The sequence below is a fragment of the Streptomyces sp. NPDC001381 genome (assembly GCF_042895685.1).
GTDB lineage: Bacteria > Actinomycetota > Actinomycetes > Streptomycetales > Streptomycetaceae > Streptomyces.
The window spans coordinates 280,469-337,444 of record NZ_JBIAWO010000005.1 but is presented as its reverse complement, the minus strand read 5'-3'; the positions used below and the strand labels follow the sequence as shown (position 1 = coordinate 337,444).

General features: G+C 71.0%; 50 protein-coding genes and 3 pseudogenes (2 of these 53 only partly in view). 17 read left to right on the top strand and 36 right to left on the bottom strand.

What is annotated here, in order from left to right; all coding sequences use genetic code 11:
• Positions 1-859: the 3' portion of an aldehyde dehydrogenase family protein gene (locus ACFY2L_RS24255; RefSeq protein ID WP_390823347.1), read on the top strand. The gene continues 461 nt to the left of window position 1, outside the view; 859 of the gene's 1,320 nt are visible here — the last part of the coding sequence; its start codon lies off the left edge, out of view; the stop codon is at positions 857-859.
• Between the two features lie 96 nt (positions 860-955).
• Here the strand turns inward: ACFY2L_RS24255 and ACFY2L_RS24250 are convergent, their stop codons facing one another.
• The 11 genes and pseudogenes from ACFY2L_RS24250 to ACFY2L_RS24200 all read right to left on the bottom strand — a co-directional run bounded on the left by ACFY2L_RS24250 (position 956) and on the right by ACFY2L_RS24200 (position 9,280).
• On the bottom strand, positions 956-1,798 hold the full coding sequence (locus ACFY2L_RS24250; protein WP_390823346.1) for an acyl-CoA thioesterase: 843 nt from the start codon (positions 1,796-1,798) through the stop codon (positions 956-958).
• Between the two features lie 20 nt (positions 1,799-1,818).
• Complete coding sequence (locus ACFY2L_RS24245; RefSeq protein WP_390823514.1) at positions 1,819-2,019, bottom strand: hypothetical protein; 201 nt, start codon at positions 2,017-2,019, stop codon at positions 1,819-1,821.
• A 94-nt stretch (positions 2,020-2,113) separates the two neighbouring features.
• Positions 2,114-2,281: pseudogene (locus ACFY2L_RS24240) on the bottom strand (phosphotransferase family protein); the annotation flags it as partial.
• Between the two features lie 15 nt (positions 2,282-2,296).
• Complete coding sequence (locus tag ACFY2L_RS24235) at positions 2,297-2,491, bottom strand: phosphotransferase (protein WP_390823500.1); 195 nt, start codon at positions 2,489-2,491, stop codon at positions 2,297-2,299.
• A 39-nt stretch (positions 2,492-2,530) separates the two neighbouring features.
• Positions 2,531-3,313, bottom strand: a complete 783-nt coding sequence (locus tag ACFY2L_RS24230) for an SDR family oxidoreductase (protein WP_390823345.1) — start codon at positions 3,311-3,313, stop codon at positions 2,531-2,533.
• A gap of 1 nt (position 3,314) precedes the next feature.
• Complete coding sequence (locus ACFY2L_RS24225) at positions 3,315-4,544, bottom strand: acyl-CoA dehydrogenase family protein (protein WP_390823344.1); 1,230 nt, start codon at positions 4,542-4,544, stop codon at positions 3,315-3,317.
• Positions 4,531-5,343 carry an enoyl-CoA hydratase-related protein gene (locus ACFY2L_RS24220; RefSeq protein ID WP_390823343.1) on the bottom strand — a complete coding sequence of 271 codons (813 nt, stop codon included), beginning with the start codon at positions 5,341-5,343 and terminating at the stop codon, positions 4,531-4,533. The genes ACFY2L_RS24225 and ACFY2L_RS24220 overlap by 14 nt, the downstream gene beginning before the upstream one ends.
• Positions 5,340-6,158, bottom strand: coding sequence for an SDR family oxidoreductase (locus tag ACFY2L_RS24215; protein ID WP_390657441.1), 819 nt, complete (start codon positions 6,156-6,158; stop codon positions 5,340-5,342). The genes ACFY2L_RS24220 and ACFY2L_RS24215 overlap by 4 nt, the downstream gene beginning before the upstream one ends.
• A gap of 218 nt (positions 6,159-6,376) precedes the next feature.
• The gene (locus ACFY2L_RS24210) at positions 6,377-7,069 is read right to left on the bottom strand and encodes a TetR/AcrR family transcriptional regulator (RefSeq protein WP_390657440.1); all 693 of its coding nucleotides are present in this window, start codon (positions 7,067-7,069) and stop codon (positions 6,377-6,379) included.
• 242 nt (positions 7,070-7,311) lie between these two features.
• Positions 7,312-7,950, bottom strand: a complete 639-nt coding sequence (locus ACFY2L_RS24205; RefSeq protein WP_390657439.1) for an HAD family hydrolase — start codon at positions 7,948-7,950, stop codon at positions 7,312-7,314.
• Position 7,951: 1 nt separating this feature from the next.
• Positions 7,952-9,280: an acetyl-CoA C-acyltransferase gene (locus ACFY2L_RS24200; RefSeq protein ID WP_390823342.1), complete on the bottom strand. Its 1,329-nt coding sequence runs from the start codon at positions 9,278-9,280 to the stop codon at positions 7,952-7,954.
• A 169-nt stretch (positions 9,281-9,449) separates the two neighbouring features.
• Here ACFY2L_RS24200 and ACFY2L_RS24195 point away from each other — a divergent pair, with 169 nt between their 5' ends.
• A complete protein-coding gene (locus tag ACFY2L_RS24195) occupies positions 9,450-10,289 on the top strand; it encodes an alpha/beta fold hydrolase (RefSeq protein WP_390657437.1) in 840 nt (279 codons plus the stop codon).
• A gap of 72 nt (positions 10,290-10,361) precedes the next feature.
• On the opposite strand, the gene ACFY2L_RS24190 is transcribed toward ACFY2L_RS24195, so the two are convergent.
• The 5 genes and pseudogenes from ACFY2L_RS24190 to ACFY2L_RS24170 form a co-directional block, all read right to left on the bottom strand.
• Entirely contained in the window at positions 10,362-11,963 is a 1,602-nt protein-coding gene (locus tag ACFY2L_RS24190) for an MDR family MFS transporter (RefSeq protein WP_390823341.1), read from the bottom strand.
• A gap of 267 nt (positions 11,964-12,230) precedes the next feature.
• Positions 12,231-13,556: an acyl-CoA dehydrogenase family protein gene (locus ACFY2L_RS24185; RefSeq protein WP_390823340.1), complete on the bottom strand. Its 1,326-nt coding sequence runs from the start codon at positions 13,554-13,556 to the stop codon at positions 12,231-12,233.
• Positions 13,557-13,657: 101 nt separating this feature from the next.
• Positions 13,658-14,161, bottom strand: coding sequence for a flavin reductase family protein (locus ACFY2L_RS24180; protein WP_390657434.1), 504 nt, complete (start codon positions 14,159-14,161; stop codon positions 13,658-13,660).
• Between the two features lie 105 nt (positions 14,162-14,266).
• A complete protein-coding gene (locus ACFY2L_RS24175) occupies positions 14,267-14,647 on the bottom strand; it encodes a hypothetical protein (protein ID WP_390657433.1) in 381 nt (126 codons plus the stop codon).
• Positions 14,648-15,065: 418 nt separating this feature from the next.
• A pseudogene (locus ACFY2L_RS24170) lies at positions 15,066-15,536 on the bottom strand (hypothetical protein); the annotation flags it as partial.
• On the opposite strand from ACFY2L_RS24170, the gene ACFY2L_RS24165 reads away from it, so the two are divergent.
• From ACFY2L_RS24165 to ACFY2L_RS24155, 3 genes are all read left to right on the top strand, one after another.
• Positions 15,475-16,176 (top strand): TetR/AcrR family transcriptional regulator, encoded by a 702-nt coding sequence (locus ACFY2L_RS24165; RefSeq protein WP_390823339.1) that lies wholly within the window; start codon positions 15,475-15,477, stop codon positions 16,174-16,176. The pseudogene ACFY2L_RS24170 and the gene ACFY2L_RS24165 sit on opposite strands and share 62 nt — an antisense overlap.
• A 372-nt stretch (positions 16,177-16,548) precedes the next feature.
• On the top strand, positions 16,549-17,853 hold the full coding sequence (locus ACFY2L_RS24160) for an MFS transporter (protein ID WP_390823338.1): 1,305 nt from the start codon (positions 16,549-16,551) through the stop codon (positions 17,851-17,853).
• 670 nt (positions 17,854-18,523) lie between these two features.
• Positions 18,524-18,919, top strand: a complete 396-nt coding sequence (locus tag ACFY2L_RS24155; protein ID WP_390823337.1) for a VOC family protein — start codon at positions 18,524-18,526, stop codon at positions 18,917-18,919.
• On the opposite strand, the pseudogene ACFY2L_RS24150 reads toward ACFY2L_RS24155, so the two are convergent.
• The 3 genes and pseudogenes from ACFY2L_RS24150 to ACFY2L_RS24140 all read right to left on the bottom strand — a co-directional run.
• Positions 18,918-19,034 (bottom strand): annotated as a pseudogene (locus ACFY2L_RS24150) (IS5/IS1182 family transposase); the annotation flags it as partial. The gene ACFY2L_RS24155 and the pseudogene ACFY2L_RS24150 sit on opposite strands and share 2 nt — an antisense overlap.
• Positions 19,035-19,206: 172 nt before the next feature.
• Positions 19,207-20,628 carry a nitrate/nitrite transporter gene (locus tag ACFY2L_RS24145; RefSeq protein ID WP_390823336.1) on the bottom strand — a complete coding sequence of 474 codons (1,422 nt, stop codon included), beginning with the start codon at positions 20,626-20,628 and terminating at the stop codon, positions 19,207-19,209.
• A gap of 731 nt (positions 20,629-21,359) precedes the next feature.
• Complete coding sequence (locus ACFY2L_RS24140) at positions 21,360-21,881, bottom strand: hypothetical protein (RefSeq protein ID WP_390823335.1); 522 nt, start codon at positions 21,879-21,881, stop codon at positions 21,360-21,362.
• Positions 21,882-22,094: 213 nt separating this feature from the next.
• On the opposite strand from ACFY2L_RS24140, the gene ACFY2L_RS24135 reads away from it, so the two are divergent.
• Genes ACFY2L_RS24135 through ACFY2L_RS24125 form a run of 3 tightly spaced genes read left to right on the top strand, consistent with a single transcriptional unit; the run spans position 22,095 to position 24,597 of the window.
• Positions 22,095-23,432, top strand: coding sequence for an acyl-CoA dehydrogenase family protein (locus ACFY2L_RS24135; protein WP_390657427.1), 1,338 nt, complete (start codon positions 22,095-22,097; stop codon positions 23,430-23,432).
• A complete protein-coding gene (locus ACFY2L_RS24130) occupies positions 23,429-23,944 on the top strand; it encodes a nuclear transport factor 2 family protein (RefSeq protein ID WP_390657426.1) in 516 nt (171 codons plus the stop codon). The genes ACFY2L_RS24135 and ACFY2L_RS24130 overlap by 4 nt, the downstream gene beginning before the upstream one ends.
• A gap of 17 nt (positions 23,945-23,961) precedes the next feature.
• Positions 23,962-24,597, top strand: a complete 636-nt coding sequence (locus tag ACFY2L_RS24125) for an NADPH-dependent FMN reductase (RefSeq protein ID WP_390657885.1) — start codon at positions 23,962-23,964, stop codon at positions 24,595-24,597.
• A gap of 412 nt (positions 24,598-25,009) precedes the next feature.
• Here the strand turns inward: ACFY2L_RS24125 and ACFY2L_RS24120 are convergent, their stop codons facing one another.
• Genes ACFY2L_RS24120 through ACFY2L_RS24105 form a run of 4 tightly spaced genes read right to left on the bottom strand, consistent with a single transcriptional unit; the run spans position 25,010 to position 28,978 of the window.
• On the bottom strand, positions 25,010-25,813 hold the full coding sequence (locus tag ACFY2L_RS24120; RefSeq protein ID WP_390823334.1) for an IclR family transcriptional regulator: 804 nt from the start codon (positions 25,811-25,813) through the stop codon (positions 25,010-25,012).
• A gap of 42 nt (positions 25,814-25,855) precedes the next feature.
• Positions 25,856-26,698 (bottom strand): fumarylacetoacetate hydrolase family protein, encoded by an 843-nt coding sequence (locus ACFY2L_RS24115; protein ID WP_390657424.1) that lies wholly within the window; start codon positions 26,696-26,698, stop codon positions 25,856-25,858.
• Positions 26,695-28,440, bottom strand: coding sequence for a bifunctional 3-(3-hydroxy-phenyl)propionate/3-hydroxycinnamic acid hydroxylase (locus ACFY2L_RS24110; protein ID WP_390823333.1), 1,746 nt, complete (start codon positions 28,438-28,440; stop codon positions 26,695-26,697). Before ACFY2L_RS24110 ends, ACFY2L_RS24115 begins: the two co-directional genes overlap by 4 nt.
• Positions 28,441-28,483: 43 nt before the next feature.
• Entirely contained in the window at positions 28,484-28,978 is a 495-nt protein-coding gene (locus ACFY2L_RS24105; RefSeq protein ID WP_390823332.1) for a VOC family protein, read from the bottom strand.
• Positions 28,979-29,188: 210 nt separating this feature from the next.
• Here ACFY2L_RS24105 and ACFY2L_RS24100 point away from each other — a divergent pair, with 210 nt between their 5' ends.
• Positions 29,189-30,652 carry an aldehyde dehydrogenase family protein gene (locus ACFY2L_RS24100; protein WP_390657421.1) on the top strand — a complete coding sequence of 488 codons (1,464 nt, stop codon included), beginning with the start codon at positions 29,189-29,191 and terminating at the stop codon, positions 30,650-30,652.
• 157 nt (positions 30,653-30,809) lie between these two features.
• Entirely contained in the window at positions 30,810-32,324 is a 1,515-nt protein-coding gene (locus ACFY2L_RS24095; protein ID WP_390823331.1) for a carotenoid oxygenase family protein, read from the top strand.
• Between the two features lie 163 nt (positions 32,325-32,487).
• Here the strand turns inward: ACFY2L_RS24095 and ACFY2L_RS24090 are convergent, their stop codons facing one another.
• The 3 genes from ACFY2L_RS24090 to ACFY2L_RS24080 are packed head-to-tail and all read right to left on the bottom strand — an operon-like array spanning position 32,488 to position 35,285.
• Positions 32,488-33,369: a nuclear transport factor 2 family protein gene (locus ACFY2L_RS24090; protein WP_390657419.1), complete on the bottom strand. Its 882-nt coding sequence runs from the start codon at positions 33,367-33,369 to the stop codon at positions 32,488-32,490.
• Between the two features lie 51 nt (positions 33,370-33,420).
• Positions 33,421-33,993, bottom strand: a complete 573-nt coding sequence (locus ACFY2L_RS24085) for a flavin reductase family protein (protein ID WP_390657418.1) — start codon at positions 33,991-33,993, stop codon at positions 33,421-33,423.
• 38 nt (positions 33,994-34,031) lie between these two features.
• Positions 34,032-35,285, bottom strand: a complete 1,254-nt coding sequence (locus tag ACFY2L_RS24080) for an acyl-CoA dehydrogenase family protein (RefSeq protein ID WP_390823330.1) — start codon at positions 35,283-35,285, stop codon at positions 34,032-34,034.
• 155 nt (positions 35,286-35,440) lie between these two features.
• Here ACFY2L_RS24080 and ACFY2L_RS24075 point away from each other — a divergent pair, with 155 nt between their 5' ends.
• Together ACFY2L_RS24075 and ACFY2L_RS24070 are read left to right on the top strand one after the other, a co-directional pair.
• Positions 35,441-36,151 carry a TetR/AcrR family transcriptional regulator gene (locus ACFY2L_RS24075; protein ID WP_390823329.1) on the top strand — a complete coding sequence of 237 codons (711 nt, stop codon included), beginning with the start codon at positions 35,441-35,443 and terminating at the stop codon, positions 36,149-36,151.
• Positions 36,152-36,292: 141 nt separating this feature from the next.
• A complete protein-coding gene (locus tag ACFY2L_RS24070) occupies positions 36,293-37,075 on the top strand; it encodes a hypothetical protein (RefSeq protein WP_390823499.1) in 783 nt (260 codons plus the stop codon).
• A 136-nt stretch (positions 37,076-37,211) separates the two neighbouring features.
• On the opposite strand, the gene ACFY2L_RS24065 is transcribed toward ACFY2L_RS24070, so the two are convergent.
• From ACFY2L_RS24065 to ACFY2L_RS24030, 8 genes are all read right to left on the bottom strand, one after another.
• Positions 37,212-38,750, bottom strand: coding sequence for a sensor histidine kinase (locus ACFY2L_RS24065; RefSeq protein ID WP_390823328.1), 1,539 nt, complete (start codon positions 38,748-38,750; stop codon positions 37,212-37,214).
• On the bottom strand, positions 38,747-39,490 hold the full coding sequence (locus ACFY2L_RS24060; RefSeq protein ID WP_390657414.1) for a response regulator transcription factor: 744 nt from the start codon (positions 39,488-39,490) through the stop codon (positions 38,747-38,749). Before ACFY2L_RS24060 ends, ACFY2L_RS24065 begins: the two co-directional genes overlap by 4 nt.
• A 50-nt stretch (positions 39,491-39,540) precedes the next feature.
• A complete protein-coding gene (locus ACFY2L_RS24055) occupies positions 39,541-41,781 on the bottom strand; it encodes an ArnT family glycosyltransferase (RefSeq protein WP_390823327.1) in 2,241 nt (746 codons plus the stop codon).
• Positions 41,782-41,797: 16 nt separating this feature from the next.
• A complete protein-coding gene (locus ACFY2L_RS24050; protein WP_390657412.1) occupies positions 41,798-43,090 on the bottom strand; it encodes a glycosyltransferase in 1,293 nt (430 codons plus the stop codon).
• A 545-nt stretch (positions 43,091-43,635) separates the two neighbouring features.
• On the bottom strand, positions 43,636-45,399 hold the full coding sequence (locus ACFY2L_RS24045; protein ID WP_390823326.1) for a CotH kinase family protein: 1,764 nt from the start codon (positions 45,397-45,399) through the stop codon (positions 43,636-43,638).
• Entirely contained in the window at positions 45,399-46,076 is a 678-nt protein-coding gene (locus ACFY2L_RS24040; protein ID WP_390657410.1) for a DUF4956 domain-containing protein, read from the bottom strand. The genes ACFY2L_RS24045 and ACFY2L_RS24040 overlap by 1 nt, the downstream gene beginning before the upstream one ends.
• Positions 46,073-46,912, bottom strand: coding sequence for a polyphosphate polymerase domain-containing protein (locus ACFY2L_RS24035; RefSeq protein ID WP_390657884.1), 840 nt, complete (start codon positions 46,910-46,912; stop codon positions 46,073-46,075). The genes ACFY2L_RS24040 and ACFY2L_RS24035 overlap by 4 nt, the downstream gene beginning before the upstream one ends.
• 273 nt (positions 46,913-47,185) lie before the next feature.
• Positions 47,186-50,098 carry an AAA family ATPase gene (locus ACFY2L_RS24030; protein ID WP_390657409.1) on the bottom strand — a complete coding sequence of 971 codons (2,913 nt, stop codon included), beginning with the start codon at positions 50,096-50,098 and terminating at the stop codon, positions 47,186-47,188.
• 245 nt (positions 50,099-50,343) lie between these two features.
• Here ACFY2L_RS24030 and ACFY2L_RS24025 point away from each other — a divergent pair, with 245 nt between their 5' ends.
• Positions 50,344-51,366, top strand: coding sequence for an endonuclease/exonuclease/phosphatase family protein (locus ACFY2L_RS24025; protein WP_390823325.1), 1,023 nt, complete (start codon positions 50,344-50,346; stop codon positions 51,364-51,366).
• Positions 51,367-51,376: 10 nt separating this feature from the next.
• Here ACFY2L_RS24025 and ACFY2L_RS24020 read toward each other — a convergent pair whose 3' ends face one another.
• Positions 51,377-52,063 (bottom strand): hypothetical protein, encoded by a 687-nt coding sequence (locus ACFY2L_RS24020; protein ID WP_390823324.1) that lies wholly within the window; start codon positions 52,061-52,063, stop codon positions 51,377-51,379.
• Between the two features lie 345 nt (positions 52,064-52,408).
• Between ACFY2L_RS24020 and ACFY2L_RS24015 the strand changes: the two genes are divergently transcribed.
• Both ACFY2L_RS24015 and ACFY2L_RS24010 read left to right on the top strand, forming a co-directional pair.
• Positions 52,409-53,455 (top strand): histidinol-phosphate transaminase, encoded by a 1,047-nt coding sequence (locus ACFY2L_RS24015; RefSeq protein WP_390823322.1) that lies wholly within the window; start codon positions 52,409-52,411, stop codon positions 53,453-53,455.
• A gap of 5 nt (positions 53,456-53,460) precedes the next feature.
• Complete coding sequence (locus ACFY2L_RS24010; RefSeq protein ID WP_390823321.1) at positions 53,461-55,158, top strand: aldehyde dehydrogenase family protein; 1,698 nt, start codon at positions 53,461-53,463, stop codon at positions 55,156-55,158.
• 15 nt (positions 55,159-55,173) lie between these two features.
• On the opposite strand, the gene ACFY2L_RS24005 is transcribed toward ACFY2L_RS24010, so the two are convergent.
• Complete coding sequence (locus tag ACFY2L_RS24005; protein WP_390657404.1) at positions 55,174-55,674, bottom strand: Lrp/AsnC family transcriptional regulator; 501 nt, start codon at positions 55,672-55,674, stop codon at positions 55,174-55,176.
• A gap of 120 nt (positions 55,675-55,794) precedes the next feature.
• On the opposite strand from ACFY2L_RS24005, the gene pdhA reads away from it, so the two are divergent.
• Positions 55,795-56,916, top strand: a complete 1,122-nt coding sequence (gene pdhA / locus ACFY2L_RS24000; protein ID WP_390657403.1) for a pyruvate dehydrogenase (acetyl-transferring) E1 component subunit alpha — start codon at positions 55,795-55,797, stop codon at positions 56,914-56,916.
• Between the two features lie 5 nt (positions 56,917-56,921).
• Positions 56,922-56,976: the 5' portion of an alpha-ketoacid dehydrogenase subunit beta gene (locus ACFY2L_RS23995; RefSeq protein WP_390823320.1), read on the top strand. The gene runs 965 nt beyond the window's last position; the window shows 55 of its 1,020 coding nt (coding positions 1-55); it begins with the start codon at positions 56,922-56,924; the stop codon falls past the right edge of the window.

Here is a 56,976-nt window from a genome sequence, read left to right as displayed (position 1 = left end):
CCTCGCCCGCCTCGTACCGCGGTACCTCGACACCGACGCGGTCGCCGTGGTCGAAGGCGGGGTCCCGGAGACCACCGCTCTGCTCGAGCAGCGCTTCGACCACATCCTCTACACCGGCAACGGCACGGTCGGCCGCGTCGTGATGGCCGCGGCCGCCCGGCACCTCACGCCCGTCACCCTCGAACTGGGCGGCAAGTCACCGGCGTTCGTGGACCAGGGCACCGACCTGGACATTGTCGCCGCCCGCCTCGCGGCCGGGAAGTTCCTCAACGCCGGGCAGACCTGCGTGGCGCCCGACTACGTCCTCACCGATCCCGAGACCGCGCCTGCTCTGGAAGCCGCCCTGGTCAAGGCCATCGAGGGGCTGTACGGGTCCGACCCAGCCGCCTCCCCCGAGTACGGCCGCATCGTCAACGAACGCCACTTCGACCGGCTGACCGCTCTCCTCGACTCCGGCCGTCCGGCCACCGGCGGCGTGTACGACCGCGCGACGAAGTACATCGCGCCGACCGTTCTGGCCGAGGTGTCCCCGGACGCACCGGTGATGCAGGAGGAGATCTTCGGTCCGATCCTCCCGATCGTCGAGGTGGCCGGGCTCGACGAGGCCATCGGGTTCATCAACGACCGCGACAAGCCGCTGGCGCTGTACGCGTTCACCGCATCGGACACGACCCGGGAGCGGCTCGCCGCCGAAACCTCCTCGGGCGGCCTCGGGTTCGGCCTGCCGCTGGCCCATCTCACCATCTCCGACCTGCCGTTCGGGGGCGTGGGCGAAAGCGGCATGGGCAGCTACCACGGCCGCTACTCCATCGAGACCTTCAGCCACCGCAAGGCCGTCCTCGCCGAGCCCCTCAGCTGATGCACCCCCGGCCGAGCGTGAACACGACGGAAAGTACGGCGAGGGCACCCGACCGTCCCACCCCGGGTCGGCGACAGACGGCGCGGCGGACGACAGCTACAGCTTCCTGTCACCGCCGTCCCGCCGGGGCCGGTCGAAGCGCATGAGTCCTTCCTGCGCGACGGCGGCCACCAGACGCCCGCCCGCGTCGAACAGCCTTCCGCGGGTGAGCGCCCGGCCGTGCTCGGCCGAGGGCGAGACCTGCTCGTACAGCAGCCACTCGTCGGCGCGGAAAGGACGCAGGAACCACAGCGAATGGTCCAACGACGCACCTTGTACGGCGGTCGGGGGGTGCGGCAGCCGCGCGGAACCCAGCAGCGCCATGTCGCTGAGATAGGTCAGCGCACAGGCGTGTACGGCACCGTCGTCCGGCAACGGAGGTCCGTACCGGATCCACACCCGTTGGCAGGCCGGCGTTGCCGGGACGTGGCCGGCCTCGCCCCCGGGCACCCATCGCATCTCCCAGTGGCGCCACTCCGCCGGCCGCGGCATGCCCCAGCCGTTGATGCGGTCGGACTCCGGGATGTCGTCAGGTGCCGGCACCCTCGGCATGGCCACCTGGTGGGAGAACCCTTCGTCCCCCCGATGGAACGACGCCGTCACGGTGAAGATCATCTCCCCCGCCTGGACCGCGGTGACCCGGCGGGTGCAGTAGCTGCCGCCGTCGCGGAGCCGCTCGACCAGATGGTCGGTCGGCTCATGCGGACGGCCGGGCCGCAGGAAGTACCCGTGCAGCAAGTGAGCCGAGTACGACCGGTCCAGGGTGCGCGCCGCGGACATCAGCGCCTGGGCCGCTGTCTGGCCACCGAACGTCCGTGCCCACTCGCTGGGGACCGGGCCGGACCGGAACCGGTCCGGCCCGACCTCGTCGAGGGCCAGGATTTCTGGCAGTCCGGCCATGCTTCGGCTCTCCTCACTCATCACGGCCTGTCGTCGAACCAGCTCATCGCCGCCGACGGTTCAGACACCTGCGTGTCGGCGACTTCGTGGGCCTTCGCCACCAGTGCGTCGATGCGCTCGGCGGTCGGGGTCCCGGACGCGGCCCTGTTCCGCGGTTCGTCCATCGCACGGCGCATGACGCCCGCCGCGATGATCGCTACCTTCCACAGGTCCCATCGCATGCGAGTAGCCCAGCGCCGTCAGGTCGCGTCCCGAGGCCGCCGAGTAGGCCGCCACGAGTTCCTCACGGGGCGGGAAGCCGTCGAGAGCCGTCGCGGCGAGGTCGCCAGGGGTGTCCTCACCCTTGGCCGGCCAGTAGGCGAGCAGGGTGCCCATGTCCGCCGACGGATCCCCCGGCGTGGACAGCTCCCAGTCGAGCACCGCGGTCACCTCCCCGCTGTCGTGGGAGGTGATGACGTTGCGCAGATGGAAGTCGCCGTGCACGAGCGTCAGTTCGCGCTACGCCGCGCGTACGGCTTGTGGCCGGCCAGACCGCATCCTGGCGACGACCTCGCCGTCCACGAACTCCATGAGCAGCAGCGGGACATCGGTCACGGAGGGATCACCGGTCAGCCCGAGCACCCGTGGGGTCGGGACGGCGGTGCCCTCCAGGGCGGTCAGAATCCGCGCCTCGCGGGCCACCTCGCGAACCAGCGGCCCACCGCCGCGGCGTCGATTCCGACGATGTCCGCGCTAGACACCGACGCCGGCCCCCTGCCTGAACGGGAGGGCGTCACCGAGAAGTTGCCCCCCGTCGATCACCATGGTCTGGCCCGTGACCCAACTCGCGGCGTCCGAGACGAGGAAGGCGACCGCGGAGGCGATGTCGGCAGGCTCTCCTATGCGGCCCAGCGCCACCGAGGCGGACACCGCCTGCTCGTGTTCCTTCCACAGCGCCTCGGCCAGCTTCGTGCGCACCACACCCGGTGCCACGGCGTTGACGCGTACCTTCGGCGAGAGTTCCAGGGCCAGCTGCCCGGTGAGATGGATCAGCGCGGCCTTGGAGGCGTTGTACAACCCGATGTTCGCCTCGGAGACCATGCCGCCCACCGACGCGGTGTTGACGACAGCTCCGCCGTGCTCCCCCATCCAGGCCCGGGTGGCCAGACCCGTCCACAGGACCGGCGCCCACAGGTTCACGTCGAAGGTCTTCGCGAACCGACCGTGGTCCTGGTCGATGACCGGCCCGTAGGCCGGGTTGGTCCCCGCGTTGTTGACGAGGATGTCCAGGCTGCCGAAGCGCTCGAGCGTCAGATCCACACAGCGCCTGGCCGCCTCTTCGTCGACCGCGTGCGCACCGACGCCGACCGCTGTGCCCTCGACCTGAGCCGCGGCGGCGTCCGCCGCCTCCTGGGAACGGGAGGTGAGGACGACGTTTCCGCCGGCCGCGGCGAGGGCCCGGGCGATCGCCAGCCCGATACCGCGCGAGGCCCCGGTGACAACGGCGGTCCGACCGGTGAGATCGAGTCCTGTCATCTCAGCTCACCGCCGCCGTCGCCGTGTCGCGGTACTGCCGCAGTTCCTGCCTGGCGATGGCCCGCTTGTGCACCTCGTCCGGACCGTCCGCCAGCCGCAACGTCCGCAGTCCCGCGTACATCATCGCCAAGGGGAAGTCGTCGGTCACTCCCGCTCCCCCGTGCACCTGAATGGCGCGGTCGACGATCTTCAGCGCGATGTTGGGGGCAGCGACCTTGATGGCCGCGATCTCGGTGCGTGCTTCCTTGTTCCCGACCGTGTCCATGAGATACGCGGCCTTGAGCGTGAGCAGGCGGATCATCTCGATGTCGATGCGCGCTTCCGCGATCCAGTCCTGGATGTTGGACCGTTCGGCAACCGGGCTGCCGAAGGTCACCCGTGACTGTGCGCGACGGCACATCAGTTCCAGCGCCCGCTCGGCCGCGCCGATGGCCCGCATGCAGTGGTGGATACGACCGGGGCCGAGCCGGGCCTGGCTGATCGCGAACCCCTCGCCCTCCCCCTTGAGCAGGTCCTTGGCCGGCACCCGGACATTCTCGAAGACGATCTCCGCATGGCCCTCGCGGTCCGCGTACCCGAACACCGGGAGGTTGCGGACCACGGTGACCCCGGGGGCGTCGATCGGGACGACCATCATCGACTGCTGGCGATGCGGGGCCGCCGTGGGGTCGGTCTTGCCCATCACGATGAGCACCTTGCAGTTCTTGTGCATCGCGTTCGAGGCGAACCACTTGCGGCCGTCGAGCACGTAGGCGTCGCCGTCGCGCTCCATCCGCAGCTCGATGTTGGTGGCGTCGGAGCTGGCGACCGCGGGCTCGGTCATCGCGAAGGCCGAGGCCATCGTTCCGTCGAGCAGGGGCTTGAGGTACTTCTCCTTGTGCTCCTCGGTGCCGAACAGCGTGAGCACCTCCATGTTGCCGGTGTCGGGCGCGTTGCAGTTGCACGCCTCGGAGGCGATGTGGCTGCGGCCCATGATCTCCGCCAGCGGCGCGTACTCGAAGTTCGTCAGGCCCGGGCCCCACTCCGGGTGCGGGTGGAAAAGGTTCCACAGCCCGCGCCTGCGCGCCTCCGCCTTGAGCTCCTCGAGGATCGGCGGGTGGAAGTGCGGGTCACCCGAGGCGCGCATCTGCTCGTGGTACACCGCCTCGGCGGGGTAGATGTGCGCATCCATGAACTCGAGCAGATCCGCCCGGTACTTCTCGGCGCGGTCCGACATCTCAAACAGGGACATCCGAACTCCTGACGGGTAGGGAGGGAAAGCGGGGAGGGCGCCTGTCCAGGTGACTGGCCACGCCTTCGACGACATCGGACCCGCGGAACGCCTGGAGCATGAGGCCTTCCGCCCGGGTCACGGAATCGGCGTAGGTGCCGTCCGCGTCGTTGCTCAGTTGGCTCTTGATGGTGGCCATGGAGGCCGGGGAGCAGCGGCTCGCCAGATCGGCTGCGTACGCGACGGCGGCATCCACCACGCCGCCGGTGGGGACCAGGTGGTCGAGGAGTCCGACACGGAAGGCCTCCTCGGCATCCACCATGCGGCTCGACAGCAGCAGGTCCGCCGCCCGGCTGTGCCCCACCAGCCGGGGCAACAGCCAGGAGATCCCGTACTCGGCGATCAGCCCGCGTTGCGCGAATGCCGTGGTGAACCGGGCAGCGGACGAGCCGAAGCGAACGTCGCAGTAGAGCGCCTCCACCATGCCCAGGCCGGCGGCCACTCCGTTGATCGCTCCGATCAGTGGTTTGCGCAGGGTCCGCGGAACGTCCCGCGGACGGCGCCGTGCCCTGTCCGCCTCGGACACCTCGCCGACCGCCCGCAGTCGTTGCAGGTCGGCTCCGGCGCAGAATCCGCGTCCCGCGCCGGTGACCACGACGGCGCGTACGTCCGGGTCGTCCTCGGCGGCGTCGAGCAGCGCGACATAGCGGTCCTCGAGTTCGTCCGTCCAGGCGTTCAGCTTGGCGGGCCGGTTGAACGTGAGCACCTGCACCGGCCCTCGGTGTTCGGCGAGGACGAGGTCGCCCGGCGCGCCGGTCATGCCTGCGCCAGCAGGGAGCTCTGATACCGGCGCATTCCGCGCAGCCACCGGTCGTAGTCCGAGCCCTTGTGCTTGTACATCTCGAGAACGTCCGTGTGCGGCAGGACGAGGAAGCGCTCGTCCTCGACGGCGGCCAGGACGGCGTCGGCGACTTCGGCCGGCTCCAGGACGTCACCGGCGGAGGTGACGGCCCGCGTCGCAGCCCTTCCCAGCGCGTCTCCGGAGTCCTCCCCGGCGAACAGCAGCTTGGTGTTCACCCCCATCGGGCACAGACAGCTGACACGGACCCCGCGATCGCCGTAGGTGACACTCAGCCATTCGGCGAAGGCGACGGCCGCGTGCTTGGTGACGGCGTACGTGGCGGAGCCGATCTGGGTGAGCAGTCCGGCCGCCGAGGCCGTACTGACGAAGTAGCCCTCACCCCGCTCGAGCCACCGCGGTACCAGCAGCCTTGCCGCGCGGATGTGTGCTCGCAGGTTGACGTCGATCGAACGGTCCCAGTCCTGCTCGCTCGCGTCGAGGCCGGGCGCCCCGGCGATGCCCGCGTTCGCGAAGTAGAGATCGACCGGGCCGAAGGCGCTCTCCGCCAGGTCGACCAACCGCTGGATCTGCTCGGTGTCCGACACGTCCGCGCCGGCGCTGACGGTGCTTCCCGGACGGTCGGCGTTGACTCTCTCCGACACCGCCCGCGCGCCGTCCGCGTCGAGGTCCGCGACGACGACCCGGGCACCCTCCCGAGCGAGCCGTGCGACCAGCGCGCTGCCGATGCCTGCGCCACCTCCGGTGACGACGGCGACTCTTTGTGCAACGTTCACAGCGAACCCTCTCGGTGGCGGGCGAGGCTGGGGCAGGGGCCCGAGATCACGGGACCGCGCTCTTGCCGACCTGTATAATTGAATCCGACGTCAAGTTCAATAGCAGGATGCGTGGCGCCCGCGCAGAACGGCTTCCGACCGGCCCCGCGACGGAGGCGAGAAAAAGAAGAGCACCCGGCGGTACCGGGTGCTGTGAGGTGGGCGGTCCAGCCGCTGGATCAGCGGTGGCCGGGGAAGCGGAGGGCGTTCGCCCAGAGCCGCGTGACCGTGGACACGAGCTCCTCGAAGTCCACCGCCGCCCCTTGCCCTTGCCGTTCGCCGAGCACGAAGGCGTTGTAGGCCATGACGCTGACCATGCCCGACAGCGCACGGGAGGCCATCATCGGATCGACCTCGCGGTCTGCGACCCCCCGCGCCTGCAGGTCGGCGATGCCGCGGGCATTGCGGCGGATGAACGCGTCGGCGCGCCGCCCGCGGAACTCACGGAACAGCGGCTCCACTTGGGCAACCTGCTCGAGCAGGCCCATCAGCCTGGCGTTCCGTTTGTACGCCTCGAGATACGCGCGATTGCTCGCCTCGAGCACCGCATAAGGGTCGTCGGTACCCTGCACCCGGCCCATGCCGGGGTGCATCATGTCCTCCTGCGCCTCCAGAAGGACGGCGGCAAGCACCTCTTCCTTGTTGGCGAAGTAGGTGTAGAAGGATCCCGCCGCGCACTGGGCCTCTTTGGTGATGTCGGTCAGGCGGGTGTCGAGGTAGCCGTCCCGTTCGAACACCTTCCGCGCGGCCTTCACCAGAGCGGCCCGGGTCCGCGCTCCGCGCTTCGTCGTGGGCGGCTCGCGAAGGTGCGAGAGGGGCGCCATGGGCGGTGCCTGCTCGCCGTCCAGCTCCTCGGGCGCAGTGGTCTCCATTCCAGGAACTGTACTTGAATCCGACATCACCATCACAAACCGGGAGGGCGCGGGCTCAGGCGGCGGCCGCGTGGCGGCGCACTGGATCGAAAACGCTGGTCATGGGCGGTGCCTTCCGGGATGTGAGCAGGCAAGGGTGCGGGTCGCACCTTCACCGACGGGTTGACTTGGCCCGGCTTCGGCATCAGGTCCTCGGGCGGCGCGGCCGGATGACCGACCTCACTGCGCCCGTCGCCGGATCGTCAGGTGGTGATCCCGAAGCGTTCGGCGAGTTGGCGGCGGGTGTCGGCGGCGTTGGTGTGCAGTACGCCCCCGATTCCGATCCGTGCCGCTCCGTCGAGGTTCTGCCGCAGATCGTCGATCATGACTGCCTCCTCGGGGTCGACGCCGAGGCGTTCGCACGCGATCGCGTAGATCCGCCGGGAGGGCTTGCGGATCCCGACCTCACCGGAGATGACGATCGCATCGGCGACGGCGTCGAGTTCGACGCCGTCGTAGGTTCCGGTGCCGAACGAATTGGACACGAGCGCAACGGGACGGCCCGCGGCGCGGAGATCACCGAGCAGCGCGAGCATGTCCTGGTCGATCGACATTCCCGCCTGCATGCGGGCCGTGAGCCCCTCGGCCACCACGTCGGCACCATGGGCACGGAGCCGTGCGGCGAATCCTCGCTCGAAGGCTTCGGCGTCGATACGGCCGCACTCGTGGTCGGCCAGGAGGGTGCGTGACGCCTCGTCCCGGCCGAGGAGGTCCAGCGGCAGGCGCGGGTCGCCGCCGAGCGAGGCGCCGAAGTCGGTGAAGGCCCGCAGCACACTGGAGGTGATGACGCCGCCGAAGTCCACGAGGACCGCGGTGCGTGCCGTGTCCGTCGCGCTCGACACCTCAGGCGACCTCGAACAGTCCGGCCGCGCCCATTCCGCCGCCGATGCACATCGAAATCACCACATACCGCACCCCCCGGCGCTTGCCCTCGATGAGGGCATGCCCCACAAGCCGGGCACCGGTCATTCCGTACGGATGACCGACCGAGATGGCGCCGCCGTTGACGTTGAACCGCTCCGGGTCGATGCGCAGTTCGTCCCGGCAGTACAGCGCCTGGGAGGCGAACGCCTCGTTGAGTTCCCACAGGCCGATGTCGTCGACGGTGAGGTCGTGCTGCTTCAGCAGCTTCGGAATGGCGAACACCGGCCCGATGCCCATCTCGTCCGGCCCGCAACCGGCGACGGTCATACCCCGGTAGACACCAAGCGGTTCGAGTCCCCGGCGCTCGGCCTCCTTCGACTCCATCAGCACCGACGCCGAGGCCCCGTCCGACAACTGCGAGGAGTTGCCGGCCGTGACACGGGAACGGGCACTCACCCGACCGTCCGGCAGCACCGGCGCCAACCCGGCCAGGCCCTCGAGCGTCGTCGACGCGCGGTTGCCCTCGTCGCGGGTCAGGGTCACGGCCTCGTCCCGGACCTCCCCGGACTGCTTGTCCAGGACCTTCTTGACGCTGTCGAGCGCGACGATCTCCTGGTCGAACCGACCGGCCTCCTGCGCCGCCGCGGTGCGCTGCTGCGACACCAGCGCGAACTCGTCCTGGCGTTCCCGGCTCACGCCGTAGCGTTCGGCGACGATCTCCGCCGTGTGCAGCATGGGCATGTAGATGTCCGGCGCGTGCTCGACCAGCCAGGGATCCGTCATGCGATGGGTGTTCATGTGGTCGTTCTGCACCAAGGAGATCGACTCGACACCGCCGCCGACAGCGACCTGCATTCCGTCCGCGACGATCTGCTTGGCGGCCGTCGCAATGGCCATCAGGCCCGAGGAGCACTGCCGGTCGATGGTCATCCCCGACACGACGTCCGGAAGCCCGGCACGCAGGGCGGCCTGACGCGCGACATTGAAACCCGAGGACCCCTGCTGCACGGCGCAGCCGAAGATCACGTCCTCGACCTCACCCCCCTCGAGCCCGGCGCGCTGCACCGCGTGCGAGAGAGCATGGGCGGCAAGTTCCTGCGCCTGGGTGTCGTTGAACGCGCCGCGGTAGGCCTTCCCGATCGGCGTCCGCGCCGTCGAAACGATGACTGCTTCCCTCATGTCGCCTCGCTGTTTCCTGTTGGTCCGGTTGATCCGGGGGCTTCGGGGCCTGCACTCCGGGCTCTGTGAGCCGGGCTCGCTTGCCGATGGGCGGCGCCGCACGCCGACCGCGGTGCGGAGAGGGCCCAACGACCGTCTCTTCAGGCGATCGATGACATGTCATGGCCCCGGGTGTGCCAAGGGTCGGCCTTCCGACCGGTTATATTTGAATTCGGCGTCAAGTTCAACCAGTGGCGGGTCTTGACAGGCCACCCCCTCCCCTGGAGGGTACCGACCAGTCGGTATGGGAAGGTGAGTCGTGACTCAGCTGGGCATCTCCACAGGTGCAGGTGTGTTCGACGTGATCGCGGCGGGTCCGCCCGAGGGCCGCCCGGTACTGCTCCTGCACGGCTTCCCGCAGACGGCGCTGGCGTGGCAGCGGCAGATCGAGGCGTTGGCCGCGCAGGGCTACCGGGTGGTGGCACCAGACCAGCGCGGGTACTCCCCCGGCGTCCGCCCCCTGCGGCCCGGGGACTATCACATCAGCCTTCTCGTCGACGACGTGGTGGCGATCGGCGAGGCACTGGGCTGGGCGGCGTTCGACCTGGTCGGCCATGACTGGGGAGGCGCGGTGGCCTGGTGGACCGCCCACGCCCACCCCGGCCGCGTGCGCACCCTGACGGTTGTCTCCACCCCGCACCCCGGCGCTCTGGCCACCACCCTGCGCACCGACCGGGATCAGCGCGAACGCTCCCACTACATGATCGACTGGCGTGAGACACCCGCCACCGAGGAACGCATGCTCGCCCACGATGCCCAGGAGCTTCGCGACTTCTTCGCCGGAAGGGTCCCGCGGGACCATGCCGACGCCTACGTGTCGCACCTGTCCCGGCCGGGCGCTCTCACCGCGGCGCTGAACTGGTACCGGGCCGGCCGCCCCGAGGGCGCGATCGGGGTCGTCGACGTGCCCACCCTGTACGTCTGGAGCACGGAGGACAGCGCGTTCGGACGGGCAGCCGCACAGGAGACCGCGCGATGGGTCAATGGGCCGTACCGGTTCGAGACCCTCCAGGGCGTCAGCCACTGGATCCCCGAGGAGGCGCCCGAAACCCTGAGCCGCCTGCTGCTCGAACACCTGCGGGCGCACGGCGGGTACTGAACCCGCAGCGAATGTCCTGTTCGTCGGCTCTCCGAAGAGGTGAACCGATGCAGACTGTGCCCCACGGCCCGGTCACCTCGCCTTCGTCTCCGGTCCTCCGGGCGCTCGCCCCGCTGTCTCCCCGGCCGGTCTGTGGGAGTCGCCACCGGCGAGCCGCTTCTCGGGAAGCACGACGGCCAGCACGACACCGACGAGGAACAGCGGGACCACGTAGCCGAAGACCGGGGTCAGGGCGTGCTGGTAGGCCGCGACCACGGCGTCCTGGACACGGGCCGGCAGGGCGTGAACGAGTGCGGGTGTCAGGGAGTCCGTGTCACCGACCGCCTTGAGGTCGCTCGACGACAGCCGGGTGCTGAGCTGGTCGGTCAGTCGGCTGGTGAAGACTGCGCCGACTGCCGCGGTCCCGACCGTCGCACCGATCTCGCGGTAGAAGTTGTTGGCGGCGGTCGCGGTGCCCACGTCGGCGGGTGGGAAGGCGTTCTGCACGGCCAGGACGAGGGTCTGGGACATGAGGCCGACACCCACGCCCATCAGGAGGAGATACCCGCAGAGCAGCGCGAGCGGGGTGCCCGCCTCGAGCGTGGAGAGCATCAGCGACGTGACGGTGATGACGAGTGAACCGGCGATCGGGTAGATCCTGTAGCGGCCGGTCCGGCTCATCCGCTGACCGACCGGCAGACTCGCGCCCATCAGGCCGACCACCATCGGCAGCAGGAGCCAGCCTGACTGTGCGGCGGTGACGCCATAGACCATCTGCACATACGTCGGCATGTAGCTGACGACCGCGAACATCCCGACACCGATCACGATCATGCCGATGAGGGTGGCGATGTCGAAGACGGGGCTGCGGAACAGGCGCAGCGGGACGATCGGTTCGGCCGCACGGCTCTGCGAGGAGAAGAACAGGATCCAGGATCCCACGCCCGCCCCGGTGAGACCGAGGACCAGCGGGTCGCTCCAGGCGTAGTCGGTGCCGCCCCAGTCCGCGACCAGGACGGTGCAGGCGACGGCCACCGTCATGAGCGTGATGCCGATGTAGTCGATCGTGGCCTTCAGTGCCTTGCGCGGCAGGTGCAGCGCCACGCTGCACACGGCGAGGGCGAGCAGGCCGACCGGCAGGTTGATCCAGAAACACCAGCGCCAGCCGATGCTGTCGGTGAACCAACCGCCGAGCAGCGGGCCGACGACCGATGCCAGGGCGAAGACGACACCGATCGGAGCCATGTACTTCGCGCGCTCGCGGGGCGGCACCAGGTCGGCGACGATCGCCTGCGAGGTGATCATCAGCCCGCCGCCGCCCAGCCCCTGGACGGCCCGGCCGATGATCAGCATCGTCATGTCCTGCGCGGATCCGGCGATCACGGAACCTGCGAGGAAGACGATGATTCCGCCGCTGTAGAGGTTCTTACGGCCGAGCAGGTCACCGATGCGGCCGTAGACGGGCATCACCACGGTGGCGGCCAGAATGTAGGCCGTGGTCACCCAGGCCATATGGGTCATGCCGTGCAGTTCGCCGACGACCGTGGGCAGGGCGGTGCTGACGATGGTCTGGTCGAGTGAAGCCAGCAGCATCACGGCCATCAGGCCGGCGTAGATGAGGCCGAACCGGCTCTGCCCGTCGGAGGAGTGTCGCTTTTCCTCCGGCGAGCGCGCCACAGAGAGGGAGTCACTCATCGGGTTCTCCGGAATGGGGGCGGGCGAGTGGGAGCCGGGGTGGCCCGGTGGCCGACGGCGCATCAGGCGGGGAAGGGTCTGCGGGAGATCCGTGGAGCGCTCGGCACACGTCACGGCCGAGCCCTCGTGCTCCGGGCATCCGTCGCTCGTCGGCACAGCGACCGCGAGATGCCGGAGGTGACGCCGCTGCGGCGTCACCACGAGCGGAAAGCCGGGCACTTGCCCGCGGTCACCGGTGTCGCCGCAGCCCTCACGTGGAGGCGGGGGTCACGCGGGGTGCGGTACCGGGCCCGGGAACCTGCCGTCGGCCGCCTGCGGGGGCATCTTCCCCGGCGGGGGCGAACTGAGGGCGGCCAGCATCGGCAACGGCTCCAGCCCGAAGATGCCCCGACCGTTGATCTCGGCCATCGGGTCGATCCGGAACGCGCCGTGGGTCGCCAGCACGTGCACGTCCCGGACGAAGCGCTGGATCGGGTTGGACAGGCCGACGGTCGAGGAACCGAGTGCCAGCTGCAGCCCGTCGATCACCTGGAGACAGGCGTGGATCTGATGGACGAAGTCCATCGTGATCTCCGGTTCCTCCGACGGGTGGAAGTCCTCACCCGCCAACGCGCGCCGGTCGATCTCGTCGACCTGCCGCTCGATGACCGCCGCGGCCGTGTTGATGACGGCCCTCGCCTTGCCTGCCACGACCTGAGTCGAGGCCATGTCGGCCATGGTCGGATACGGCAGGTTGAACGGCGGCCGCTTGGCGGCCTGCTCGACGAAGGCCTTGAAAGCGCCCTCGGCCATGCCCAGGGCGAGCGCCGCGAACCCCGCCGTGGTGGCGAGCATGGTTCCGATCGAGGAGTGCATGAATCCGAGTCCCTGGTACTTGCCGCGCAGGGTCTCCGTGCGCGCGAGCATGTCCATGGTGTGGATGACCCGGTACTCGGGGACGAACACTTCCTCGTCGGCCCGCACACTGTTGCTCGACGTGGCACTCAGGCCCATGACGTGCCAGTCGTCGACGATCGTGTACTGGTCCTGGGTGAGAAGCCCCATCGCACGACGCCGTTCTCCGGTGTCCGGGTCGTCGTACTCGAATCCGACCGTGGCCCACTTCGCGATCTTGCAGCCACTCCCGAAGGACCACTTCCCCTTCACCATGAAGCCGCCTTCGACCTTGCGGCCGTCGCCGACCTTCGGTGCGAAGACGGTGGCACCGAACATGAGTGGCCCCTGCCAGGTCTCGACGTCGGCGAAGACCTCGTCCTTCACACGGTCGTCGAACGTGAGCGCGGTTCGGGTCGCGCTGGAGACGATCACCGTCCAGCCGGCCGACGCGTCGACGCGTCCGAGCTCACGTACGACCTCCATGGTGTCGCGTGCGCCGGACGCGAACCCGCCCAGCTCCACCGGGAGGGTGATGCGGAACACTCCGATCTCGTGCAGTACGGAGACCGTCCCGGGTGTGAGTGCGCCCTGCAACTCCCCCTCGCGGGCACGTTCGGCCAGGCCGGGCGCCGCCGCGCGCACCGCGTCGCGCATGCGCCGTCCCTCCTCGCTGAGATAGGGCGATTCGGGGAACCTGCTCACTTTGGGCGACGTCATCGTCATCTCAGTTCTCTTTCTTCGGACTTGGGCATCGTCGGGCCGGTCTCGCCGGGGCTCGTCGGGTCCGGCGTCGGCGCCTTCATCAGCGGCTGACCCTGTCAGGCGGGGACAGCCGACCTGTCGCCGTCGTCGAGCCGCCGGAAGCGGCTTCCGTGGAAGACCAGGGGCTCGGCCGAGGGCAGCGTCCACAGGCGGTCGATCTCCAGCAGGGCGATGGTGTGGTCGCCCGCCGGGAGTTCGGCGCGGAGCGCGCAGGTGTACCAGGTGACCGCCCCGGGAAGGACCACCGCTCCTTCTCCGGTCGCCTCCCAGTGCACCTCGGCGAACCGGGTCTCCTCCGCACCTGCCAGCGCGCGGCACACCGCGCCCTGCTGCTCGCCCAGGACGCTCAGACCCAGCCATGGCAGCTGCCTGAGCTTCGGCCAGGTGCGGGACGAGGTCTGAAGGCACACCGAGACGAGGGGCGGAGCGAGCGATACGGAGGTGAAGGAGCTCACCGCCATCCCGACGGGGCGATCGTCCACCATCCCGCACACCGCGATCACCCCGCTCGGGAATCGGCCGAACGCGTCCCGCAGGGCCCGCGCATCCGTCGGTGCCACTGCTGTGGGCTGTGACTCGAGGCCGGAGCCCGGATTCATGAACCCCTGGGACCCGTGCTCATTGATCGACATGGTCGTTCTCTCTTCCTGTGCGGCGGCAGGCCCTCAGCCCACCTGGGGCACGCCGCCGGCGAACATGGGAAACGGTTCGAGTCCGAGGAGCTGGCGGCCGCTCAGCTCGGCCAGCGGGTCGAAGCGGATCGCGCCATGGGTGGCCAGCACGCGCACGTCCCGCGCGAAGCGCTGGATCGGGTTCTTGAGGCTCACCGTGGAGGAACCGAGGGCGAGTTGGAGCTTGTCGATGGCCTCCGCGCACAGCCGCACCGCGTAGACGAGGTCCATCGTGATCTCGGACTCCTCGGCGCCCGTGAAGTCGATCCCGGCCAGGGCGCGGCGGTCCACCTCGTCGGCGTGGCCGAGGACGGTCGCCTCCGCGGCGTTGATCATCGCGCGGGCCGTACCGGCGGCCACCTGGGTCGACGGCATGTCCGCCACGGTGGGGTAGGGCAGGTTGAACGGCTTTGTTGCTGGAGGTGGCCTTCAGGCCCGTGACCTTCCAGTCGTCCAGGATCGTGTACTGCTCGCGGCTCAGCAGCGCCATCCCCCGGCCCGGCCGGCCTTCCGCGTCCTCGTGGGTCACGCCCACGGCCGCCCAGGCCGCGTGCTTGCAGCCGCTGCCGAACGCCCACTTCCCGGAAACCAGCCACCCGCCGTCCGCCCGGCGGGCCGATCCGACGCTCGTGGAGAACACGGAGGCACCGACGACCAGAGGCCCGATCCAGGTGTCGATCTCCTTGAAGACCTCGTCGACGGTCTGCTGGGGGAAGCCGAGGACATTGCGGATGCCGCCGGCCACGAAGACCGTCCAGGCGGCGGATCCGTCGCCTTCGCCGAGCGCCGTGATGACCTCCACGGTGTCTCGCGCCCCGAGAGCACAGCCACCCAGCTCGACGGGCAGGGCGATCTTGAAGACACCCGCTTCGTGGATCGCCCTCAGCGTCTCGGGGGTCAGTGCGCCGAGCACGTCGCCTTCCTGTGCTTCCTCCCGCAGCAGGGGGATGAGAGCGCGTGTCTCGTCCCGGATCCGCCGGCCGCGCTCGCTGAGGTGCGGAGAGGGGCGCCGATCGTCAGCCGTGGTGGCCGACTCGGCTCCGGAAGTGGTCGGAGAGGAAGGCTTGCTCACAGGGCTCCTTGGCGTTGCGACTGCACTGCACCGTTCAGTCCAGTTGAACCGTACGGTAGGGTACAGCGACAGGTCAAGAGAGAGATGTGTACCGGCCCCCACCGGGACCGGGACTCGTGCGAGGAGTGAGATGGCTGAACGGGAGCGCCCCCAGCGCGCGGGCGCAGGCGGGCGGAGCAAGCGGGAATCCATTCTCGACGCGGCCGTCGAGCTGTTCCTCGAACTCGGCTTCGATCAAACCTCGATGGATGCCGTGGCGGCACAGGCCGGCGTCTCGAAGACGACCGTCTACGCCCACTTCGGCGACAAGCTGGAACTGTTCCGTGCGGTGATCGCCCGCGGAGGGTCCTCGCTCGACTTCGACCTGGACCAGACGATGCTCGCCTCCGTCGACGATCCCCAGGAGAGGCTGGCGCGCATCGCCCTGAAGCTCCTCCAGGCCACGACCGCCCCGAACTATCTGGCCTTCATTCGCGTCCTGACGGTCGAGGCGGCCCGCCGCCCCGAGCTGACCGAGACGATGCGGTCCCTCGGCGTACCCCATGTCGTCGATCTGGTGGCCGTGGCGCTCCGCGAGGATGCACGGCAGCGCGGCTACGCCCTTTCCGACGCGGAGGCCTACGCGGGACTGTTCGTGCGCATGACGGCGGCCGGACCGCAGATGGACGCGCTGCTGGATCTGGAGGCCGACCGTGACCCGGCGCGCCTCGAAGCGTACGCCAGATGGACGACGGCCATCTTCCTGCGGGGCCTGAGCGCCGACGACCGGCCGGATGTACCCGACAGTGCGATCAGCCAGGTCTTCCCCTGGCTGTCACGGGCGAACTCCTGACCAACGCACCGGGCGCGGGAGGCGGGACCTTCCGCGCCCCGGCGTTCCCGGGCACTCCCGCGGGACGCCCGAACACCGCACGTTCCGACCTCTCCCGAGCTCCCCTTCCGGGGCGGGGATGGCCACTCGATTCACGCAGGCCCCTTGACCGACGCAGTGCACTGAACCGTACAGTGCATCGCGTCGGAGTGCCGCTCGGCGCTCGACGCCCTCAGCGAGCCACTGGCCACACGAGCCCGCCCCGCCCGCTCAGCCGGCGGCCGCCATCTCCTTGCGCGAGGAAGGACGACGATGTCCCCGCCCCAGCCCCACACGGAATTCGCTCCGCCCGGCCGGCCGGACGCCCCTGCCCCCGCCTCCCTTCGGGAGTCCGTGTCCGCATTGCGTGGCTATCCCACACCGGCCTGGAAAGCAGCGATCGCCTGCGTGCTCGCCATGGTCCTGAGTCCCCCGGCTCTCGTCACAGCCGTCACGTTCCTCATCGACCCGGTCGCCGAGGACTTCGGCTGGTCCCACTCGGAAACGCTGACCATCTTCAACGTCCCCACCGTGGCCGCCCCCTTCGTGCTGCCCCTGGCCGGCCGTCTGGTCGACCGCTGGGGCGCCCGGGCGGTCGCCGTTCCGGGCACCGCCCTCTACGCGCTCTCGACGGCCGCGGTGGCGCTCGTGGGCGCGAACGGCGTCGTACTCACGGCGGTCCTGCTCGTGAGCACGGCTCTGGGATACACCTCCATTCTCGGCGTGGTCTACAAGGTCATTGCGGAGTGGTTCCCCCAGCACCGCGGGCTGGGCTACTCCCTGCTCATCGGCGCGACCTCCAGCCTTGCCGGTGCCGCCCTCTCGCCCCTGAGCCAGCTGTCCATCGACCACTTCGGCTGGAGGACGACGTACCTGCTGACAGGCGGGTGCATCCTGCTGATCGTCTTCCCTGCCCAGTACCTCCTGTTGTACGAGCCCGCATCGGCACCGCTCACCCCTGGGAACGCCGTCCCGCCGAAGGGAAGGGGCCGGCCCGCGCCCAAGGAGTTGCCCGGACTCCCCCTAGGCCGGGCGCTGAAGACCCGGGCCTGGTGGTACACGGTGCTGGTGCTGACCGTGGCGGCGGGTGTGGCGATGAGTGTGCGCCTGAACGCCGTGGCACTCTTCGGCGAGCAGGGCTATTCCGCCACCGAGGTGTCCCTGTCGGTGTCGGCCATGCTGGTGACATCCGTCGCCGGGCAGATCCTCGCGGGCCTGGTCCTCGACCGGTCCCGCACCCCTCGTGCCTTCGTGCCGTTCATGGTGTGCCTGGTGCTCGGCATGGTCATGGTCTTCGCCGCCACGGGAGGCATGTGGGCCCTGTTCCTCACCATGGCCCTGCTTGGAATCGTGGTCGGCGCCGAGTCCACGACCGGACCGTACCTGGTGGGGCGCTACTTCGGTATGCGGGCCTTCGCCCAGATCCAGGGCATCACGCTGGGCATCGTCAGCCTCGTCGGCATCGGAATCTTCCCGGTGCTGGCACAGGGACTGGCGGAGAGCACAGGTGGATACACCGCGACGCTCGTCGCCCTCACCGCCGGAGGCCTGATCGTCCTCGCCCTGTCGCTCTTCCTGCCGCGCTACCCGAGCCCCGCCCAGAGCCCGGCCGCCGGCGAGCCGGAACCCAGCGGCGCCAGTGAGCGCATAGGCAACTAGGGGGTGTTTCGAAAGTCCTGCGCGGGTGCCGTGCGGGACTTTCGAAACACCCCCTGGTCATCGAGCTCGGACCCGGGTTGTCGTCGGTGTGGCGTCAGCCCGGGTCCGGCGCGACATCCGTCGACGAGGTGTTGCGGCGGCGCCGGACAGCCATCCGCGCCACGGCGAGGACCAGATGCCCTCGACCGGACGGAGATCCGGTGCACGGGACGGCAGCCGGTAGACCGTCAGCCGGCCCCACATGGCGGTGAACAGCTCGTTCTCGATGGCGAGTTGGGCGTCGAGCGTCCCAGACGAGCACGATCGGGCGGCCGCGTTCCCGGTGCGCGGTGATCAACGGGTCGCGGTAGGTTCAGGCAAAGCTCTTGCGGCCCTCGGTCACACCGTCGCGCTTGAGGAGGGCACGGGGGGGGCGAGCCGTGGATCCCGCCGGAGTCGGTGTGGATCTGCCCGATCGTCGCGCGCTCGAGCTGAGCGTTCTCCTTGCGCAGCGCGGCGGGCTCGGCGCGTTCCCAGGTTGTCCGCCGGTCGTCACGCACACCGGCCGGATGCCGCATGCGCGCGCGGCTCCTCCGGATCAAGCCCGTTTGATCTCCCTGGCCGAGAAGTTCTCGGAACTGTCGGGCGGGCGACCTAGGCTGAGCCCCCGTCCGCACGATCGGGGAGAAGCATGACAAGCAGGTTCACCGAGTTGACCGTTGACTGCCATGATCCGGAGAGGCTCGCGGCCTTCTGGTGCGAGGTCCTGGACTTCAAGGTGCTCGACCGGAGCGAGGGCAAGGTCGAGATCGGCTCCTGGGCGCCGACCGTCGAGGAGGTCCGGGCCCGCCAGATGCCGCCCACCCTGGTGTTCATCCGTGTGCCCGAGGGCAAGACCGTCAAGAACCGGCTCCACCTCGACGTCAGCCCGATCGACGGCAGCACCGAGGAAGAGGTGACCCGATTGCTCGGTCTCGGCGCCGTGAAGGTGGACGTGGGCCAGGGCCCAGACCGGACCTGGGTGGTCATGGCTGACCCCGAGGGCAACGAGTTCGACGTCCTGCGCACCCTGGCACCGCAGGACTAGGTGTGGTCCTCGGCCGGCCGATCGGGCGGGGCACTCGTAACCGGGTCATGACCTCGGGGAATGCGGGTGCGTCACCTGCCCGGCCGGGCGTGACGACGTGGCAGCGGCCGTCGGCGGTCCGCAGCCGGTCGTGAGCACCCTTCCACGACACACGACACGCATCCACCAACGATCGGATGATCCGAAGAAAACGGCTTGGCGGCTTGGCGTGCCCCAGGGTCAGGGCCGCCAAGACCGCTTGCCGGATCGGCGTGAAACGACTGCTCCCCTCCGCGCGGGCGGCGGGGCTATGAGGCGACCGTCGGCTGACGGGGCACATCGTCCTCGGCGGGCGTCTGCATCACCCACGGCCGCGGGTACTTCGGAAGCAGTGCGGCGAGAACGACCCCGATCCCGGTGAGCCCGACGAGCATCAGGAGGGGAGGGGTGTAGCTGCCGGAACTCGCCTGGATCGCACTCACGGCGTAGGGCGCCAGCGCCAGAGCCGAGCCCGTGATCGCGAGGGTCAGACCTTGCATCGATCCGAACGACTTCAGCCCGAGGTACTTGGCGATCAATGCCGGGCCGAGGGCCGATTCCGCGCCCGTCGCGAAGCCGAGGAGTGCCATGGCGACGTAGAAGAGCGCAAGAGAGCCGCCGTTGATGAGCGCGAGCGCCAGACCGACCGGCACCGTCGCGATGAGCACCGCCACGATCCACGGATGGCGCGCTCGGTCGAGGACGGTTCCGGCGACGAGCAGCCCGACGACCGACGCGCTGAAGAGCACGGAGAGTCCGAGCGACACAGTCGCGGCGTCGATGCCGCTCTGGCCGAAGAGGTCCACGGCGTTCTGGCGTACCGAGACCGGTCCGGTGGAAACGAACGTGAGGAGCAGCACGATGAAGATCCAGGCGCGGGTTCGAACAGCCCGCCGGAACGGCACACCGGGCAGATCGGCCTCCAGGAGCTTCGGGCCGGCAGGAACAGTGACCTTTGGTTCGGAGATGAGCCAGAGGACGGCCGGGATGCCTATGACGGCGATCGCTGTCGCGACCACGTAGTACACGCCGTCCCAGCCGAGTCCCGTGAACACCCCGGGGTCGGCCGCCGAGACCGGCGGTTTGCCGCTCGGCGGCGCCGTGGAAGGGGATCCTCCCGAGGGAACCGCCGGGGCGTCGCCGTTGACGAGCCACTGGAACACCGGGGAGAGAACGGCGCCGGCCAGACTCGACGTCACCCCGACGAATCCGAACCCGATCCCGCGGTGCTCGGGAAACCACGTCGAGATGACCTTGAAGACGACCCCGAGGCTAGCGGCGAATCCACAGATCGCCGCAAGAATGAGGAGTGTTTCCAGCAGCCAGGTCCTCCCCGCGGCAAGCGGGACGGCCGCGGTGGTGATCGCGTAAAGGATCACCGCTGGAATCGCAACGCGCCGAGCTCCTTGCCGGTCCACCCAGCGTCCGACGACCGGCAGGAGCAGTGGGCCGATGACGAGCGGCACGGTGACGAAGAGAAGGATCGCGTCCGACGGCGTCGTGCCGGTCTTCATCGCGTACGCCGGCGCGACATACGGAGTGAGTGCTGAGAGGGCGGAGGGGCTGATGGCGACGAGCAGCAGACTGCCCATGAGTGCGGCCTTGGCCTGACGGGGGGCCTTCACGAAGTCGGCGACGTACTGTTTCCAGCTGTTCTTCGGCGGAGCGCCGTCGCGCGTCGGTGTCGTCACGGACGGGTCCGGCGTGGGGGGAGACCCCGGCGTTTCCGATGGATTCGTCGTTGGAGACATCGGAACTCCTTGAACTCGGTAGAAGCGGGCGTCGGCTGTGACGACCGCGCTATTCAGTTGTGGGCGCTGGTGATCAGGGGGCACCGCAGCGGGACCGGGCGCGGTGTTTCCCATCGGTGATGGGCTCGAGAGCGACTGGACTGTACCGTCCAGTGCGAGCTGGACGGTACGGGGAGGGTTCCGGCCACGTCAAGAGGGTGAATGAGCGGGCCGTCAGTACGAGCGGGACGACCGGGGAGCCCTCGCGCAGGACTGCGCCCGCACCCGCTTCGGCCACGTCACGACCGGCGAATCGACCGCCAGGCACGGACGCCGGCCATCTGTCCTGCGCGAGGCACCAGGAGTCAGACGAAGTCCCCGACCACGGAGGCCAGTTGGGTCATCTCGGGGCACGCATTCATCGAGGGCGTCACTGACGGCTTCGGACTGACCACGTACGAAGCCGTCAGCCGCTACGCGCGCCGTGGCGAAGGACTCCCGGAGCGCCCGGAGCCGTGCCGCCGCATTCAGCGGGAAGCGTGGGCTCGACGACACCCGCGTCTCGCTCACGACCGAGCGTCTCCGGCGCGAGGGCTCCGACCGTTCTTGATTCCGGTCACGCGCGAACCGTTGAGCGCGTCTCCATCGTTCGCCGGTATCCGGGCGGGGGGTTGCCGGGACCTGTGTACGCGCTACTCCGGCGCCGGCCCGGCGTCATGGCCGCCCTTCTTGTACGCGCCCCAGTGCTCGGCCAGCTTCCCGTCCCGGATCCGGAAGACGGTGGGAATGAACCAGTCGTACGTCGCGCCGGGGGCCGTCGGATCGGGCCACGGCTTCTGCATCAGCAGACAGACGAGGTCGCCTTCGACGATCAACGCGACGGGAGGGGGTGGCGCGTCCCCGGTCAAGGGGATCTTGCGGAATCCGTCCGCCAGGAACGCACGCCCGTTGCCGGGCACGTTCGGATCGTTCTGGATGTAGTCGTCGACGATGAACTTCTCGAGGATGCCGTCGACCTGTTCGTCGACCCGGCCGCTCAGCATCATCCGGGCGAGAGCCGCTTCGAACTCGATGACCAGGCGCTTCATCGCGGTCACCTCGGCTGTCGGCGACTCCGACAGCGCGTCGACGAAGTCATCGCGGTGCATCCACGCCTCGAAGAAGGCGGGGTCATGGATCTGCGCGACCCCGCCCACGATCGTGTACTCCTGCAACGTTCCCTCCGGGAGTCGGTCTTCGCATTCATTCCGTACTGTACGGTCCAGTGCAGTCAATACGTGCGATTCGGCGTTGTCAACGACCTGGAGCGGTTCGGTCCGACCGCCCCGCCGCCACACCACTCCGGCGGGGTCGATCGCCTTGACAGGCGTACTGAACTGCACAGTACAGTTCATTTAATTCGCCGTCCTACTCAGCAAGGAGAGTCCATGTCTCAGCCCACTGCCCACAGGGAGCCGCCGATGCCTCCGCCTGGCCCGCTCCCCGAGTTCGGGGCAGTCGAGTCGCAGTGGCTCACCGACGCCGGGCGCGAGCTGCGCGACCGCATTCGCGAACTCAAGCCGCTGATCAGGGAACAGGCGCGCGAAGGGGAGCGGATCGGGGCGCTGACCCCCGACGTGCTGAAAGCGCTCGACGGGGCCGGCATCTACCGCATGACGATGCCGATCGAGTGGGGCGGCACCGCTCTGGGCGCGCGGGACCTGGTCGAGGTCGTCGCGGCGCTCGGTGAGGGTGACGGTTCGGCGGCCTGGAGCGCCTTCGTCGGTGTCGGGCTGCGCAACTTCCTCGGGCTCCAGCCGGAGCTGGTCGAGGAGATCCGCAAGGACGTGGAGGGCTGGGTGGGTCCGGCCCTCGTCGGCGCCTCGGTGTTCGCGACGACGGTCGGGGACGCTCGCAAGGTCGACGGCGGATGGATGGTCAGCGGCCGGTGGGCCTTCGGCAGCGGCTGCAAGCACGCCCGCTGGGCGATGGTGGGAGTCGCCTTCGACCCCGCGGAAGCCGGCGGCACCGGCCGCGGCGTGGTGGTGCTGGAGCGGGAGCAGTTCGAGATCCTCGACGACTGGCACGTCATGGGGCTCTCCGGAACGTCCAGCAACAGCCTGCGGGTCACCGAGGAGATCTTCGTCCCCGACTACCGCTTCCTCGACCTCGCCGAGTTTCCGCCGCGGCTCGACCGGATCCGGCACCACTACAGCGGCGCCGCCTTCAGGCAGAGCGGCCGGGCGCTGTTGATGACCGTGGCGCTCAGCAGCACCGCGATCACGCTGGGCATGGCACGCGGCGCGCTGTCCTGTTTCGCCGAACAGGCGATGCGGCGCAAGCCGTTCACCCTGCCCTACCCGAGCGTCGCCGAGATGGCCTCCGCGCAGGTGGCGGCCGGGCGCGCGCAGGCGATGATCGTCCTGGCCGGGTCGACGATCGAACGCTTCGCGGACCAGGTGGACGCACGGACCGACGCCGGTCTCGAGTTCACCGACGAGGAGGAGTCCGAGATCAGCCTCGCGCTCGCCTACGCGGCGAACCTCTGCGAGGACGCCATCAATCTGCTGCAGAAGACGCTCGGTTCCTCGACCGTCTCGCTGTCCAACCCGATCCAGCGCTTCGTCCGCGACGCACGCGTGGTCACCTCGCACGGAGCCATCCGCGTCGACCCGCTCGCCGAGCAGAACGGCCGACGCCTCCTCGGGATCGAACCGTTCCCCATGGTCGGCGCCGCCGTGCCGCAGCGTGGCGTGGCCGCCCCCGAGAAGGAGCCCGCGCGATGAGCGATTTCAGCATCGTGGACGGTATCGCCGAATTCCACACCCCCGAGCTCTACCAAACATGGCTGGACCGCCCCGACTACATCGACGCGGTCGCGGCGTCTCCCGACCCGGACGTGGCCGCGACCAAGCGGATCGTGATCGAATTCGTGGCCGAGCTGGCCCGGATGATCCGCGACGACGCCGTCGAGGAGCGCATCCGCGACATCATGAAGCGCCGCGTCACCGAGGACTTCGTCCAGCACGACCCGAACGCCCCCGGAAACGGTCGCGAGCAGCTGATCGAACACCTCCGTCACGCGCCGATCGACGGAGGGCCGCCACCCGCCGTGGTCAACATCATCGCCGAGGGTGAGCTCGCGAGCGTGATGACGCGGCAGCCCACCCCGGACCCGCTGATCCCCGGCAGCACCTACGACTGGTACAGCCTCGCCGTCTTCCGCCTCAGCGACGGCCGGTTGTCCGAGCACTGGGGCCCCTTCAAGAAGCTGGCGCCCGGAAAGGGACCGATGTGAGCGGCACGGACAACACCATGAAACTCCAGGTCATCGTGGGCAGCACCAGGCCGGGCCGGCTGGCGCGGCCGATCGCCGAATGGGCTGCCGAGGCGGCCGAGAAGCACGGCGGCTTCGAGGTGGAGCTGGTCGATCTCGCCGACTACGACCTCCCGCTGCTCGACGAGCCCGGTCCTCCCCGGATGGGCCGCTACGAGCACGAGCACACCCGGCGCTGGAGCGCGAAGATCAAGGAGGCGGACGCCTTCGTCTTCGTGACCCCGGAGTACAACTACGGCCCCTCGGTGAGTCTGCTGAACGCCGTGGACTACCTCCACAACGAGTGGCTGTACGCGCCGGTCGGCTTCGTCAGCTACGGCGGCATCGCCGCCGGCCTGCGCTCCGTGCAGGTGATGAAACAGATCGTCACGACCCTGCGCATGATGCCGATCCCGGAAGGGGTCTCGGTCCCCTTCGTCATGCAGCACGTCGAAGGCGGGGTGTTCACCCCGCCGCCGCCCGCCGAAGGATCCGTCGCGCCCATGCTCACGGAACTCGCTCGCTGGGCGGCGGTGCTCCGCCCGCTGCGGACGGCTCCGCCGCCTCCCCCGCCGCCGCTGCCCGGCCCCCCGGCGGTTCCTTCCGGCTCGGCACCGTCTCCCGGCCCCCGGTAGACGCTTCCTGACCGAGGGGACGCGGCGTGGCCGGCGTGGTGTCGTCCACCGCCCAGTCGCCACGGCGAGACTCGTGGCCCGGTCCCTCTGGTGCCCGCACCGGCACACGGCGCGGGCACCAGGCATCGGGGAGGCTCGTCATGGCGGAGGCGAGGCAGGCCGGCCCTGCCGGACCAGAGAAGCCCGCGCCCTCTGTGGCTGCGGGTTCGAGGTCGTTCGTGCCCTTCACAGCCCGCGTGACACCGGTGAGTGCGACACGCCGCCGCCGCGACGGTCAGGGGCGCGACGCCCGGTTCGGGCAGCGCTCCTCAAGCGAGACGCGCTTGACGTCGCCTTCGACGGCGTCCTTGAGTGTGCGGCGGCCGGCCGCGGTGAAGCCGGTGAAGGAGGGCGACCCACAAGGGGGTCGCCGTCAGCCGGCCACCACGCGCATCCGGTCGGAGATTTCCTGTCCCGCGGCCAGCACATGGCCCACCAGGTCGGCTTCCGTCCCGCTCGGGACCCTTGAGGCCAGCGCGGCCACGCTCACGGCCGCCACGACCTGTCCCGTGTCGCCACGGACCGGGGCGGCGACACCGAGAACGTCGGGGTCGAGTTCGGCGCGCGAGATCGCGTACCCGGCGGCCCGGATCCCCTCCAGACGTTCCATCAGCGCGTCGACATCGACCAGCGTCGAGGGAGTGAACTGCTCCAGTTGCGCGGCCTCGAGCAGACGGCGCGCCTCGTCCGCAGGGCTCCAGGCCAGGAGCACATGTGCCGAGGCGCCGGCGTTGATCGGCAGCGCGCTGCCTCGTTCGTAGGAGATGCGGACGCGACGTTGTCCGGATTCGGCGGTCTCGACACACACCACCAGGTCGCCCACCCGCCGAGTCAGGAGCACGGTCTCGCCCGTCCGCTCGGACAGTGCCGTCATGGCGGGCAGCGCGGTCTCGGGGAGTCCGTAGCCGCGCCGGGCGAGCCGGGCGATCTCCATCACGCGCAGACCGAGCCGGAAGCCGCCGCCCGGCGCCTCCTCCAGGAAGCGGCTCGACACGAGGGACTGGAAGTAGCGGTAGGCGGTCGAGCGGGCGACGCCGAGCCGCCCGGCGACCGCCGTCGCGGAGACCACCAGCTCCCTCTCGCCGAACATCATCAGGATGTCGAGCGCCCGGTCCGCGGTCGAGTTGCGCTCACGGTAGGCGCCCGCGGGGGACGCTTCACCTGATCTGCGGGACACACGGGTGGACGATGTCTCGGCCCGAGGCTTCTCGTGCCGGGCTCACGCGGGATCGTCCTTGACCACGCGGTTGCTCAGCTCACCGATCCCCTCGATGCGCGTGACCAGTGTCTGGCCAGGACGCAGGAAGACCTTCGGGTCGCGCCCGGCCCCGACACCGCCCGGGGTGCCGGTGGCGATCAGATCACCGGGAAGCAACGTGATGATGGTGCTGACGTAGGACACGATGTGCGCCACGTCGAAGAGCAGGTCGGCGGTGTTCGACTCCTGCATGGCGTGTCCGTCGACGCTGCATCCGATGTCCAGGCCCGCGGCTCCGGGCGGAAGCTCGTCGGAGGTCACCAGGGCGGGCCCCACCGGTGTCGTGGCCTCGAAGGTCTTGCCGGAGAGGAACTCACGGGTGCGGTGCTGCCAGTCCCGGACGGTGACGTCGTTGAGGATCGTGTATCCGGCGACGGCGTCCAGGGCCTCCTTCTCGCCGACGTGCCGGGTCGGGCGTCCGATCACGGCGCACAGTTCGGCTTCCCAGTCGAGATCGTCGCTCACCGCGGGCATGTGGATGTCGTCGTGGGCGCCGACGAGGGCTCCGTCGTACTTGGCGAACAGCGTGGGATGGGTCGGGGTCGGGCGGCCCATCTCCTTGATGTGCGTGGCGTAGTTCAGGCCGAGGCAGACGATCTTGTTGGGGTGGGGGACCACCGGGGCGTACGACGCTTCGGCGGCCGCGACGCGCCGGCCGTCGGACTCGGCCGCGCGCCGGGCCCAGTCCTCACCCGAGGCCAGCAGGGCCGCGACGTCCGCGTGGGGCAACAGCACCAGTTCGTCGCCTTCGTGGCGGACGGCGACGGTGCCGTGATCGGTCGTACGGATGGTGCTCAGTCTCACTTGCGGGCTCCTTGTGCGTCGTTTCTCGGGGCGGGGCCGCCTGCCGGGGCCGCGCCCGTGGGGGAAGGTGAAGTGCCGGACCGGCGAAGCTCCTCGGGGGCCCCGGCCGGCCCGGCTGTGCGGGTGCGGGCCTGGGACAGGAACGGGCCGAGTGCCCGTGCCACGTGACCGGCCCGGCCGGGGGTGAAGACGGCCGCTATCAGCCGGTCGGGGCGGACCAGCAGCAGGTGGCCCGGCAATGACGCCAGGTACGCGTCGAGTTCGCCGTCCGCATCGGCCACCGCGGCTCGTCCGTCGCGCGCACGGGGTGCGCGGTCGCCGAGCACCACGTCCACCCGCCGCGCGTCGGGCAGCGGGACCGCCGCCACGGCCTTCCATTCCTCGTCCGACAGGCCGACGCCCAGCAGGCTCCAGCCCGGGCCGAGGAGATCGTCGAGCCGAGTGAGCGTGTATCCGGGGCCGTGCAGCACGGAGGGCTGGTGCAGCAGGGTGCCGGCCAGCGCCTCTCCAGGGCCGTCGGCCGGCACCACCGCTCCGGCCCGCACCCGGGTGTCGGGCCGGTACCGCATCTCGGTCAGGTACCGGCGTCCGCGCCGGCTCCGCAGGGCCGCACGCACACAGAGGTCCCTCAGCCGGGCCCGTCTGTGATCGGTCGTCATGACGACACGGCCGAGCCGCACGGACAGTTCGATCATTGCCTGAGCGTGCGGACGGCGCTCGATGTCATAGGTGTCGAGGAGCGCGTCGACGGCCCGCCCGGCGAGCACGTCGGCCACCTTCCAGCACAGGTTGGCCGCGTCCCGGACACCCGAGTTGAGCCCTTGTCCGGCGAAAGGCGGCATCATGTGCGCGGCGTCGCCGAGCAGGAAGCAGCGGCCGTCGCGCAGCCTCTCGGCCAGCAGGGCGTGGAAGGTGTAGGCGACGGAGCGCTCGACCTGTTCCGGGGTGATGTCCCGGTGCGGGCGCAGCAAGTCCCGCACCAGGCCGAAGGGCACCGCGTCGCCGGGGGCGCACTCGTCCGGGCGCAGCCGGAACTCGTAGCGGCACCGCCCCTCCCGCCCGGGCACGATGACGAGGGGCCGGTCGGGGTCGCCGACGTGCATGCCGTAGCGCTCGTCGTGCGGATCCTCGAGCGTGTCGACGACGAGCCAGACGTCGTCCGGATAGCTGCGTCCGCGCATGGGGACGGACAACTGCTCACGCACGGTACTGCGGCCTCCGTCGCACCCCAGGACGTAGGCGGCCTCGATCTGCCGCGTCGCTTCGTCATCGTCATCGGACGCCAGGGTGGCCCACACGTGGTCGGGATACTGGTTCAGTTCCACGAGGCGGGTCCCGAAGCGAACCTCGACGTGCGGGAAGCGGTCGAGAGCGGAGCGCAGAACGCGCTCGAGATCGGGCTGGGCGAACGGATTCTTGAACGGGTGCCCGTATCGCCGCTCTCCGGTGCCGCGGGCATGGACGAGCGGCCGTCCGCCGACTCCGTAGTACTTGGTGCCCGTCCCCGGCACGATGATCGGGTAGACGGCTTCGTCCAGGCCGGCCAGTTGCAGTGTGCGCAGCGACTCGTCGTCCAGGCTGATCGCCTTCGCGTCGTCGCTCGTGGTCGTGTGACGCTCGACGACCAGGACGCGCACACCGAGCGCGCCCAGGAGGTTGGCCGCGGTCAGCCCGACCGGTCCCGCGCCGACGACGAGCACCAGCGGCGCCGCACCGGAGGACGCCGGGGGTGGTGTAGCCATGATGGGCCTTTCGGCAGTGTGAGCTGGACGTGAGGTCGCCGGACTACTGCACCGGCTGGTAGGCCGGGCCGCCGTCGGCCAGCAGTCGTTCCGCCTGGGCGAGGATCTGCTGAGGGTCCTGGTCGAGGTCGATCGTCTTGCGGAACGGCTGGCGCACGTCGCGCTCGATCCGCAGGTAGACCTCGTTGCGGTTGCCCTCGGGGTCGAAGAAGTAGATCCCGATCGCGTTGCCGTGGGTCACTTCTTGCTGGACCTCGATGCCTTCGGCGCGGAAGCGCCGATGGAAGTCGATGATCGTCTCCAGCGAGTCGACCCGCCATGACACCTGGTGGGTGAGTTTGACCCCGGGCGGTGCGGTCCGGCCGCGCTGCAGCACGAACTCGTGGTGCTCGTCCTCGGGGCGAGCCGAATAGAAGACGATCCCCAGTTCCTCGTCCTCGTCGGTGACGGTCAGCCCCATGACGCGCTCGTAGAAGTCGCGCATCTTCGGCAGGTCCTCGACCCAGAAGCCGGTGTGTCCCAGACCAGTGATACCCATCGTGTCTCCTTTTTCAGGATGGATGTACCGCCTATCGAGACAGTAAGGGGGGACCTCCCTCTTGACAACCCCCGATGCGAGCGCGTGTCCTGTTAAGCAAGTGAAGAGTCCCACTTATCAGGACGCTGCCGCCGATCGCCCACGTCTGGCGAAAGCCGCGACGACGTCAGTAAACTGGACGGTACAGTCCAGATCAATGGATGGAGCACCATGGTTTTTCTCGAGGATCGTGACTGGCAGGGGCGCATCTTCTCCGGCGGGTGGGTCAAGGGCTCCGGTGAGCCCTACGACTCCGTCGAGCCCGCCACCGGCAGGACGCTGGCCCGCGTCGGTGCGGCCGCACCCGCCGACCTGGACCGAGCCGTGGCACAGGCCGCACAGGCCCAGCGCGCGTGGGCGGCCCTGCCGTACATCGAGCGGGCACAGGTGCTACGACGTGCCGCGGCCCTGTTCGAGAGGCACCAGGCCGAGATCGCGGACTGGATCGTGCGGGAGTCGGGAGCCCTGCGCCCGTTCGCGGAGTTCCAGACCTCGAACGGCGCCGCCGAGGAGTGCTACGAGGCCGCAGCCCTGGCGGCGGCCCCCTTCGGCGAGGTACTCCGCTCGGTGGAGGACCGGTTGTCGTTCTCGCGGCGTCGGCCCGTGGGCGTCGTGGGCGTGATCGCTCCGTTCAACGCGCCGATGGTGCTGGCCATGCGGGCGGTGGCGCCGGCGCTGGCGCTGGGCAACGCGGTCGTCCTCAAGCCCGACCCGCGCACGGCTGTCTGCGGGGGTGTCACGATCGCGCGGGTCTTCGAGGAGGCGGGACTTCCCGAGGGGCTGCTGCACGTTCTGCCCGGCGGCGCCGACGTCGGAGCGGCGCTGGTGGACGACCCCCGGGTACCGGTCATCGCGTTCACCGGGTCCACCCGGGCCGGCAAGGCGATCGCCACGGCCGCGGCGCGACGGCTGAAGCGAGTGCACCTGGAGCTGGGCGGCAATTCGGCCCTGATCGTCCTGGAGGACGCCGACCTGGACAAGGCGGTGTCGGCGGGCGCGTTCGGCTCGTTCCACCACGCCGGTCAGATCTGCATGGCCTCCAGCCGTCACCTGGTGCACGCCTCCGTCGCCGAGGAGTACGTCGCACGGCTCGCCGAGCGCGCCGACGCCGCGCCCGCGGGAGACCCGGCCACGGACGCGGTCGCCGTCGGTCCCATGATCGACGAGAGGCAGCTGCTGGCCGCCCACTCCGTGGTCACCGACACCCTGGCCGCCGGGGCACGACTGGCCGCGGGCGGAACCTACGAGGGCCTGGTCTACCGGCCGACCGTCCTGGCCGACGTCCCGCTGACCGGGCGCGCCTACACCGAGGAGATCTTCGGCCCCGTCGCGCCCGTCGTCGCCTTCCAGGACCTGGACGAGGCCGTCCGACTCGCCACCGACACCGAGTACGGTCTCTCCCTCGGCATCCTGACCGGCGACCCGGCCAAGGGTCTGGCACTGGCCGACCGGATCCCCACCGGGCTCGTGCACATCAACGACCAGACCGTCAACGACGAGGCCACCGTGCCTTTCGGAGGCATGGGCGAGTCGGGCAACGGCTCCCGTCACGGTGGCACCACGGCCAACCTCGAGGCCTTCACCGAGCAGCAGTGGGTCACTGTCCGGGGCGAGATCCCCGGCTACCCGTTCTGATCCCCTCCGCCGGCCGGGGTCCCTTCCTCCCCCCGGGATCCCGGCCCCCCGCACCGGGTGCGCCGTCAGGCGTCCCCGGCCCACCTCCCCACCACCCGCATTGGACATATCGATGAACGCAGTCGCCCCCCGATCCGGCCTCGTTCCGCCGGACCCGATGACGATCGCCCCACGCGCCGCGGCCGCACCGCCGACCCCCCGCCGGCCCGAGGACGCGGCCGGCTGGGCTTCCGGCAACAAGTTCCTCGACGGGCCCTTCACGCCCTGGACGGAGGAGGACGCGGCCTACGACCTGGAGGTCGACGGCCAGATCCCCGAAGACCTCGCCGGAGCCCTGTTCCGCATCTCCTCCAACCCCCGCTTCCAGCCGCGCGATCCGGAGCGCTATCACTGGTGGGAGGGAGACGGCATGGTGTGCGGCATCTATCTGCGCGACGGCCGGGCCGCCTACCGCACCCGCTGGGTGATGACCGACTCCATGAAGTTCGAGGTCGAACAGGGCGAGGCGGTCTACAGCGGTTTCGCCAACGGCGGCAGTACGGCGCCGCTTCCCCAGGGGGCTCCGCCCGCGAAGAACGTGGCCAACACCAACGTGGGCATCTTCGACGACCACCTGCTGGTCTACTTCGAGGGCGGACTGCCGTACTCGATGCACCCCGAAACCCTGGAAACGTACGGCAGTTACGACTTCCACGGCGGCATCGACGTGCTCTGCACCGCCCACTACAAGACCGACCCGGCCACGGGCGACATGCTCTTCTTCGCCGCGACGGGGCCGACCATCACCTGGTACCGGGCGGACGTGAAGACCGGGCACGTCATCGACAGCCACAGCTTCGACATCAAAGTGCCCGTGCTCATGCACGACTTCGCCGTCACCGAGAACCACGCGGTCTTCTTCGTCACCCCGGCCCAGTTCCGCCTCGACCACATCATGCGGGGCGAGCCGGGCGTCGTCTGGGACGAGGCCTCGCTCCCCCACGGCGTGCAGATCGTGCTCATGAACCGCAGCACCCACCAGGTCACCTGGCACGAGGTCGGCGGCCACTGGGCCAACACGCACTTCTACAACGCCTACGAGCGTGACGGGCAGGTCGTCGTCGACGGGCACCGCATCACCCGGCTGGGCACCCCCGCCGACCGGCTCGAGACGCCGGTCACCTCCCACTCCTGGTTCCCCCCGTCGCTCCCCCACCGGTGGCGCGTGGACCTGGCGACCGGCAGGGCCACCGAGGAGATGCTCAGCGGTCTCGCCGGCGAGTTCCCACGGATCAACGACGCCTTCACCGGGCTGGAGCACCGCTACGGCTACTTCGTCACCACCCGCTCGCTGGCCGCGGACACGATGAGTGACGGGCTGGCCAAGCACGACTTCCTGCGGGGCACGACCAGTGTCGTGGAAGGCCCCGCAGGGCTGACCAACCCCGGCGAGCCGGTCTTCGTCGCCCGGGAGAACGTCCGCTCCGAAGACGACGGCTATCTGCTGTCCCTGTGGTGGAACCGCCTCACGGGCCTGTCCGAACTCCTCATCCATGACGCCGCCGACCTGGTCCGCACCCCGCTCGCCCGGGTCAAGCTCCCCAGCCGGGTCCCGTTCGGCTTCCACGGGAACTGGGCCGACCACGTGACCCTCGACCAGGCGGTCGCGGCACAGAGTGAGAAGTCCGACTGACACACGGTGCATCCTGTGCCTCACCCAGAGGGGGCCGGCGGCGGATACCGCCGTCGGCCCCCCTCTTCGCGCCGGTGCCGCCTCCTGCCCGCGCCGCGACATGGCGAGCCGGTCGCACCGTGGTGTCGCCGCGGTGCGACCGGCTCGCTGGGGTCCCAGGACGTCAGGCGGGCAGGCTCGGAGGGGGCACGGGGTGGCGAGGCGGAGCCGCCTTGGACACGCCGCTCCAGTGCTCGGCGAGCAGCCCCTCTCGCACCCGGAAGGCGTCGTAGACGAAGTACGGGTACGTCCCGCCGCCGGCATCGGGGTCGGGTTGGGGCATCAGCCCGGCGCACACGACGATGTCTCCCTCGGCGACGAGCAGCACCGGCGGGTTGAGCGGCTCGGCCGGTGTCGGGAGGGGCCCGTCGGGGAACTGGCCGCGAACGAACTTCTCCAGCCCGGCACGGCCGGCCGGGTACTGGGAGACGTGCTGGTGGTAGTCCTCGGTGACGAAGTCCTTGACGGCGTCGGGATTCTGAGCATCGAAAATGCAGCGGTAGAAATCGCGCACCAGGCGCTTGTTCGCCTCGGTGTCGTCACCGGGGGACACCGACACGAGAACCGCACGCGAGGGTGTGTCCGGAGCGGGCGGCTGCGGCGGAGCCACCTTGTTGACCGAAGGCCACCGCTCCGTGATCCGCCCGTCGCGGACTCGGAAGGTGGTGAAGGTGTAGTAGTCGAAGGTGGCCCCGGGGAGGGCGGGATCGGGCTGCGGGAGGTACCGGCAGACACACACCAGATCGTCGTCGGCGATGATGAAGACCGGCACCGGCGGCGGAGCGGCGCCGTCCGGTCCGGCGGCCTCCGTCTCACGCACAAAGCGGGCCCGCAGATACGCGGTGTAGGCCTGCGCGCCGCTCGGGACGTCCGCGCCGTGCTGGATCAGGTCGGGGCTGACGTATCCGGCGACCGCGTCGGCGTTCCGAGCGGCGATGACGGTGGAGAAGAAGTCTGCCACCAGGCGCTTGTTGGCGGCGGTCACGGAGTGGGGCGAGGAAGGCATGAGCGTGCTCACTTTCGTCGAGGCCATCGCTGGAGGTCCGGGCGGTCCACGTCAGGCCGGCACCGCCGATCGCCGACCGTTGTCCAGGCGCCGGAACCGACTGCCGTGGAAGACCAGGGGGTCGGCCGCCGGCACCGTCCACAGACGCCCGACCTCCAGCAGGGCGATGGCGTGATCGCCGGCAGGCATCTCGGCGCGCAGAGTGCAGTCGAACCAGGTGATCGCGCCGTCGACGAACACGGCGCCCTGCTCGCCCGCTTCCCAGCCCACCCCCGCGAAGCGGTTCTCGTCTTTGCCCGCCAGGGCGCGGCATACGGTGGCCTGGCCCTCACCGAGCACGCTCAGTCCCAGCCGTGGCAGGGCCCTGAGCCTGGGCCAGGTACGCGACGTGGTCTGGAGACAGACCGAGACCAGCGGGGGCGCAAGGGAGACCGACGTGAAGGAACTCACGGCCATGCCCACCGGGTCGGCGCCGTCCATTCCGCATATCGCGATCACCCCGCTGGGGAAGCAGCCGAACGCCTCCCGCAGGGCCTTCTCGTTCCGGGCCGCCGGCTCCGGACGTCGTGCGACGTCTTCGGCCGAGCCCCCGAGCACGCGGTCACCACGCTGAGTGTCGAACATGGAGATCACTTCTTTCCTGATGGCGGCGGCTGCAGGACTCAGCCGACCTGGGGGAGGCCGCCGGCGAACATGGACAACGGCTCGAGTCCCAGGACCTGACGGCCGCTGATCTCCGCCATCGGGTCGAACCGGATGGCGCCGTGGGTCGCCAGCACGCGCACGTCGCGCGCGAAGCGCTGGATCGGGTTCTTCAGGCTCACCGTGGAGGAGCCGAGGGTGAGCTGGAGCCGGTCGACGGCGTCCGCGCACAGCCGGACGGCGTGGACGAGGTCCATGGTGATCTCGGACTCCTCCGCCGCAGTGAAGTCCTCTCCCGCCAGTGCCCGACGGTCCACCTCGTCCGCGTGCCGAAGAATCACGGCTTCGGCGGCATTGATCATCGCGCGCGCCGCCCCGGCGGACACCTGAGTGGACGGCATGTCCGCCACCGTCGGGTAGGGCAGGTTGAACGGCTTGCGCGCCCTCGCCTGCTCGACGAAGCAGTCCAGCGTGCCGCGCGCCATGCCGAGGGCGATCGCGACGTTGCTGAGACAGGTGATGATCATCAGGGCCCGTGTCCCGTTGCGGAACCCGATGCCCGAGTAACGCTCGCGGACGCTGTTCATGGTCGCGGGGAGGTCGGCCATGTCGAGGCAGCGATGGCCGGGGACGAAGACCTCCCCCTCGACGGCGATGCCGTTGCTCGACGTGCCCTTCAGCCCCATGACGTGCCAGTCATCCAGGATCGTGTACTGCTCGCGCCGCAGCAGCGCCATCGCACGGTGGGGGTGACCCTCCGCGTCCTCGTACCCCACGCCGACGACCGCCCAGGCGGCGTGCTTGCATCCGCTGCCGAAGGCCCACTCGCCGGAGACCATGAAGCCCCCTTCCACCGCTCGGGCCGACCCCACGACGGGGGAGAAGACGGAGGCACCCACCGCCAGCGGGCCGACCCAGGTCTCGGCCTCCTTGAACACCTCCTCGACGGCCTGCTCGGGAAATCCGAGAAGATTGCGGATGCCACCGGACACGAACACGGTCCACGCGGCCGCCCCGTCCCCCTCCGCCAGCGCGGCGGTGATCTCGACGGTGTCGCGCGCCCCGAGCGCGTCCCCGCCCAGCTCAGGCGGAAGCATGATCTTGAACACGCCGGCCTCGTGCATCGCCCGCAGCGTCTCAGGCGTCAGCGCGCCGATCTCCTCTCCCTCCAGGGCATTGCGCCTCAGCAGTGGCACCAGGCCACGCGCCGCGTCGCGGACCACCCGGCCGCGGCGCCGTCCTGTCCCGGAGGACAACGGGTCCTGCTCACTCATCGAACTGCTCCTTCGGGGATGTGAGGTACTGCGCGCGAAGCACATATTGAACTGAACCGTTCAGTACAGATTCGACGTTACGATAGGGTCGCAAAGAGGTCAACAGACAAAGGGACACGGGCATCTGCCGGGTCGGCTGCCCGAGAAGGAGCGAGATGGCAGTCAAGGGGCGTCCCCGCCCGGAGGCCGGGGCCCGGAGCAAGAGAGAGACCGTGCTCGACGCGGCGGTCACCCTGTTCCTCGACCGGGGCTTCGATCAGACGTCGATGGACGCCGTGGCAGCCCAGGCCGGCGTCTCCAAGACGACCGTCTACGCCCACTTCGGTGACAAGGTGGAACTCTTCCGTGCCGTGATCGAACGCGGCGCCTCGTCCGTCGACTTCGACCTGGACCAGGCGACGCTGTCGTCGGTCGAAGACCCGCGGGAGAGGCTGACACGGATCGTCGCCAAGCTCCTCGAGGCGACGACCGCCCCCCAGCACCTCGCCCTCCTCCGGGTTCTGACCACGGAAGCCGCCCGCCGCCCCGAGCTCACCGAGGCGATGCGCACACTCGGCGTGCCGCACGTCGTCGACCTCGTGGCAGCCGCTCTGCTGGAGGACGGCCGGCTCCATGGCTACACCCTGCCGGACGCCCACACGTACGCCGCACTGTTCGTCCGCATGGCGGCAGCCGGGCTGCAGATGGACGCCCTCCTGAGCCCCGGGCCCCGCCACGACTCCGCCCAGCTCACCGCGCACGCCCGCTGGACGACGTCGCTGTTCCTGCGCGCCCTGCGGTCTCAGGACCCCGAGGGCCTGCCGGAAGTACCCCTGCACAACGCGAGCGGCGCCTTCCCCTGGGGAGAGCCGCCCCCCACGGACTGACACGGCCCACCGCACAGGCTCCCGACCCACACAAGGGGCCGACAGCTCCGCCCGCACGCCGACCGCGCACTTCCCGCCCGGCGTGCGGGCTTCGACGTATCAGGGCACTTCAGGCGATACGCGGCCGGTGTCCTCGCCTTCCTGTGCGCCGCGCTGATACTGCTGGGATCCACGGCCGCGGCACGGATCGGCACTCGTGAGATCTTCAACGGACAGACGCACTCCGACGGCGCGCTGATGCTCCTGGCCCGGAGCCTGACAGGGGGTTCGGCGAACGGGCTCGGCAACCTGATGTTCGCCGCTGTGGCCTGCGCCCTGTTCCTGTGCATTCTGTCGGTCGTCGGCGGCACCACACTGGCGGCTGCCGGCGCCCTCGCCCGCGACTCGTACCATTACGTCGCGCGGCACAAGCGGTCGGGCCCGTCGGCCGAACTGAACGCCGCCCGTGTCGCCGTGGCGCTCTTCGGCGCCCTGGGCATCGCGCTCGCGGTGATCGCCCAGGGCCACTCCGCCGGCTTTCTGGCCCAGCTCGCCACGACCGAGGCGGCCTCGACCGCGGCACCGGCCCTGATGTACACCTTCCACTGGCGCCGATTCAACCGCACGGGACTGCTGTGGACGGTCTACGGCGGAACAACGCTGACGATCGGCCTGTACCTGTTCTCCTCCGCCGTGTCGGGTAGCCCGACGGCACTGGTCCCGACGGCCGACTTCGCGTGGTTCGGCCTGAGCAGCCCCGCCGTGATCTCCGTTCCCGCGGCCTTCCTGCTGGGGTGGGCGGGCAGCCTGTGGGGCCGGCGCGGCAACGGACGGACCCTGGCTCCGGAGGAGGGTCCGCTCGCCGTCGACGCGCTCCTGGTCACCGGTCGGCCGCTCGCGTCCCGCGCTGTCACCGCCACGGATCCTTCCGCACGCACCCGCTGAATTCCGCTGCACGCACCGATCGTTGTGACGCTCCCCGGCCACAGCGGCTGGGGGGCGTCCTCCCGGTTCCGTCCCCACGTCCGGGGAGCCGCTGTCGATCCGGGTCGCGAAGGGCCGCACCCCCGTACGCGCGCGATCAGCGGGGTTCCCGGCCGGAGTCGGCTGCGGGCAGGACCAGGCGGAAGACACACCCACGGCCGGGGGCCGTGTCGAGTTCGAGGCGGCCCGCGTGGCCCTCGGCGATGGTCGCGGCGATGGCCAGGCCGAGGCCGCTGCCGCCGTGCATGCGGGAGCGGGCGGGGTCGGCGCGGTAGAAGCGCTCGAAGACGAGCTCGGCGTGGACGGCTTCGAGGCCGGGCCCTTCGTCCGCCACCTCGATCACGCTGATCGGCAGGCCCTCCGGCAGGGGCGGCGAAGCGGGGAAGCGTCCGGACCGGTCCGTGCCGCCGGTTCCGGGACCCGCCTCGGTCGTGCCGACACGGACGTGGACGCGGGTGCCCGGCGGGGTGTGGACGCGGGCGTTGGAGAGCAGGTTCTCGAGGATCTGGCGCAACCGGTGCGCGTCGCCGACGGTCTCCGCGACCTCGAGTTCCTCGGCCCCGGTGGGATCGGCCGGGGTGGGCAGCGAGCCGAGGTCCACGGGATGGGACTCGCTGTGGACGGCGGCGGCGCTGACGGCGTCCGCCGCGAGGGACAGCAGGTCGACCCGCTCCCTGCGGTAGGAGGGTTCCTTGTCCAGGGTCGCGAGCAACTGGAGATCGTCGACGAGCAGACTCATGCGCTCCGCGTTCTGTGCGATGAACCGGCTGGCCTCGTTGCGTTCGCGGGCCGAGCGCGGTTCCGGGCGGAGGGCGAGTTGGGCGTAGCCCTGGATGGCGGTGAGCGGGGTGCGCAGTTCGTGCCCGGCGTCGGCGACGAACCGGCGAAGGCGGGCCTCCGAGGCCTCTCGCGCCAACAGCGCCTTCTGCAGGCGGTCGAGCATGGAGTTCAGGACCCGGCCGAGTCGTCCGATCTCGGTACGCGCATCGGTGTCGGGCAACCGCAGATCGAGCCGGCCCGCGGTGATGTCCTGAGCCGTCCGTTCCATTCTGGTCAGGGGCAGCAGCCCCAGACGAACCACCCACCGGCCCAGGGCGATCAGGGCGACGACCGTGACGGCGAGCAGCACGGCGTTCAGCCACAGCAGCTTCGACGTGGCACCGTCGACGGTGTCGAGCGGAAGGGTGACCACCGCGCTCATGCCGTCCGGCCCGGGGTTCAGCAGCACCCGCCAGCGGCCGTCACCACTGACGGCGGGCACGGTTTCGGGGTGCCCGTCCCGCAGCCCGAGGTCCTCCTCGTGATCGGCCAACCGGGGTCCTGGCTTGGTCTCGGAGCCCAGGGAGTCGTCGAGACGGCGCCCGGAGGAGTCGTAGAAGTAGACGTGGAAGTCCGAGGGAAGCACGTCCGCGCGTTCTCCCGGGTCCGGCAGCCTGCCGTCGAGTGCGTCGTAGAAGGCGGGAGCCGGTGGATGGAACTCGACGAGCTGGTCGTCCACGCGGTCCAGCAGCCAGGAGCGCAGCACCAGATAGCCGATCGCCTGGGAGGCCAGGACGGCCACGGTGGCGAGCACCGTGGCGCCGAGGATGAGGCGCCGGCGCACCGACTTGGGCGGCCGGGGCAGGACCCGGGTCACTGGTCCGGCGTCCCTGCGTGGGCGCGGGGAAGCCTCAGGCAGTAGCCGACGCCGCGCACGGTGTGGATGAGTGGGGGCTCGAAGCAATCGATCTTCCTGCGCAGGTACCTGACGTACGTTTCGATGATCCGGGAGTCGCCGGCGAAGTCGTAGCTCCAGACGTGGTCGAGGATCTGGACCTTGCTCACCACCTGGCCCGCGTTCGACAGGAGGTAGGCCAGGAGCTTGAACTCGGTGGGCGACAGGGCGATGTACCGCCCTGCGCGGTGCACCTCGTGGGCGCCCTCGTCGAGTTCGAGGTCGGCGTAGCGCAGAACGCTCTGCACCGCCTGCCATTCGGGGGCCGGCGCCGTGCGACGCAGAATGGCCTCGATGCGCAGCAGCACCTCCTCGATGCTGAAGGGTTTGGCGACGTAGTCGTCCCCGCCGGCACTGAGGCCGGCGATGCGGTCGTCCGTGCCGGTGCGGGCGGTCAGGAACAGGATCGGACAGTCGTCGCCCGCCGCCCGCAGCCTGCGGGTCACCTCGAAGCCGTCCATGTCGGGCAGCATCACGTCCAGCAGCACCAGATGCGGTTGCAGACGTTCGACCTCCAGGAGGGCCCCCTGTCCGGTGTCGGTGCTGCTCACCTCGTACCCGGTCAGGCGAAGCGTCGCCTCCAGCAGGGTGCGGATGCTGGGCTCGTCCTCGACCACGAGGAGCCGGTGTCGCGGCCGCGCGGCCGCGGGCTGCTCGGTCATGCGTCTGCTGGTCCGTTCTGCCTTGTCGACGACCGTCGGTCGGGCGTCGGTCACGTGGCGGCGCAGTCGTAGAGCACGTCGTCTCCTCCGGATCCCACCGCACCGCCGCGGTCGTTCTGCGACGACGTGCCGGAGGTGCCGCCGTACGCCGACGCCGGAACCCGGGTGCAGTGGTCGGCGATCCAGTCGGAGCGCTGCTCGGTGTATCCGCCGGACCGGGCCGGCAGGCCGCCGCCGTTCGTGTCGGAGCCCAGGATGTAGCGTAGTTCGCCGTTCTCGGTCCACTTCTCCAACTGGGCCACTGACGGCGCGTTGTCGCTGTTGGTGAAGCCGCCCATGGCGATGACGGTCTCGTCGGTGCCCAGGATGAAGGCACTGGCGTTGAGGGCGCCGCCCTCGACGGCGAGCTTGATGCGTGCGTCGGGTGCGTGCTCGACGGCGTACCGGATGATCTCGCGCTGGTCGGCGGTGAGTTCCCCGTCACCGAACCCGCCGGCCCCACCAGGGGCCCTTCCCGCGCCGGCCCCCGGGAACGAGGGTGTGCCGCGGCCGTTCCGGCCCGCCTCCCCGGGCGCACCGGGCATACCGTTCGCTCCCCCGCTGGGCATGCCGGAAGGCACTCCGCCGGACGGGGGTTCGGCGGGCTGTCCCGAGGAGGTGCCACCGCCGGGGAAGCCCGGCAGGTCCGACGGCATCCTGGACGGCATGCCCAGGGGAAGGTCTCCGCCCCCGTTCGAGCCCTGCCGGGGCATGCCACCGCCTCCGCCGAATCCGAGCGTCCGCGGACCGGCCATCGGGTTGGAGCCCCCCGTGCCGGTGGAGCCGGGTACGGCCACCGCCCACGCTCCCGGCGCCAGCAGAACCGATGCGACCGCGGCGCACACGGCGCCCGTCAGCAGTCGGCCACGGCGTCGTGACAGCACCAGCAGGACGACCGCGACGCAACCGACCAGCAGCACGGGCCACACCAGCCAGCCGTTCCAGTCGGGCGAACGGCGGACCAGCCTCACGGCCCAGGCCACGCTCACCACGACCGCCGCCACGCCGACCAGAGGCGCCCAGCGCAGGCCGGCGCGGTGGACACGGACGAGGGCTGCCGTCAGTCCGCCGCACAGGGCGGCGATCGCCGGGGCGAGCTGAGTGGTGTAGTAGGGATGGAAGATGCCCTTCTGGGCCGAGAACACGGCCCCGCAGACCACCAGCCAGGTTCCCCACAGCAGCCAGCCGGAGGCCGGCAGCACGGCGGAGTCGGGCAGCCGGCCGCGTCGGCGCAGCACCGCGACGGCGACGGCGACGGCCAGCGCGCAGACCGGCAGCAACCAGCTGATCTGACCGCCCAGCTGCTCGCTGAACAGCCGGCCCGGGCCGGATCGACCGCCGAATCCGCCGCCTGCTCCGCCCATCCCCTGCGGCGCGCCGTCGCTGGAGCCGAAGACCCTCCCCAGCCCGTTGTAGCCGATCACGAGGTCCCAGGCCGAGCCGTCCTCGCTGCCGCCGATGTACGGGCGGTCGCCCGGCCACAGGGCCACCAGGGCGACCCACCACAGAGAGGACGCCGCCAGGATGGCTCCCGCGCCCAGCAGACGCCGCACTCGCGGTATCCAGGGGCAGCTTCCTCCCACGAGCCAGGCGACGGCGAACGCGGGGATGACCATCCAGGCGGCGAGCATTTTGGTGAGGAAGCCGCATCCGATCAGGAAGCCGCTCGCGCACAGCCACCAGGTCGTGGCCCTGCCCTCGGCCCGCAGCGCGCGGGTGAGCGCGTACGCCGCCGACACCAGCAACAGGACCAGCAGCGTGTCCGGGTTGTTGTCCCGGTTGATGGCCACGGTGATGGGCGTCAGGGTGAGCACCAGCGCCGCGATCAGCGCCGCTCCCTCCCCCGCCCAGCGGCGCACGGTGCGGTGCAGCACCAGCACCGCGGCCACACCCTCGAGCACCTGCGGCAGGATCAGCGCCCAGCCGTGCATCCCGAAGATCTTGCTGCTGATCACCTGCGGCCACAGCGCGGCCGGCGGCTTGTCCACCGTGATCACGCCCGCCGGGTCGAAGGAGCCGAAGAGGAAGTAGGTCCAGCTCTTCCCCATCGACTTCACTGCCGCCGAGTAGTAGCTGTTGCCCCACCCCAGGGAGTCCAGTGCCCAGCCGTACAGGACGGCCGCGAGCACGAGGACGGCTCCGAGCGCCGCGGGTGCCACCCGCGAGGGGAGCGAGCGGACGGAGACGTTCCGCCGCCTCCCGTCGTGTGCGGGTGCCGCCGTTGCAAGCCTGATGTGCGCGTGGTCACTCATGCCGGGATTTCGCTCCTCATCCACGGACACGGCCGCGCGGGTCGGCGAAGACAGCCAGCCGCAGCACCGCGAAGCGCACGCAGGTGACCGCGACGGACGCCGTGGCGAGCACCGCGGTCTCCGCGGCCGGTGAGGCGCCGGGGTCGAGCCACTTGAACCACAGCACCGCCCCGGACGTGACCAGGTAGCCGAGGACGAACAGGCCCCCGGCACCGAGGTGCGCACGGGCGGGCGGGGTGGTGGAGCGCCGGAAGGTGAGGCGCCGGTTCGCCTCGGTGTTGAGGACGGTGAGCCCGAACAGCGAGATCAGGTTGGCGACGGCCGGAGACCACCAGCCGCGCAGCAGCCAGTACAGCAAGGCCTGTCCGACCGTGGAGACGACACCTATCGCGAGGAAGCAGCCGACCTCCCACGAGAGCACACCACGTCGCGTGGAGGGGGCGAGGACGGCGTCGGGGTGTTCGGCGGCCGGCTCGGGGCGCGGCCGGACCTGGACCCGGGCGTCGCCGGACGCCTTGAGCCGCGCCATGCGCCACAGGCCCCGCAGGTCGTCCGTGGCGGTGCTCACCACGTCCACGCGGGTGTCGACGTCCTCGACCCAGTCGACCGGGACCTCGTGGACGCGCAGTCCGTTGTGCTCGGCGAGCAGGAGCAGTTCGGTGTCGAAGAACCACGCGTCGTCGCGGGTGACTTCCAGCAGCGGCCGGAGCACCTCCGTGCGGGCCGCCTTGAATCCGCACTGGGCGTCGGTGAAGCGGACTCCGTGGGTGAGGCGGATGATGCCGTTGTAGCAGCGGGAGATGAACTCGCGGCGCGGCCCGCGCACCGTGCGGGCGCCGGGGGCCAGCCGGGAGCCGATCGCGAGGTCCGAGTGGCCGCTGGCCAGGGGCGCGACCAGCGGGAGCAGTCCGTCCAGGCCGGTGGAGAGGTCCACGTCCATGTACGCCACGATGTCGGCGTCGCTGGCGGCCCAGACGGTGCGCAGCGCGAGTCCGCGGCCCTTGCGGTCCAGGTGGACGACGCCGACGCCGGGCAGCTCGTCCGCGAGGCGACGGGCGGTGGCGAGGGTGTCGTCGGTGCTGGCGTTGTCGGCGACGGTGATCCGCCAGCGGAACGGGAAGCCCTCGCGGAGGCGGGCGTGGAGCGTGCGCAGGCACCCGGGCAGGGCTCGTTCCTCGTTGTAGACCGGAACGACGATGTCCACCGTCGCGGTACCGGCGGAGGGGAGCAGCGGACGGGCGACGGGCTGGAAGGGCGCGGGACGTTCCACGCGGGCGGCGAGTTCGGTGAGGTGGGGGGTGGGAGTCATGACTTCCTCAGGCATGAGGGGACGGCAGACTGCGGCTCACGGGCCCTGGTCCAGGGCCGCGGCCTCACTGTTGCCGCCTCGCCTGTGGGGGTGGGGGGAGAACACCGAGAACTGACGGGGAGTCAGATCAATGACCGAAAGCATCCCCCGGTTCACCGTCGGCACGTCCGCATCAGGGTGCCCCGTAACACCCGCCGCGCGCTCACCGGCCACACCTTCCCCGCCGCTCACGGACTTCACACACCCTGCGCCCAGTTCCCCCGCAACTCGCCGTGGGGCCAGATCCGGGACTGCGGCAGCGGCAAGACGCAGCAGCGGTCGTTCGGCGCGCGCAGCGCGGGCGCGCCGCGCAACATCGCCACGGGACCGGGGCCTGCTGGTCGGCCGGCAGAAGGACCAGGTGGCCAAGGGTTCGGTCGCCGCGAGGGGCGGCGCGGACGCCGACGGCGCGACGGGCATGGGGTTCCTTCGCTGTCGGGAAACTCGCGGTCCCGCCGAACGCCCGGACGACGTCCCACGGGGAACTGCCGTCCGGGCGCCGGAGATCAGCCGATCACCTCCGATTTCTCGGCCAGTGCCTCGGTGCGCTCGGTCACCGTCTTGCGCAGCTTCTCGACAGCGGTGTCCAGCTCCTTGCCTTCGGCACCGGCCTTGCCCGCCTGTCCGGCGATGTCGTTCAGCGCCTGCAGAGCGGTCCCGGAGCCGTAGAACTTCTCGTACAGCTCCCGGTACGCCTTCTTGTAGACGGGATCGAAGGTGTCCGAGTCCAGGAAGCGCTCCTTGAGGGGGTGCCCCATGAGGCCGCCGAACCCACCGCCCTCGCCCTGACCGCCTTGGCCGCCTTGGCCGCCTTGGCCGCCTGGGCCGCCTGGGCCGCCGCCCGGCATGCCCGAAGGCATTCCGGACGGTATGCCCTCCGGCAGATTCCCGGGCATTCCCGACGGCATGCCTTCGGGCATCCCCGACGGGGCTCCGGAGGGCAGGTCCTGCGCCCCCTGACCACCGGTGGCCCGGCCGCCGCGGCTGCTCTGCCCGTCGGCAGCGCGTCCGCCACCGCCGAGGGCGCCGCCCATGCCCGAGTCGTCGTCCGGGCCCGACGTCGCGTCGCCGGTGAAGGTGAGGTTGTAGTCCCATCCCAGGACCGAGAACTTCTTGGTGTCGAGGTCGTACCACAGCAGGTAGTTCTTGCCGGGTCCGGCGATGTCGTCGAAGTTCATCAGCAGGTTCTGCGCGGCGAGGTACACAGCCAGGGACTCGATGTCCACGTACTGGTCGAGCTCCTCCTCGAACTCCTTGTCCGATGCCTGGTCGGCCCATTTGACGAGCTTCATGACCGGCTCCAGGTCCTGGCTGCCGACCTTGTTGAGCTGCTCGAACGAGTCCTCGTAGTCGGTCGGGTCGTCACCCTTGTACGCGAAGCTGCCGCCGGCCCGTGCCTTGTACAGCACTCCGTTGCCGTCGCCGATGGAGTCCGCGTACTCCGTGTCCGGGCTCTCGACCATCAGCCGGGTGGCGACCGGACGGCTGTTCACCTTCACCGACGTGAAGGCGTACCGCTCGTTCTTCTGGCCGGTGGTGTCCGTCAGGCTCAGCGAGAGCGCCTCGTTCACCGGCACCTGGCCGTTGCTGCCGGGGCGCAGCGAGATCTCGCGCTCACCCTGATAGGCGCGGCCCTCCACGAACTCGTCGATCTTGATGAGCCAGGGCAGTTCCTCGGGCCTCTTCTCGGAGAGGTCGTACTGCACGATCCCGCCCATGGCGCCGCCGGCTCCGCCGGGACCGCCGCCGTTGCCCTGGCCGCGGTCCCGGCTCCCCGTCCCGCCGTCCTGCGCCGGGGCCGGGGCGCCCTGCGTGGTGCCTTCGGGCATCGCCCGGCCGCCACCGGGCATGCCCTGGCCGGTTCCGCGCAGGGACGACAGCGTGGAGTTGCCCTTGAGGCGGATCCCGACGTCGTCGAGGTAGACCCCGTCGACGGTGAGGTCGGCCTCGATGAAGTCCTTGGTTCCGTCCTCGCGGAACTCCTTCATCATCTTGGTGAAGTCGGTCTGGTCGTAGTCCAGTCGGATGGAGTGGGAGACCGAGGTGTCGTACAGGCCGACCGTTCCCCCGACGTTCTGCGTGATGGCGTCGGCCTCCACCCGGGAGGAGGAGGTGACGTACGGCGAGACGCGGGCGTCGCCGAAGAAGTAGACCATCACCGCCAGACCGGCGCACAGGGCTCCGGCCGGCTTCCAGTGGTGTCGCAGCCGTACCGGGACCCGGTCCCGCAGGCGCCGCCGCCGAGGGGGCCTCTCGTCGCCGCCGGACATCACAGGTCGGTCGTGTCGTAACCGGTCAGGACGGTCACCCGCTGGCCCGACGTCCGTTCCTGCAGCGCGGTCACCAGGTCACCGGGCTCGGTACCCTTCTTCATGCGGACCGTGTAGAACACCTCGGTCAGCGCCCCGCCGCGGATCGTCTCCGTGCTCACCAGCTCGAACTCACTGGTGTAGCGGATGAGTACGTCGCTGATGTCCGCCGCGTAGTCCTCGCCGGCCGGAACCTGGACCTTGACCACCTGTCGCTGAACGTTGAGCGCGAACCAGTCGAACTTGAACATCACGACGACGACCACGCAGATCACCACCGCGGCGACCGCGGCGAGGGTGTAGAAGCGGGCGCCGGCGGCCATGCCCACGGCCATGGCCAGGAAGATGAAGCCGACGTCCCTGGTCTCCTTGACCGCGTTCCGGAACCGGACGACGGACAGAGCGCCCACCAGCGAGAACGCGCGGGCCAGGTTCGACCCGACGACCAGCATGATCAGCGCGACGATCATGCCGACGACGACGAGGGTCTGAACGTAGGACTGGCTGTAGGAGACGTTGCGGTGCGTGTACCGGTAGACGTAACCGATCATCGTGCTGAGGATGAACGACAGCGCCATGGCCGCGACCACGTCGGCGACGCTGAACGTACCGCTGAGTTCCTGCAGATCGAAGTTCACTGTGCTCCTGCTTTCAGGGGCGCCTCGGGCGCCGAACGCTGCCGGGGCAGCGACTGCTCGGTGGAGGTGGGCGGCGGGTAGTCCGCCTCGTTGACGTGGAAGACGGACCGGGGCGCCAGCCCGAACGCCTCGATGGACTGCACGTACTTGGAGACCCGGATGAGGTTGAGGTTCCGGCGCGCGGCGAGGTCCGTGATCCAGTGCGGGGTGCGCTCGTTGACCTTGATCTCCATCACCGACATGTGGGGTGGGATGGTGAACCGGTTCTCGGGTGCGGCGATGCCGAAGTGGAAGTCCCGGTCCCGGCCTCGGATGCGCCGGTCGAACGTCACCCGCAGTCCGGTGTCCGCGTCCCGGCCCACCAGGGCCTCACGCTGGTAGCCGGTGATGGCGGTGGGCTGAAGGTCGAGCCGTACGACCAGTTCGAGCACCTCGTGGATGAAGGCACGTTCCCTGGGCGAGTGCTCCACCAGCTCACGGCCGTCGCACAACTGCCGGGCGGCGCCGTAGGGGAGGGTGATGCGGCGCTTCTGCGTGACCCGGTTGACGCGTTGCTTGATCTCCACGCAGACCGGCGACTCGTCCGTGACGCCGTCCAGGTCCCCGTAGTGGCGGATGCGCAGCTTGCGCCGGAACTTCAGGCCCTCGATCTTCTCCCAGTAGAACCGCAGCCGCGGGGTGTCGTAGTACAGGCTCCAGACGCCGTAGCCTCCGACAGGGCTGTTCAGATCGCGGTCCATCCGCTCGGCCAGCTCGTCCCGGATCTCGGCCGCCTGCTCGACCGGTACGAGGTACTTCAGCTCGAACCGGTTGAACGCGTGCAGCCTGCTGGCCACGTGCAACGGCTGTTCCTCCGCCGGGTCCTGGTCCTCCTCCCGGCTCGGGGACTTCCGCCGTGTGGTCACCGGTAGTGCCACCATGCGCCTCCTTCGTCGTACGGCCTGTCGGGCGACGCAGCACACGAAACCGGCGGGATGTGAGAAGGCGCTGGGAATGACGAGGTAATTCCAGGAGTATTCGAGATGACCGACAGGTGAACTGCGCGCGGTGACCCGACGACGGGCCCCGACCAGGCCACAGGCCGGGGTCGGCGCCCGGTCTGCGTGCGTTCACGCGCCGCGGTCGAGGGTGGCGCGGGTGACCAGGCCCGCCAGGGCGGAGCGGGACGGCACGGACGTCTTGCGGTAGATGGCCGACAGATGCGTCTCGACCGTGCGGCGGCTGAGGAACAGCTTGGTCGCGATGGCCTGGTTGCTGAGTCCTTCGCCGACGAGTTCGGCGATCTGCCGTTCACGCGCGGTCAGCTGGTCGAGTTCCGTGGGTGTGGGCGGACTCTCCTCGGTCCGGGGCCGCACGAGCGAGGCCAGGTCGGACAGGAGGCGCGCGCCGCCGTCGTCGACGAGCCGGCGGGCCCGTTCCCACAGCGCGACGGCGCGCGGGGTGTCGCCTGCGGCCTGCGCCTGGGGAGCCGCCAGGAGCAGGGAGTACGCCTCCCAGAGCGTCGCCCCGGAAGGCGCGTAGGCCTGCGCGGCGCTCTCGAAGAGGCGCGCGGCGGCGCCGGGGTCGCCGTGGTGCTGGGCGAGCGCCGCCTCGGCGCGCAGGGCCGCTCCGCGCTGCCCGTGCAGACCTGTCCGGCCGGCCTCCTCGACGGCCCGTGCGGCCCAGCGCTCGGCCTGCTCGGCGTCGCCGAGCGCGAGGGCGGTGCCGACGAGGGTGTCCAGCTGGCCGGGGCGTGTGGAGGGCTGCAACCCCCGCAGTTCGGGACCGCCGGCCCTCAGGATGGCGTCCCGCGCACGGTGCGGGTCGCCGCTGACGAGCGCCGTGTGGCCCAGCACGCAGCCGGCCAGCGACGCCCACCAGTGTCTGCTGCCGCCGGCCACGGCCACCGCCTCCTCCGCCGTCGCCAGGGCGCTGGTGTCGCCCAGGGGGCGGCGCAGGAGGAGGATCAGCGACTTGAAGCACAGGGTGAAGGCCAGGAGGTCGCTGCTGCCGATGGCCCGGGCGACGGACTCCGCCTCCTCCGCCGACTCCAGGGCGGACGGCAGCCGACAGGTGTTGAGGTGCACGAAGGCCCTGCTGCTGAGCAGATGCGGCAGCACATGGACCTGGCCGCCGCGGCGGGCGATGTCCAGCCCCCGTTCGGCGTGGCGTTCCGCGTCGGCGTAGCGTTCGAGCAGGGCTTCCGCCCAGGCCAGCCACACCAGTGACTCGCTCACCCCGGTGAGGGTGGGGTCGGTCAGTCCGTCCACGAGCGCGGCGGCGGCGTCGGCGGACCGGCGGGCCGCGGCGGTCTCGCCTTCGTAGGCCTCCCCCAGCGCCGCCAGCGCCAGGGCCCCCAGCTCTCCCATGAGGTCACCGTGCGAGCGGGCCACCTCCAGGGTCCGCCCGATGTCGTCGCGTACGTCGGGGTACGAGACGGTGTTCAGGGCGGCCATGCCCAGCGCGAGCCCCAGGGAGACCGCCTGGCGGGGCTCGGGGCCGGGCGTGCGCACCAGTTCGCGCTGCAGCAGGGCGATCGCTTCCGGGGAGTGCCCGAGGTGGCGCTCCATCATGGCGCACAGCGCTATCGCGTCCCCGCGCAGCGACGCGTCGTCCGGCCCGGCGTCGCTGATCAGCCGGTGCAGCAGATCGCGGCTCTCCCGCAGGCTGCCGCCCACCCCGAGGGCCCGGGCGCGCGCCAGGGTCAGCGCGCCCCGCTGCCGGGCGTACGCGGGTGTGCCGGGCATGAGCCGGAGGACGACGTCCAGCAGATGGGCGGCCGTGGCGGGGGCCGTGTGGGCGAACTGGGCGGCCGCCTCGGTCAGTACGGCCGCCGCCGCGGGGTCCCAGCCGGTCAGTGACCTCTCGACGTGGTGAGCGCGTTCGGCGGCGGAGGCTCCGGTCCGGGCCAGTTCGTCCGCGACGGCGCGGTGGATCGCGGCGCGGCGGGACGCGACGGTGTTGTCGTAGACCAGCGCGCGCAGCAGCGGGTGGCGCAGTGCCCAGCGGCCGTCGGCCCCCAGGCGCAGCAGATCGCGCCGCGCCAGCGCGCCGGTGTGGTCGTCGAGTTCGTCCGCCTCGGGGTTTCCGGTCGCCAGGCTCAGCATGGCGGGCGTGGCGTGGTCGCCGAGGACCGCCACCGCTTCGACGGTGCGGCGCTGGGCCGCGGAGAGCGTGGTCAGTTCGTCCAGCAGCAGGGACGCCAGTCCGGCGGGCACCCCGGACGCGGTGCTCTCGTGGGTACGGACGGCGGTGCCGGGCGCCGCGGCGCCCTGCCGGTGGGCGTGCAGCAGGCACAGGAGGTAGAGCGGGTTGCCCTCGCTCGCGGCGAAGATCTCCTTCGCGTCGGCCGGGGGCAGGTCGGGGGCGAGCGCCTCGATCGCCTCCCGCTCGGGCAGCGGTCCGAGCGCCAGGCGCAGCACGGCTCCGGTGTCGACGCCTCGTGTCAGAGCGGCGGCGAGCGAGTGCGGCGTCTGCCGTTCCCGGCGGGCGACGACGAGCAGCACGCGGCCGCGCACCGGATGCCGGACCACATGGTCCAGCAGCTCCAGGGACGCGGGGTCCGCCCAGTGCAGGTCGTCCAGCACCATCACCAGCCCGCCGCGCTCGCCGAGCCCGGTCAGCACGTCCGCGACGGAACGGTAGAGGCCGAAGCGGTCACAGGTGCTTCGGGCCGGGCCCGGCGCGGCACCGGCGCCGCACAGCACCGGGGCCGCCGCCCCGGACACGGCGTCCGGGGCGAGCAGGGCGCGATCGGCGTCGGCGAACGCGTCCGTGAACGGCTGGAACGGGGTGTGCCGCTCGTACTCCGTGGCCCTGCCCCGCAGCACGGTCAGCCCGCCCCGCCGCGCCCGGGCGCAGAGCTCGCTCAGCAGCCGGCTCTTGCCCATGCCGGCGTCTCCGGCGAGGTCGACGACGGCGGGAGCGCCGTCCTGCCCCAGGCTGCCGATCACCGAGTCGAGCCGCCCGAGTTCCTCGGCCCTGCCGACCAGCATCGTCCCCGTCCCGTCCCGCGCCGGCACCGGCGCGTCTCCGTTCCCCACCGAGTTCGCATGATCCTTTCCGCGGGGCCGCTCCGTCGCGGCCCTGCTCGCCCAACCGGTCGATACCTTCATGGAACCGTCATTACCTGGACTCACTTCACTCACCTGTTGGTTCCTGGCAGGACGCGGTGCCGGACGTCGTCACCGGCCCTCCGCTCCCCGCCCGCAACCGCACGCGGGCCGGATGTCGTCCCCTGGGCGAGGCCCGGGTGATCACCGCCCGCGCTCTGCCGAGTGGAGGACTGATGACGGAGACCACCGTCGACGCGCCCCGCGCCGCCGACGGGGACGGGGCGAACGGCCGGGGCGGCCGCCGCGGACGGACGGCCGGGCTGCTGGGGTGCGGTGTGGTCCTCGCCGGACCGTCCGCCCTGCTCGTCGTACGGCTGACGGGGCTGGACGCGGGAACACCGCTCGCGGTGCCGATGGTGCTCTTCCCCTACGGCGCCGCGCTCAGCGTGCTCGTGCTGTGCGTCCTGTCGGCCGTACCGAGGCTGCGCTCGCGCTGGGCGGTGGCCGTCGCCGCGCTGGTCACGGCCGCGCAGGTCGCCCTGCTGGTACCGCGGTTCGTCTCCCACCAGGAGCAGGTGCCGGCACCGGCGGCGGAGTTGCGGGTGGCCACGCTCAACGCCCATGTCGGCCGGGCGGATCCCCGCGCGGTGGTGCGGCTGGTGCGGACCGAGCGGATCGACGTGCTGGCCGTGGAGGAGCTGCCGGCCGCCGGCGTCGCCGCGCTCGCCGAGGCCGGTCTGGACCGTCTGCTGCCCCACCGGGAACTCCATCCCGAGAACGACTCCTCGGTCTACTCGCGGCTGCCGCTGACCCACGCCGGTCCGCTGGACGCCGGCACCGCCTGGCCGCAGACCGCCGCGGAGGTGACCGTGGGCGGACGGACCGTACGGCTGGTGGCCGTGCACACGTACTACCCGCTCGGTGACGCGAGACGCTGGACCCGGGACCTGACCGCGCTCGCCTCCGTCGCCCGGGAGAGCGGCCCCGACACCGTGTTCCTGGGCGACTTCAACGCCTCCCTCGACCACGCGCCGATGCGTGAACTGCTCGCGTCGGGGCTCACGGACACGCACGCCGAGCTGGGCCGCGGCTGGGTCCGCACCTGGCCGGCCGGCAGGACGCTCCTGCCGGCCCTGATCCAGCTCGACCACGTCCTGCACGGCTCCGGCCTGGCGGGCGTCTCGGTCGGCGAACGGACCGTGCCGGGCACGGACCACCGGGCGGTCGTCGCCGTGCTCGCGCTGAAACGCCGGTGAGGCCGGCGTGTCACGGATGGAAGACGTCCCAGGCCGTCGACCCGCTGGGCGAGGGGCTGGGCGCGGGCCCGGTCGGTGAAGGGCCGACGGTCCGCCGGTCGGTGGCGCACCCCGCGGGATCCGGCGGCGGGAACAGCCGGTACGCGCCGACGCGCTCCGTCCCGAACCGTACGTCCGCGTCCCCGGCGGCAGCCAGGTCGGGGATCTGCCCGGGCAGTTCCTCGCCGGTCAGGGGCGCGCCCGCGTACGCCGCCACGAGGACCCCGGCGCAGACGCCGTCCCGCCCGGTGGGAAGGCCGGTGGGGAAGCGGACGCTATGGGTCCTGCTTCCGTCCGTGTCGAGCCGGTGGCGCATGACGGACGACATCCGCGTCCCCGTCGTCGTGGCGGTGAGGCTCCAGAACTCGACCTGTACCGCGAGCGGTCGGCACAGCGGCCCGGCATCGCCCGGGTGCTGTGCGCGGACGACGACCGACGCGTGCTCGTACGCCGGGTCAGCCCCGTCGGCCGTCCCCTGGAAGGCCACCGCGGTCCGCAGCCATGCGGCCTGTTCCCGTTCCGACCAGTGGCCGTCGGCGCGGCAGCCGTCGGTCCGTGCGCCCGTGGTCGGCTGCGAGCAGCCGGCCGCGAGCAGCGCGAGAGCCGCCGCGCCCGCCGTCAGGACTCCGTGGCTGGGGCGGGTCCGGGTCGTGTGCATGGTCTCCCTCGATCGGAACGGGCGGGCCGCGGACGTGTTCGCGCGGCCCGGGCGGCGAGCAGTCTGCTGGGGGCCCGTCCGCGGCGGGGGTGCCGAGGGCCCGCTGTGTCCGTCCCGTGATCATGGAGGGAGACCGGTGTCCGGCGGACGCCCCGCCGTCCGTCTCGTACCCGAGGTGCCGGAGGGCTTGCCGGGAGACGCTTTGCCGGGGCTCGGGCTCGTTTTCGGCGATTCGTAGCCGAATTCGCCAAACGGTTGAGCGCTTGTCGTCCGCTCTTCACGATTTCCCTGTCAAGTGCCCGACGGCCAGGCCTCGGGCCTCAGCGCTGCAGAAGCGAGTCCAGCATGGTGCGTGTCCGTGCGTCCCTGTCCCAGCTGCCCTCCTACGTCCCGGGCCGGAAACTGCCCGGAGCCGTCGTGCTGGCCAGCAACGAATCCCCCCACGGGTTGCTGCCGGGGGTGGCCGCGACCCTCGCGGAGGCCGCGGGCGGCGTGTCGCGGTACCCCGATCTGCACGCCGCCTCGCTCGTCGAGGCCCTGTCGGCGCACCACGGGGTGGAGCCGGACCGGATCGCGGTGGGCGCCGGTTCCTCCGAGGTGTGCGGGCAGTTGCTGCACACGGTCGTCGGGCCCGGTGACGAGGTCGTCTTCGGCTGGCGCTCGTTCGAGGCGTACCCGATCCTCACCGCCGTGGCGGGCGGTACGGCGGTGCGGGTGCCCCTGCGCGACCACGCCCTCGACCTCGACGCCATGGCCGCGGCGATCACCGCCCGGACCCGCCTGGTCTTCGTGTGTAACCCCAACAACCCGACCTCCACGGCGGTCGGGGCGCGGGCCCTGACCGACTTCGCGGACCGGGTGCCGCGGGACGTGCTGATCGTGGTCGACGAGGCGTACCGGGAGTACGCCGATCCGGCCCGGGTCCCCGACGGTCTGGCCCTGCTCGGCGACCGGCCGAACGTGGCCGTGCTGCGGACCTTCTCGAAGGCGTACGGCCTGGCGGGACTGCGCGTCGGCTACTGCGTCGCGCCGCCCGGGATCGCCGCGCACGTGCGCCGCACGCAGGTGCCGTTCAGTGTCAGCGCCCTCGCCCAGCGGGCCGCCGTCGTCGCCCTCGGCGAGCGCGCGGAGGTCGCCCGGCGGGCGGCCCTCACCATCGCCGAACGCGAGCGTGTCACCGCGCGGTTGCGGGAGCTGGGACACGACGTGCCCGACTCCCAGGCCAACTTCGTCTGGCTGCCGCTCGGCGGCGACAGCGGGGACTTCGCCCTGCACTGCGCGGACGGAAAGGTCATGGTGCGCCCGTTCCTCGGCGAGGGGGTCCGGGTGACGATCGGACTGCCGGAGGAGAACGACGCCCTGCTCGCGCTCGCCGCGAGCTGGAGAGGCTGACGGCCATGCGCCCCGGTCCCTACGAACGGCACCGCGAGCTGCTCCAGAGCGTCGTGCGCGCGATCGCCGCCGGTGAGTGCCGCCGCCCCTTCACGGAGGCGACCGGCCAGGACGCGGCCGACGCGGGCATGAGGTCGACCCGTACCGCGGGGAAGGTGTTCCGCTCGCTGCTGGGGCGGCCCTTCGAGCTGGGGCAGCCCGGCGAACGGGGCCGGGTGCGCACGGAGTCGTCGCCGTACGGCGTCGGTCCGGCCGTCGCCTACCCGCGCTGCGACCCGGCGGAGCTGGTCGGGGCGGCCGGACGGGCGGCGGCGGGGTGGCGGGCCGCCGGGCCGTACCAGCGCGCCGGGCTAGCCGTGGAGATCCTGCGCCGGCTCAACACCCGCAGCCACGAACTGGCCCTCGCGGTGCACCACACCACCGGCCAGCCCCTCCAGGCGGCCTTCCGCGCCGCCGGTCCGTGCGCCCAGGACCGCGCCCTGGAGGCCGTGGCCCTGGCCTTCGCCGAGTCGGAACGGGTGCCGGCCGACCTGCACTGGGAGAGTGCCGCGCGCGCCGGACGGCCGCAGGCGCTGCGGGGCACCTGCACCCTGGTGCCCCGGGGGGTGTCGCTGCTCGTCGGCTGTCCCGACTTCCCGCTGTGGAACGGGTATCCGGGCCTGTTCGCCAGCCTGGTGACCGGCAACCCGGTCGTGGTGGCCCCGCACCCGCGCGCGGTGCTGCCGCTGGCGATCACGGTGCGGGTGGCCCGGCAGGTGCTCGCGGAGGCCGGTCACTCCCCCGATCTCGTCACGCTGGCCGTGGCGGAGCCGGAGCGGCAGGTGCACCGGCGGCTGGCGACCGACCCGGCGGTGCGCATCGTCGACTTCACGGGCTCCGCGCGCTTCGCCGACTGGCTGGAGCAGCACGCCTGCCAGGCCGCCGTCTTCGCCGACCGGACGGGGCTGAACACGGTGGTCGTGGACTCGACGGACGACTACCGGGGTCTGGTGCGGGGTCTCGCCCTCTCCTCGTGCCGGTGCAACGGCACGGTGCGCACCACCCCGCAGAACATCCTGGTGCCGGAGCGGGGCTTTCGCACCGACGAGGGGCACAAGACGCTGCGGGACCTGGGGGCCGACCTCGGCGACGCGGTGGACCGGCTGCTCGGGCATCCCGCGCGCGTGGCCAGGCTGCTGGGCGCGGTCGCCGCCGGCGAGGTCCGTGACGCGCTGACGGAGGCCGCGCGGTGCGGCCCGGTCCTGCACGCCTCCGGCGCCGTGGCCCACCCCGACCACCCGGGTGCCGACCTGCGCAGCCCGCTGCTGGTGCGGCTGCGCGCCTGCGACGAGCGGATCTACACGCGCGAGTGGCCCGGGCCCGTTTCCTTCCTGGTGGGCACCGACTCGACGCCGCAGAGTCTGGCGCTCCTGCGGCACACGGTGGCGCGGCACGGCGGGCTGTACACCTCGGTGCACTCCACCGATCCGCTGGTGCTGGCGGCGGCCGAGGCGGCGGCGCTGGACGCGGGGGTGCATCTGGTGGAGAACCTCGACGACCTGCCCGCCGATCCGTCCTCGGCCCTCGCCGACCTGCCGGGCGGGGGCGCCCACTTCGTCACCGGGCGGTTCCGTGTGGTGCGCTCCCGGCGGCACGCGCCGCCGGCGGCCTCCGCCACGGCACGGGACCGGCGGGAGGCCGCCCCCGAGCTGATCGACGTGTGACCGGGCCGGCCCCGCTCAGTCGGTCCAGACGGCGCCGCGCCCCCGCACCTCGTCGAAGACGAGCCAGGTGCGGGTGGAGCGGACTCCGGGGATCCCCTGGATCTTCTCCAGCACGACCTGGCGCAGGGCCAGGTTGTCCGGGGCGCGCACGAGGACCAGGACGTCGAAGTCGCCGGTGACGAGGGCGACATGCTCCACGTACGGGATGCCGCGCAGCTCGCGCGAGATGTCGCGCCAGGCGTTCTGCTCGATGCCCATCGTGACGTAGGCACTGGTGCCCAGTCCGGCCCGCTGGGCGTTGAGCTGCGCGGTGAAGCCCGTGATGACGTCCTCGGCCACGAGCCGGCCGATCCGTGTGTAGGCGTTGGCCCGGGAGATGTGCACCTGCTCGGCGAGGGCCCGGACCGAGATCCGGCCGTCCAGCAGGAGCCGGCTCAGGATCTGCCGGTCGATGTCGTCGAGCGGGACGGCAGTTCGTCCGGCCGCCGAGGCCGGCGGCGAGATTTCCTCGGACACTTTGTCCTCCCAGACCCTGATCTCCGGCAGTTCATCGCCGGTTCCGCCGAGCTATTGAACACATATTCCGCGATGGCCACCATTCTCCTGTCAAGTGTCCAGAGAAAGCGAGTGCCCTCCATGTCCGTGAAGAGCCTCCGCCAGACGGTCCAGGGCCTCCTGCCGTCCCTGACGCCGGTGCGGTTCGTGGCCGAGGACGGCACACCGGTCGCCCGGCCGCCGGCCGACTACACCGAGCCCCCGGTCGAGGCCCTGCGCACGGCCTGGCGGCGCATGGTCCTGGGCCGCCGGTTCGACACCCAGGCGACCGCCCTCACCAAGCAGGGCCGCCTCGCGGTCTACCCGTCCAGCCGCGGTCAGGAGGCCTGCCAGGTCGGCGCCGTGCTCGCGCTGCGCGCGGAGGACTGGCTGTTCCCGACCTACCGCGACTCCGTCGCCCTGGTGACCCGGGACCTCGACCCGGTCGAGGTGCTGACGCTGCTGCGCGGCGACTGGCACTGCGGCTACGACCCCGCCGCCACCCGGGTCGCCCCCCAGTGCACCCCGCTGGCCACCCAGGTGCTGCACGCGACGGGTATGGCCGAGGCCCTGCGCCGCAAGGGCGCGGACGGCGTGGCGATGGCGCTCGTCGGGGACGGCGCCACCAGCGAGGGCGACTTCCACGAGGCGCTGAACTTCGCCGCCGTGCTGCGCGCCCCGGTCGTCTTCTTCGTGCAGAACAACAAGTACGCGATCTCCGTGCCGCTGGCCCGGCAGACGGCGGCGCCGGCCCTGGCGTACAAGGGCATCGGCTACGGGGTGCGCTCCGAGCAGGTCGACGGCAACGACCTGGTCGCGGTGCTGGCGGTGCTGACCTCGGCCGTCGAGCACGCCCGGGCGGGACACGGCCCCGTCCTGGTCGAGGCGCACACCTACCGCATGGACGCGCACACCAACGCCGACGACGCCACCCGCTACCGGGAGGACGACGAGGTCGAGCGGTGGCGGGCCGCCGATCCGGTCGACCGGCTGGAGACGTACCTGCGCTCGCGCGGCGCGCTCACCGACGACGACGTGACGGCGGTGCGGGAGGAGGCCGAGGAGCTGGCGGCGCGGGTGCGGGCGGGCATGAACGCGGACTCCGTGCCGGACCCGCTGGAGCTGTTCGACCACGTCTACGCCGAACCGACCCCGCAACTGCGGGAGCAGCGGGACCGGTTGGCGGCCGAGCTCGCCGAATCCACCCAGGCCCAGGAGGACTGACGATCATGGCCAAGGTCACGATGGCGCAGGCGCTCAACACCGCCCTGCGCGACGCGCTGC

Bases quoted from the DNA above. Each gene is read 5' to 3' on its own strand.
- ACFY2L_RS24210 (WP_390657440.1), bottom strand. From the start codon at position 7,069: ATGGAGACCACTGCGCCCGAGGAGCTGGACGGCGAGCAGGCACCGCCC.
- ACFY2L_RS24110 (WP_390823333.1), bottom strand. From the start codon at position 28,440: ATGGCTACACCACCCCCGGCGTCCTCCGGTGCGGCGCCGCTGGTGCTC.
- ACFY2L_RS24100 (WP_390657421.1), top strand. From the start codon at position 29,189: ATGGTTTTTCTCGAGGATCGTGACTGGCAGGGGCGCATCTTCTCCGGC.
- ACFY2L_RS24020 (WP_390823324.1), bottom strand. From the start codon at position 52,063: ATGCACACGACCCGGACCCGCCCCAGCCACGGAGTCCTGACGGCGGGC.
- ACFY2L_RS24025 (WP_390823325.1), top strand. From the start codon at position 50,344: ATGACGGAGACCACCGTCGACGCGCCCCGCGCCGCCGACGGGGACGGG.
- ACFY2L_RS24230 (WP_390823345.1), bottom strand. From the start codon at position 3,313: ATGACAGGACTCGATCTCACCGGTCGGACCGCCGTTGTCACCGGGGCC.
- ACFY2L_RS24095 (WP_390823331.1), top strand. From the start codon at position 30,810: ATGACGATCGCCCCACGCGCCGCGGCCGCACCGCCGACCCCCCGCCGG.
- ACFY2L_RS24225 (WP_390823344.1), bottom strand. From the start codon at position 4,544: ATGTCCCTGTTTGAGATGTCGGACCGCGCCGAGAAGTACCGGGCGGAT.
- ACFY2L_RS24060 (WP_390657414.1), bottom strand. From the start codon at position 39,490: ATGACCGAGCAGCCCGCGGCCGCGCGGCCGCGACACCGGCTCCTCGTG.
- ACFY2L_RS24090 (WP_390657419.1), bottom strand. From the start codon at position 33,369: ATGCCTTCCTCGCCCCACTCCGTGACCGCCGCCAACAAGCGCCTGGTG.
- pdhA (WP_390657403.1), top strand. From the start codon at position 55,795: ATGTCCGTGAAGAGCCTCCGCCAGACGGTCCAGGGCCTCCTGCCGTCC.
- ACFY2L_RS24015 (WP_390823322.1), top strand. From the start codon at position 52,409: ATGGTGCGTGTCCGTGCGTCCCTGTCCCAGCTGCCCTCCTACGTCCCG.
- ACFY2L_RS24185 (WP_390823340.1), bottom strand. From the start codon at position 13,556: ATGACGTCGCCCAAAGTGAGCAGGTTCCCCGAATCGCCCTATCTCAGC.
- ACFY2L_RS24130 (WP_390657426.1), top strand. From the start codon at position 23,429: ATGAGCGATTTCAGCATCGTGGACGGTATCGCCGAATTCCACACCCCC.
- ACFY2L_RS24105 (WP_390823332.1), bottom strand. From the start codon at position 28,978: ATGGGTATCACTGGTCTGGGACACACCGGCTTCTGGGTCGAGGACCTG.
- ACFY2L_RS24045 (WP_390823326.1), bottom strand. From the start codon at position 45,399: ATGTCCGGCGGCGACGAGAGGCCCCCTCGGCGGCGGCGCCTGCGGGAC.
- ACFY2L_RS24175 (WP_390657433.1), bottom strand. From the start codon at position 14,647: ATGCCGTCGACCCAGGTGGCCGCCGGTACGGCCCGCGCGATGATCAAC.
- ACFY2L_RS24155 (WP_390823337.1), top strand. From the start codon at position 18,524: ATGACAAGCAGGTTCACCGAGTTGACCGTTGACTGCCATGATCCGGAG.
- ACFY2L_RS24055 (WP_390823327.1), bottom strand. From the start codon at position 41,781: ATGAGTGACCACGCGCACATCAGGCTTGCAACGGCGGCACCCGCACAC.
- ACFY2L_RS24250 (WP_390823346.1), bottom strand. From the start codon at position 1,798: ATGGCCGGACTGCCAGAAATCCTGGCCCTCGACGAGGTCGGGCCGGAC.
- ACFY2L_RS24165 (WP_390823339.1), top strand. From the start codon at position 15,475: ATGGCTGAACGGGAGCGCCCCCAGCGCGCGGGCGCAGGCGGGCGGAGC.
- ACFY2L_RS24050 (WP_390657412.1), bottom strand. From the start codon at position 43,090: ATGACTCCCACCCCCCACCTCACCGAACTCGCCGCCCGCGTGGAACGT.
- ACFY2L_RS24080 (WP_390823330.1), bottom strand. From the start codon at position 35,285: ATGAGTGAGCAGGACCCGTTGTCCTCCGGGACAGGACGGCGCCGCGGC.
- ACFY2L_RS24190 (WP_390823341.1), bottom strand. From the start codon at position 11,963: ATGAGTGACTCCCTCTCTGTGGCGCGCTCGCCGGAGGAAAAGCGACAC.
- ACFY2L_RS24135 (WP_390657427.1), top strand. From the start codon at position 22,095: ATGTCTCAGCCCACTGCCCACAGGGAGCCGCCGATGCCTCCGCCTGGC.
- ACFY2L_RS24075 (WP_390823329.1), top strand. From the start codon at position 35,441: ATGGCAGTCAAGGGGCGTCCCCGCCCGGAGGCCGGGGCCCGGAGCAAG.
- ACFY2L_RS24085 (WP_390657418.1), bottom strand. From the start codon at position 33,993: ATGTTCGACACTCAGCGTGGTGACCGCGTGCTCGGGGGCTCGGCCGAA.
- ACFY2L_RS24125 (WP_390657885.1), top strand. From the start codon at position 23,962: ATGAAACTCCAGGTCATCGTGGGCAGCACCAGGCCGGGCCGGCTGGCG.
- ACFY2L_RS24220 (WP_390823343.1), bottom strand. From the start codon at position 5,343: ATGACCGGCGCGCCGGGCGACCTCGTCCTCGCCGAACACCGAGGGCCG.
- ACFY2L_RS24245 (WP_390823514.1), bottom strand. From the start codon at position 2,019: ATGCGATGGGACCTGTGGAAGGTAGCGATCATCGCGGCGGGCGTCATG.
- ACFY2L_RS24010 (WP_390823321.1), top strand. From the start codon at position 53,461: ATGCGCCCCGGTCCCTACGAACGGCACCGCGAGCTGCTCCAGAGCGTC.